The following is a 51,585-nucleotide window of genomic DNA, read 5'->3' on the forward strand; positions in this document are numbered from 1 at the left end:
CTTCTGCGTTGTCCTCGACCCGGTTGCCTTGCGGCAGCCGGGTTCTTGATTTGGCCCATACACACGTTATGGGCATTCTTAATGTAACCCCTGATTCCTTTTCCGATGGTGGTCGCTTCAGTCAGCTTGATGCTGCGTTGCGCCATGCGGAAGCGATGGTGGCTGCCGGTGCGACTCTGATTGACGTCGGTGGCGAATCAACCCGGCCCGGTGCGCGCGCAGTTTCTCCCCTGGAGGAGCTGGAACGGGTTGCTCCGATTGTCGAGCGCATCCATCAAGAGCTGGACGTCATCATCTCTGTCGACACCTCGACCCCTGCCGTTATGCGCGAAACTGCGCGGCTGGGTGCAGGGTTGATCAACGATGTGCGCTCTTTGCAGCGCGATGGCGCTCTGGATGCGGCCGCCGCGACGGGGCTGCCGGTTTGCCTGATGCATATGCTTGGCGAGCCGGGCACGATGCAGGACGACCCGCATTACGACAATCTGGTCGGTGAAGTGAAAGGTTTTCTTGCCGAGCGCATGGCTCAATGCGCGGCGGTGGGGATTGCTCCCGAGCGGATAATCCTCGACCCGGGATTTGGCTTTGCCAAGACCTTGCAGCACAATTTAAGCCTGTTCAAGCATATGGAATCCCTGCATGCCCTTGGTCGCCCCTTGTTGGTCGGGGTTTCGCGCAAGAGCATGATAGGTCTGGCGTTGAATCGTCCGGTGGGTGAGCGGCTGCATGGCGGCCTGGCACTTGCGGCACTTGCCGTGGTCAAGGGTGCGCGCATCTTGCGCGTGCATGACGTGGCCGAGACGATAGATGTAGTGCGGATGATCGCAGCGGTTGAATCAGCCGAATAAGAATGATGGAGCACTTATGACTAAAAAGTATTTTGGCACCGATGGCATTCGCGGTCGGGTCGGCGAATTCCCGATTACTCCCGATTTCATGCTCAAGCTGGGCTGGGCCGCCGGCATGGCGTTCCGCAGCATGGGGGCCTGCCGTATCCTGGTGGGTAAGGACACGCGTATCTCGGGTTATATGTTTGAGTCTGCGCTGGAGGCAGGTCTGTCTGCTGCCGGCGCTGATGTGATGCTGTTGGGGCCGATGCCTACGCCAGCGATCGCTTACCTGACGCGTACCTTTCATGCTGAAGCCGGTATCGTGATCAGCGCTTCGCACAATCCCCACGATGACAACGGCATCAAGTTCTTCTCAGGCCAGGGCACCAAGCTGCCGGATGAGATCGAGCACATGATCGAAGAGTTGCTGGATGCGCCGATGACCGTCGTCGAATCGAGCAAGCTGGGCAAGGTATCGCGGATTAACGACGCTTCCGGCCGTTACATCGAATTCTGCAAAAGCAGCGTGCCTAGCAGCACCAATTTTGCCGGGTTGAAGGTCGTCATCGACTGCGCCCACGGCGCGACGTACAAAGTCGCACCGAGTGTGTTCAAGGAGCTTGGCGCAGACGTTACTGTACTGTCGGCGCAGCCGAACGGCCTGAACATCAACGACAACTGCGGCTCAACCCACATGGGGCAGTTGCAGGCGGCTGTCCTGGCTGAGCATGCCGACTTGGGCATCGCGTTCGATGGTGATGGCGACCGCGTATTGATGGTCGACCACACTGGCGCGATCGTCGATGGCGACGACCTGTTGTTCATCATCGCCCGTGACCTGCATGAGCGTAACAAGCTGCAAGGCGGCGTCGTCGGTACCTTGATGAGCAATCTTGGCCTGGAGCTGGCCCTGGCAGATCTGGGGATCCCGTTTGTGCGCGCCAATGTCGGTGACCGCTACGTGATTGCCGACCTGCTGGAGCGTAATTGGCAGGTGGGTGGCGAAAATTCCGGTCATATCGTCTGCTTCCAGCACACGACTACCGGGGATGCGATCATTGCGGCGCTGCAGGTGCTGCTGGCGCTGCGTCGCCGTGAAGAAAGCCTGGCCCAGGCGCGGCAGGCGTTGCGCAAGTGCCCGCAAGTGCTGCTCAACGTGCGCTTTGCAGGCGGTGACAACCCTATCGAGCATCCGGCTGTCAAAGAGGCCAGCGAGCGCGTGACTGCCGCCATGGCGGGGCGTGGCCGGGTCTTGCTGCGCAAGTCGGGTACCGAGCCTTTGGTGCGTGTAATGGTCGAGGGCGAGGACGAAACACAGGTTCGCGGCTATGCCGAAGAGCTGGCAAAACTGGTAACTGAAGTTTGCGCCTGAATTCGGCTTGCCAGTGATGATGTGGTTGGGTAACATCTGCGCCCACTTTGACCGACGAGGTACAGCATGCGTCGCACTATGGTAGCTGGTAACTGGAAGATGCACGGTACCCGCGCCAGTGTCGCTGAGCTGATCAATGGCCTTCGTCATTTGGCCTTGCCTAGCGGTGTTGATGTCGCGGTATTCCCGCCTTGCTTGTATATCAATCAAGTGATTGATGGCTTGAAAGGCAAGTCGATCCAGGTCGGCGCGCAGAACTCTGCGGTGGAATCCATGCAAGGTGCGTTGACCGGTGAGATTGCACCGAGTCAGCTGGTTGATGCGGGTTGTTCCCTGGTGCTTGTTGGGCACTCCGAGCGCCGCCAGATCATGGGCGAGCGTGATGGGACACTCAATCGCAAATTCGCGGCGGCACAGGCTTGCGGCTTGGTTCCGGTGTTGTGCATAGGGGAGACCCTTGAGCAGCGTGAGTCCGGTAAAACTCTTGAGGTTGTCGGGCGTCAGCTGGGCAGCATCATCGAGGAGCTGGGAGTCGGTGCCTTTGCAAATGCAGTAATTGCTTACGAGCCGGTCTGGGCCATTGGCACCGGGCTGACTGCTTCGCCGCAACAGGCGCAGGATGTGCACGCAGCCATCCGCGCGCAGTTGGCGGCAGAGAATTCTGAGGTCGCACGAGGTGTGCGGCTTCTATACGGCGGCAGCGTGAAGGCGGCCAATGCGGTCGAACTGTTCGGCATGCCGGATATCGATGGGGGGCTCATTGGTGGAGCTTCCCTGAATGCAGATGAGTTCGGTGCGATTTGTCGCGCCGCGGGAAACTGAAAAAATGCTGGAAACAGTCATCGTTGTTTTTCATCTGCTGGGTGCACTGGGCGTAGTTGCTCTGGTTTTGCTGCAGCAGGGTAAAGGTGCGGACGCTGGTGCGTCTTTCGGGGCAGGTGCTTCAAATACTGTGTTCGGAAGCCAAGGTTCCTCTACCTTTCTTAGTAAGTTTACTGCTATACTTGCCGCCGGTTTCTTCATAACCAGCTTGGGGTTAGGTTACTTTGCTAAAGAGAAAGCTCATGTGCTGACTCAAGTAGGTCTCCCAAACCCAGCAGTGTTGGAAGTACCAAAAGCAAAACCGGCTTCTGATGATGTCCCGGTGCTTCAAGAGCAAAAGTCGGCTACTCCAGCGACTGACGTACCTCCAGCTCAAGAGCAGAAGTAAGAAGGTTGTAATCGCTGTATTGCCGAGGTGGTGGAATTGGTAGACACGCAACCTTGAGGTGGTTGTGCCCATAGGGTGTAGGGGTTCGAGTCCCCTTCTCGGTACCAATTATCAGGAGAGCCCGCTGTTGCGGGCTTTCTTGTAGGTGGAAGGTTACATTGACCCTGTAAGGGATCGGTCGTATACTTCCGCCCCAGCTTTGTCGCGGGGTGGAGCAGTCTGGTAGCTCGTCGGGCTCATAACCCGAAGGTCGTCGGTTCAAATCCGGCCCCCGCAACCAGTTTTAGCGGAGCCCCTTTTAAGGGGCTTTTTGTTAGCTGGACACTTTCAACGCCGCTGTTCGACGGCGTTTCAAGGATGGGCGTTTCGCCCATTTTTTTATTTTGCACAGCATGCACATACATGCACGAGGGGGTTCAGGTGTCGAGCAAGCTAGAAGAGTTGCAGGCCTTGTTGGCCCCGGTGGTCGTGGCCCTAGGCTATGAATGCTGGGGTATTGAGTTTTCGGCTCAAGGTCGCCACTCAATGTTGCGCGTTTATATCGATAAAGAGGGCGGCGTGCTGGTGGACGATTGTGCCATTGTCAGCCGTCAGATCAGCGGTGTCCTGGATGTTGAAGATCCGATCTCCGTTGAATACACCCTCGAAGTTTCCTCGCCTGGCATGGAACGCCCACTGTTCACTATTGATCAGTTTGCAAAATTTGCCGGTGAACAAGTGAAGATCAAGCTGCGCTCTCCCTTTGAAGGGCGACGCAACTTTCAGGGCCTTCTGCGCGGTGTAGAAGAGCAGGACGTCGTGGTGCAGGTAGAAGACCATGAGTTCCTGTTGCCGATCGATATGATCGACAAGGCCAACATTATTCCCAGTTTTGACTGAGACGCGGATCCCGCGGATCCAATGGCTTGCGAAAGGCGAGGCGTACGATGAGCAAAGAAGTACTGCTGGTTGTTGAGTCGGTATCCAATGAAAAGGGCGTACCGGCAAACGTGATTTTTGAAGCGCTGGAGCTGGCCCTGGCCACTGCTACCAAAAAGCGTTTTGAAGACGAAGTTGATCTGCGTGTGGAAATCAACCGCCACACCGGTGCCTACGAGACTTTCCGTCGCTGGACGGTCGTCGAAGAAGCCGATCTTGATGATCCGGCCATCGAAACCTGGCCGAGCAAGGTTGCTGAAACGCATCCGGGCGCCCAGGTCGGTGATGTCGTCGAAGAAAAGATCGAATCCATCGAGTTCGGCCGCATCGCTGCACAGACTGCCAAGCAAGTCATCGTGCAGAAGGTCCGCGAAGCCGAGCGCGCTCAAGTCGTTGACGCTTATCGCGAGCGCCTGGGGGAAATCATCTCCGGCACCGTGAAAAAAGTCACTCGCGACAACGTGATCGTCGACCTGGGTAACAACGCTGAAGCGTTGCTGGCCCGCGAAGACATCATTTCCCGCGAAACTTTCCGGGTTGGCGTGCGCTTGCGTGCGCTGCTCAAGGAAATCCGCACCGAGAACCGCGGCCCTCAGTTGATCCTGTCGCGTACCGCGCCGGAAATGCTGATCGAGCTGTTCCGCATCGAAGTGCCGGAAATTGCCGAAGGCCTGATCGAAGTCATGGCTGCGTCCCGCGATCCGGGTTCACGCGCCAAGATCGCGGTCCGCTCCAAGGACAAACGCATCGACCCGCAAGGCGCTTGCATTGGTATGCGCGGTTCGCGCGTCCAGGCAGTGTCGGGCGAATTGGGCGGTGAGCGTGTGGACATCGTCCTGTGGGACGATAACCCTGCGCAGTTCGTGATCAACGCAATGTCGCCTGCTGAAGTGGCGGCAATTATCGTTGACGAGGATGCCCATGCAATGGACATCGCCGTTGGCGCAGACAATCTGGCTCAGGCCATCGGTCGCGGTGGTCAGAACGTACGTTTGGCCAGCCAGTTGACCGGCTGGACCCTGAACGTGATGACCGAATCGGACATCCAGGCTAAGCAGCAAGCAGAAACCGGTGACATCCTGCGCAACTTCATCGACGAGCTGGAAGTCGACGAAGACCTGGCACAGGTGCTGGTAGATGAAGGCTTCACCAGCCTGGAAGAGATTGCCTACGTACCGTTGGAAGAAATGCTCAACATCGACGGCTTTGACGAAGACACCGTCAACGAGCTTCGCGCTCGGGCCAAGGATCGTTTGTTGACTAAAGCCATCGCTACTGAGGAAAAGCTGGCAGACGCCCATCCGGCCGAAGACCTGCTCTCGCTTGAGGGTATGGACAAGGATTTGGCGATGGAACTGGCGGTGCGCGGCGTAATTACCCGCGAAGACCTGGCCGAGCAGTCTATTGACGACCTGCTCGACATCGACGGCATTGACGATGATCGTGCCGGCAAGTTGATCATGGCCGCCCGAGCCCATTGGTTCGAGTAATTAGGCGCGGCCTGAGGAGAGAAGTGCATGACGCAAGTCACGGTGAAACAACTGGCCGATGAGGTCAAAACACCGGTAGAGCGCCTGTTGCAGCAGATGCGTGAGGCAGGTCTGCCGCACACCGCCGCCGACGAAGGTGTGAGCGATAGTGAGAAGCAGTCTTTGCTGACTCACTTGAAGAGCAGCCACAAGGCGAAAGTGGAAGAACCGCGCAAGATTACATTGCAGCGCAAAACCACCAGCACCCTGCGTGTTGCTGGCAGCAAGAGCATCAGCGTTGAAGTACGCAAGAAGAAAGTCTTCGTACAGCGCAGCCCGGAAGAAATCGAAGCCGAGCGCAAACGCGAACTGGAAGAACGTCGCGCAGTAGAAAATGCTGCTCGTCAGAAGGCTGAAGAAGAAGCCAAGCGTCGCGCCGAAGAAGAAGCGCGTCGCCAGCCTGCTGCTGCGCAACCTGCTAACACTGAGGCCGTTGCTGCACCTAGCGCGCCTGTTGAAGCTGTTCGTGAGGCCGCTCCGGTTGCCGCCGCGCCAGCTCCTGCAGCCGACGCTCGCAAGCGCGAAGAACCTCGCCGCCCGGACAAACCACGTGCCGACGATAACAATCGTCGTGGCAGTGGCGATGGTGAGCGCAAAAACGCTCCACATCGTGCTTCGGTCAAAGAGAAGGCGCCAGCGCCACGCGTTGCCCCACGTACTACCGACGAAGAAAGCGACAGCTTCCGTCGCGGTGGTCGCGGCAAGGCCAAGCTGAAGAAGCGCAACGCCCACGGTTTCCAGAGCCCAACCGGCCCTGTCGTGCGTGATGTGCAGATCGGCGAGACTATCACTGTTGGCGACCTCGCCAATCAGATGTCGGTCAAGGCTGCTGAAATCATCAAGTTCATGTTCAAACTGGGTACCCCAGCGACCATCAACCAGGTACTGGACCAGGAAACTGCCCAACTGGTTGCTGAAGAGCTGGGCCACAAAGTGACCCTGGTCAGCGACACCGCCCTGGAAGATTCCCTGGCCGAGTCCCTGAAGTTTGAAGGCGAGACGTTCTCCCGTGCGCCAGTCGTGACCGTAATGGGCCACGTTGACCATGGTAAGACCTCGCTGCTCGACTATATCCGTCGTGCCAAGGTAGCTGCAGGCGAAGCCGGCGGCATCACCCAGCACATCGGTGCATACCACGTTGAAACCGAACGCGGCATGGTCACCTTCCTCGACACCCCTGGTCACGCCGCGTTTACCGCCATGCGTGCCCGTGGTGCCAAGGCGACTGACATCGTGATCCTGGTAGTTGCAGCGGACGACGGCGTAATGCCGCAGACCATTGAAGCTGTCCAGCACGCTAAAGCCGCTGGTGTTCCTCTGGTTGTTGCAGTGAACAAAATCGACAAGCCGGGCGCCGATCTCGATCGCATCCGTAGCGAACTGTCGGTTCACGGCGTGACTTCCGAAGAGTGGGGCGGTGATACGCCATTCGTTTCGGTTTCGGCGAAAGTCGGTACCGGTGTAGACGAACTGCTCGAAGCTGTCCTGCTGCAAGCCGAAGTTCTTGAACTGAAAGCAACTCCATCGGCCCCGGGTCGTGGTGTTGTGGTTGAATCGCGTCTCGACAAGGGTCGTGGCCCGGTTGCAACCGTTCTGGTTCAAGACGGTACCCTGCGCCAAGGCGACATGGTCCTGGTCGGTTCGAACTATGGCCGTGTACGTGCCATGCTCGACGAGAACGGCAAGCCAATCAAGGAAGCCGGTCCTTCCATCCCTGTCGAGATCCTCGGCCTGGACGGTACCCCGGACGCTGGCGACGAGATGAGCGTGCTGTCGGACGAGAAGAAAGCCCGTGAAGTGGCTCTGTTCCGTCAAGGCAAGTTCCGCGAAGTCAAGCTGGCCCGTGCTCACGCCGGCAAGCTGGAAAACATCTTCGAGAACATGGGCCAGGCAGAGAAGAAGACGCTTAACATCGTCCTCAAATCTGACGTTCGTGGTTCCCTCGAAGCGTTGAACGGCGCCTTGAATGGCCTGGGTAACGACGAAGTGCAAGTGCGTGTGGTCGGCGGCGGTGTCGGTGGTATCACCGAATCCGATGCCAACCTGGCGCTGGCCTCCAACGCTGTACTGTTCGGCTTCAACGTGCGTGCCGATGCTGGCGCACGGAAGATCGTCGAGCAGGAAGGCCTGGACATGCGTTACTACAACGTCATCTACGACATCATCGAAGACGTCAAGAAAGCCCTCACCGGCATGCTTGGCAGCGACGTCCGGGAGAACATCCTGGGTGTGGCCGAGGTGCGTGACGTGTTCCGCTCGCCGAAATTCGGCGCGATCGCCGGTTGCATGGTTATCGAAGGTGTTGTGCACCGTAACCGTCCAATCCGTGTACTGCGTGAAGACATCGTTATCTTCGAAGGCGAGCTGGAATCCCTGCGCCGCTTCAAGGATGACGCTTCCGAAGTACGTGCCGGCATGGAATGCGGTATTGGCGTCAAGAGCTACAACGACGTCAAGGCGGGTGACAAGATCGAAGTCTACGAGAAGGTCCAGGTTGCTCGCAGCCTCTAACTCGCGTACTTCAAGGGCCACGCAGCGCCCGGGCATGCAAATGCCTGGCGCTGTGTCCGGACTCTAAACGCAACGCCCGGTCTGGCTTTTGTCAGGCCGGGCGTTTGCCGCTTTCAGACCCCACGGGTTTCACCGTGTGGCAGCAACAGGTAACAAGACATGGCAAAAGAATACAGCCGTACCCAACGTATCGGCGATCAGATGCAGCGTGAGCTGGCACAGCTGATCCGTCGTGAAGTAAAAGACCCACGTGTTGGCCTGGTCACCATCACCGCCGTTGAAGTCAGCCGTGACGTTGGTCACGCCAAGATCTTCATCACCGTGATGGGCCAGGACAACAGCGAAGAAATCGCGCAAAGCATCAAGGTGCTCAACTCCGCCGCAGGTTTCCTGCGTATGCAGTTGGCCCGTGAAATGAAGCTGCGCAGCGTTCCTCAGTTGCACTTCCACTACGACGAAAGTGTCGTGCGTGGCGCGCACCTGTCGGCACTGATCGAGCGGGCCGTGGCTGAAGACAATCAGCACCCGGAATCCGCCACGCCTGAAGACGCCAAGGAGTAATCGGTGGCTCAGGTCAAACGTATCCGTCGTAATGTCAGCGGCATCATTCTGCTCGACAAGCCCATTGGTTTTACCTCCAATGCGGCGTTGCAGAAGGTTCGCTGGCTGCTCAATGCCGAGAAGGCAGGGCACACCGGCAGCCTCGACCCCTTGGCCACCGGCGTGTTGCCGTTGTGCTTCGGCGAGGCCACCAAGTTTTCGCAATACCTGCTCGATTCCGACAAGGGCTACGAGACCCTGATGCAACTGGGCAAGACCACCACCACGGCAGACGCCGAAGGTGATGTTTTGCAGGTTCGCGAGGTGACCGTTGGTCGTGCTGATATCGAAGCTGCCTTACCTGCTTTTCGTGGGCAAATCAGTCAGATACCGCCGATGTACTCGGCTCTCAAACGTGATGGCCAGCCTCTTTACAAGCTGGCACGTGCAGGGGAAGTGGTGGAGCGCGAACCGCGTTCTGTTACTATTGCGCGCTTGGAATTGCTCGCCGCTGAAGGCGACACCGCCCGGTTGGCGGTGGACTGCAGCAAAGGCACCTATATCCGCACCCTCGTGGAAGATATCGGTGAGCAACTAGGCTGTGGCGCATACGTTGCAGAACTGCGACGCACCCAGGCAGGCCCTTTCACCCTGGCCCAGACGGTCACGCTGGAAGAGCTGGAAGCAGTGCATGCCGAAGGCGGCAACGAAGCGGTTGATCGCTTCCTGATGCCATCGGACAGCGGTTTACTGGATTGGCCATTGCTGCACTTCTCGGAGCACAGCGCGTTCTACTGGCTTAACGGCCAGCCGGTACGTGCACCGGATGCCCCGAAGTTCGGCATGGTGCGGGTACAAGATCACAACGGTCGCTTTATCGGTATCGGTGAAGTGAGCGAAGACGGGCGCATCGCGCCGCGTCGACTGATTCGGTCAGAATGACCGAAACCAGTTTGTGGTAAAAGCGCAGTAGCTTTTACTCAAACTGGAACGAGGGTGGCTGTTAGCAGGCATGGTCACTACTCATTTTTAGATACAGGGATTTGTCCCTGGCCTGTTGAAACTGCCCTTTGGGTGGTTTCCTGAAAAAAGGATTGCCTCATGGCTCTCGACGTTCAAGAAAAAGCACAAATCGTTGCTGACTATCAGCAAGCTGTTGGTGACACTGGTTCGCCAGAAGTGCAAGTTGCACTGCTGACCCACAACATCAACAAGCTGCAAGGTCACTTCAAGGCCAACGGTAAAGATCACCACTCCCGTCGTGGTCTGATCCGCATGGTAAACCAGCGTCGTAAGCTGCTGGACTACCTGAAAGGCAAGGATCTGGGTCGTTATCAGACTCTGATCGGTCGCCTGGGTCTGCGTCGCTAATAAGCGATTGCGCTAGAGGTTGGTTGGCTGTCGTGTGTCAGTGGGTTTCCCGCTGGCCCATGGCAGGCTTCCAGCCTCAAGTTTTATCTGGATACACGTTTTACCCTGGACAGGCGTTGGGCCGATTCCCGACATTGCCCAAGAATTTCGCAAGAAGACAAGTTCCCCAAGAGCCACAAAGAAGGTAGGACACCGTGAACCCGGTTATCAAAAAATTCCAGTTCGGTCAGTCGACCGTTACCCTCGAGACAGGCCGTATCGCCCGTCAAGCCTCCGGCGCAGTGCTGGTTACCGTTGACGACGACGTCACCGTATTGGTGACCGTTGTAGGCGCCAAGACCGCTGACCCAAGCAAAGGCTTCTTCCCTCTTTCCGTTCACTACCAGGAAAAGACTTACGCTGCCGGTAAGATCCCTGGTGGTTTCTTCAAGCGTGAAGGCCGTCCTTCCGAGAAAGAAACCCTGACTTCCCGACTGATCGACCGTCCGATCCGTCCGCTGTTCCCAGAAGGCTTCATGAACGAAGTGCAGGTTGTCTGCACCGTCGTTTCCACCAGCAAGAAGACCGATCCGGACATCGCTGCGATGATCGGTACCTCGGCGGCCCTGGCCATCTCCGGTATTCCTTTCGATGGCCCGATCGGCGCTGCCCGTGTTGCATTCCACGAAAGCACCGGCTACCTGCTGAACCCGACTTACGAACAACAGAAAGCTTCGAGCCTGGACATGGTCGTTGCCGGTACTTCGGAAGCCGTGTTGATGGTTGAATCGGAAGCCAAAGAGCTGACCGAAGACCAGATGCTGGGCGCTGTACTGTTTGCTCACGACGAGTTCCAGGTTGTGATCAACGCTGTCAAGGAACTGGCCGCTGAAGCTGCCAAGCCAACCTGGACCTGGGCTCCTCAGCCAGAAGCTACCGCACTGCTGGGCGCTATCCGCTCCGAGTTCGGCACCGCTATCTCCGACGCCTACACCATCACCATCAAGGCCGATCGTTACGCTCGCCTGGGTGAGTTGAAGGACCAGGTTGTTGCCAAGCTGTCCGGTGAAGAAGGCCAGCCTTCTTCCAGCGAAGTCAAAGCAGCCTTCGGCGAAATCGAATACCGCACCGTTCGCGAAAACATCGTTAACGGCAAGCCACGTATCGACGGTCGCGACACTCGCACCGTACGTCCGCTGAACATCGAAGTCGGCGTTCTGCCAAAAACCCACGGTTCGGCCCTGTTCACCCGCGGTGAAACCCAGGCCCTGGTTGTTGCAACACTGGGTACTGCCCGTGACGCACAGCTGCTGGACACCCTGGAAGGCGAGAAAAAAGACCCGTTCATGCTGCACTACAACTTCCCTCCGTTCTCGGTAGGTGAGTGTGGTCGCATGGGTGGCGCTGGTCGTCGCGAAATCGGTCACGGCCGTCTGGCCCGTCGTTCGATTGCAGCCATGTTGCCTGCCGCCGACGTGTTCCCGTACACCATTCGCGTTGTGTCGGAAATCACCGAGTCCAACGGTTCCAGCTCCATGGCTTCGGTCTGCGGCGCTTCCCTGGCTCTGATGGATGCCGGCGTTCCGATGAAGGCACCGGTTGCCGGTATCGCCATGGGCCTGGTTAAAGAAGGCGAGAAGTTCGCCATCCTGACCGACATCCTGGGCGACGAAGACCACCTGGGCGACATGGACTTCAAAGTAGCCGGTACCGCCAAAGGTGTTACCGCGCTGCAGATGGACATCAAGATCAAGGGCATCACCGAAGAAATCATGGAAATCGCTCTGGGCCAAGCCCTGGAAGCGCGCCTGAACATCCTCGGTCAGATGAACCAGATCATTGGCCAGTCCCGTACCGAACTGTCGGAAAATGCTCCGACCATGATCGCGATGAAAATCGACACCGACAAAATCCGTGATGTTATCGGTAAAGGCGGCGCGACCATTCGTGCGATCTGTGAAGAGACCAAGGCTTCGATCGACATCGAAGACGACGGCTCGATCAAGATCTTCGGCGAAACCAAGGAAGCGGCTGAAGCGGCACGTCAGCGCGTCCTGGGTATCACTGCTGAGGCGGAGATCGGCAAGATCTACGTCGGTAAGGTTGAGCGCATCGTCGACTTCGGCGCATTCGTCAACATCCTGCCGGGCAAGGACGGTCTGGTTCACATCTCCATGCTGAGCGATGCTCGCGTTGAGAAAGTGACCGACATCCTGAAAGAAGGCCAGGAAGTGGAAGTGCTGGTACTGGACGTGGACAACCGCGGCCGTATCAAGCTGTCCATCAAGGACGTAGCAGCAGCCAAGGCTTCGGGCGTTTAATCACCCCGTCGCTGCAAGCTGAAAAAGGACTCTTCGGAGTCCTTTTTTTATGCCTGCGGGAAAGTGTCGCGAAATCAGGCGTTTAGCCATACCCCAAAAGCCGCAACTTGCATGCAGGCACGTTCGTCTTCATGCAAGTTGCACGATTCCGAAAATCACCTGTTTTCATAACGTATTGTTTTATAAGGATTTAATTGGTCGCATCGAGTTGGCACACTGTCTGCAATATCCCTGTTAACGCTGCAGCATCAAGGTTTACGTACTGCAGACTTTTAATAAAACAGGAGTTACTCGTATGAAGAAGTTCGCTCTCGCTACTGCTACCGCTCTGACCCTGGCCATGGGTGCTAACGTAGCCTTTGCTCAGACTTCCCAAGCCCCTATGACGCTGGCGGCCGGTGAAGTCACCAAGGCTAAAGAGTCCACTTCGGATACCTGGATCACCACCAAAGTCAAAGCTGACCTGCTGACCGAGAAAGGTATTCCTGGTTCGGACATTAAGGTTGAGACCAACAAAGGTGTGGTTTCCCTGTCCTCGACAGTTGCTATCTCTGACGCTCAGAAAGCTACTGCTGTAGCGATCACCAAGAAAATCAAAGGCGTAACCGCAGTTTCGGCTGACGGCCTGATGGCTGGCGGCGCTACCAAGGCTGATAACGTCGACAAAACCAAAAGCGCAGCTGCTGGTGCCAAAGAGTCCACCTCGGACACTTGGATCACCACCAAAGTGAAAGCTGACCTGGTAACCGAGAAAGGTATTCCTGGCACCGACATCAAAGTCGAAACCAACAAAGGCGTAGTTTCCCTGTCGTCGACCGTCGCAGTGACTGAAGCGCAGAAAACTACCGCGGTGAACATCACCAAGAAAATCAAAGGCGTTAAAGCTGTATCGGCCGACGGCCTGAAAGCAGAGTAACGCTTAACGAATCGCCTGAGCTAGGCGGAGGCGGCCACGAGCGAGTCTAGTTATCCGCTCAATGCACCTCACAGGTTCATGCGACCGACCACACGGATGTGGTCATTACAGGCCCCGGCACTTGTGTCGGGGCCTGTTCTATTGTGGGTAGAAAAGTGGGGAGGTCAGCGAGGCTCTTGTGGCGAGGGGGCTTGCCCCCGTTGGGCTGCGTAGCNNGCTACGCAGCCCAACGGGGGGCAAGCCCCCTCGCCACAGGTGCTCAGCGGGTGCCGGTTTATTCGGCATCCAGATGCATCGGTGTTACCACCCGACCATCTTTCTCCGCTTCCCCAAGGTTTGCATCGATAAAGTAAACCCGCTCATCTTCCAGCTGCGCCTTGTCTACCAGGTAGTCCTTGATCGCGCTGGCGCGGTCCTGGCCCAGTTGGCGCAGCAACACGTCACTGCCACTCCAGAACTTGATCACACCGTCCCGCAGCTTGGCGGTGCGCTCGTCATTGCTCAGGTCTTTCCATTCGGCCGGAGGCTGTTGCTTCAGGCGGGTGCGGTAGATGCCTTCCAGCAGCGGCGCCTTTTCCTTTTCCGGTACTTCAAGCAGCGACGCCTGGGCCGGTACCTTGTCGCCACGGCGCTGGAGGATCTTGTAGTAGTTGTACTGGTATTCGCGTTCCAGCCGTTGTGCGGCCAAAAGCGGGCCGTCACTGCTGGCAGCGGCGGTGCCTTCGATCTCCAGGCGCAGCGCTGGGCGCTCCTTGAGGGCTTTGGCCAGGCTGTCGAGGGCCGACTGGGAATCCTTGCTCAGCTCGCTGGAGCCTGCGGCAAACGACACGTTGCCAAGGTCTTGGGCACCACCACCGCTGATCAGGCCGCCAATGAACTTGAATGGCGCCGTGGCCGCACGCACTACCAGGTTGCGCAGGGTCTGCCAGACAATCGGCATGACGCTGAACTGCGGGTTGTTCAAGTCGCCGGTCACCGGCAGTTCGATCGAGATCTTGCCGTCGGAGTCCTTGAGCAGGGCTATCGCCAGGCGAATCGGCAGGTCCACGGCGTCGGCGCTGTCGACCTTCTCACCCAGTTGCAGTTGCTCGACCACCACCTTGTTTTCGGCCTTCAACTGGCCCTTGGTGATGACGTAATGCAGGTCAAGGTTGAGCCGACCCTTGCGGATGCGGAACCCGGCAAACTTGCCCGAGTATGGCGTCAGGGTGGTCAGTTCGACGCGTTTGAAGCTGGTGGCGATATCCAGTGCGGCCATCGGGTCAAACGGATTCACGCTGCCCTTGATGGTGACCGGTGCATAACGGTCAACCTTGCCCTTGACGTCGACGCTCGCCGGTTTGGCCTGGCGACTGTCAATGGTGCCGATCTGGCCGTTGAGCTGCTGGATGGCCGTGGCGAAGTTCGGGGTCAGGCTGAAGTCGGCGAAGTTGGCCGAGCCGTCGTTGATCGTAATTTGACCAATATGAATGCCCAGGGGCTTCTCTTTGCTGGCCGCAGGTTTCGCCGCGGACTTGCCGGGGCTGTTGGCCGGCTGCGGGATCAGCAGGTCATCGATGTTGGTGGTGCGGTCATCGTTGATCATGAAGCGCGCATAGGGCTGCAACAGGTTGACCTTGTCGATCGACAGGCTGTCGCCATGTTGATAATTCACGCCTTCCAGCACCAGGCGCTGCCACTTGAGGAAGTCGCGGGTCTTCATGGTGTCCAGGGTGTGCAACTGGTCGACCTGGGCCCGGCCGGTCACCTGGAATGCCAGGGGGTCGGTGCTTTTCAGGTTCACGTCGAGGTTGCTGCCGAGCATGCCGCTACGCAGTTCCAGGCGGATAAATGGGCTGATATAGGACTGGGCGACGCGCAGGTCGATGTCTTTGGTGTCCACTTTCAGCTTGGCGCTGACCGGGCTCAGGTTGACCTGGCCGGTCGCCTCGAGCTTGCCTTGTTTGCCTACGCCGGTATCGAGCTTGAGGGTAAAAGGGCTTTGGTTAAGGCTGTCGAAACCCTGCAGGTCAAGGTTCAGCGGCCCGACTTCCAGGGCGACTGCCGGTTTGGCCGAGCGGTCAGCCAGATGCACTTGATAGTCGCGCAGCTGCACGTCCTTGAGCAGCACTTGCCAAGGCTTGCTCGGCGCTGCCGGTGCAGGTTTTGGCGAGTCGGCGGTAGCGGGTGCGGTGGCTGGCTCGGCTGCGGGTGCAGTTGCAGGTTTGCTCGGATGGCTGGCAAACAGCTTCTGCCAGTCCAACTGGCCGTCGGCTTCAAGGGCGGCCCAGGTTTCGAGTTTATTACTGCGGATCTTGCCGACGATCACTTGCTGTTTGGCCAGGTCCACGGTGGTTTCGCTGACGTCCAGCTTCTGCAGGCGCGCGAGCGGCCGGCCATCCGGTGCCTTGATCGCAAACGGCGCGACACTCAGGGCGACGTTGGTCAGGTTCAGCTCGGTTTCCTTGGCCAGGCTCAGCTTGTAGTCGGTGCTGAAGTTGAGGATGCCGTCTTCCAGAACCAGCGGCACCGCGTCACGTACATACGGCCACCAGACTTTCATCTTGCCGTCGGTAACCTTGAGTTTGCCCTCGGAGGCGATCGGGATCAGGCTGAAGTTGCCGGTCCAGTCGATCTGGCCGCCTTCAGGGCCGGCTGCCACCAGGGTCATGTCGGCGTTGTCATCGGGCAGCGTGCTGAGGTTTTTCAGCTCGAAATCGAGTTTGTCGTAGAGAAACTCGATCGGCTCGCTCGGGCGCAAATCCTGGAAGTGCACATAGCCGCCTGCCAGCTTGATGTTATCGATGCGCAGCGGGAATGGCTTGGCGTTTGGATCGGTTGGTGTCGGTTCGCTGGCCGGGAGTTTGAACAGCTGCGCCAGGTTGAGCTGGCCGGATTTGTCGAACAGCAGCTCGGTCTTGGGCTTGTCGAGTTGTACGTCGGCCAGGTGCAGGGCGCGGGTCCACAGGCTGTCGATCTGCAGGTTGGCATAGAGGCGTTCAAAGGCCACTTGCTCCTTGCCCGGCTCACCGATATTCAGGCCCCACACGGTCAGTTCGAGGCTGAACGGGTTGAGCTCGATACGCTCGACACGCGCCGGCACCGTGGCGTAGTTGGCCAACTGTTGGTTGGCCACGCGAAGGGCAATGCCGGGGAGAATCAGGAAGCCCAGCAAGCTGTACAGGGCAAGGGCGGTCAGCAAGGCGCCAGCGGCGCGAATCAATCCTTTGGGCATATGTGACGCCATCTATGTCAATCAAGAGTGCCTTGGAGTATGGCACGGGTTTACGGTTCCGAAGAGTCGGGCCTTTATTACTGCGCCCTGGCCCTTTTGGGACAAGTCCTACAGTTGCAGGATCAGGGTCTTCAGCGGTGGTTGCTGGTCGTGGGACGGGAAGTCTGCGCCGGGTGTCATGACCTGCCAGTCGCGCACCGGGCGCCCGGCCTTTTCCGCACAGCGCAGGACCTGGTCACGCCAGTCGTCCATGCCGACTTTCGCCAGGTTGTTGCAGCAGATCAGCACGCCGTTGTCGGCTGTGGCCAGCAGCGCCGGCTTGAGCAGGCTCTGGTAGTCGCGCAGCAGGTCGACGGTGCCGAAGGCGCTCTTGGCCCAGGCGGGCGGGTCGAGCAGTACCAGATCGTATTGACGCTGCTCCAGGCGCGGGTAACTCGGCAGCTTCTGCCCCCGACGCTGGCTGATGGGCAGGCCGGCCAGTTGGCGGATTGCCGGGAAGTAGTCGGACTGGATGAATTCCATCGTCGGCAATTGCGGGTTGAGTTGACCGTTTTCGCGACCGACCGCCAGGTTGCCCTCGGCAAAGTCCAGGTTGCACACCTCACGAGCGCCACCGGCAGCGGCACTCAGGCCTACGCCGCAGGTGTAGGCAAACAGGTTCAGCACGCTTTTGCCGGCGCTGTGTGCCTTGACCCAGCCGCGGGTGTTGCGCAGGTCCAGGAATAACAGCGGGTCTTGCCCGGCATGGCGGCCGCGCACGCGGTAATTGAGGCCCCATTCGTGGCCGACCAGGTCTTCCAGGGCTGCGGGCTCGGCGCGGTACACCGTGTCTTCACGGTCGATGCGCGAGTTGCCCCGGGAGCGGTCGTTGTAGACCAGCAGCAGTTCAAGCCCCAGGTGCTGGTTGATTGCTTGATGCAGGTGCAACAGGTCGTCGCTTTCCAGCGACTGGTGAAAACTCTGCACCAGCAGTTGCGGGCCGTAGCGGTCGATCGTCAGGCCGCCGGCGCCTTCCTGGCTGCCGTGGAACAGGCGATAGCAATCGGTACCTTGTGCATGCAGCTCGGCGAGCAGGTCCTGGCGATGATCGAGGGCGGCGCGCAGCGCCTGATTCAAGGAAGACATAGTGCGCGCCTTGCAGAGTAATTGGGGCGCGGGAGTTTAACAGTTATGGCTCCAGCAGGCCCATTCGCCTGTGGGCCCGCTGCACCGAACCATTGCGCATGGCCCAGCGCAACAACGGCGCGCTGCGCCTGACCCCGGCACGAATCATCTGGCGCTGGATCGGGCTTTGCTTCTGCCCGAGCATGTCGCTGGCCCAGTCCGGCAGCAGGTCGATACCGGCCTGCATCATCAGCGAGCCAAACGGCTTGGCCAGGGTGCTCGGAGACGGCGCATTGAGCAGCAGGCGCAGGACTTCGTGGCTGCGCTGGTCACACAGCAGTTGCGGACGAATACGCTCAAGGTAATCGGAAATTTCCTGGCGCGAACGCGGCACATGGCGCGCGCCCAATTGCTCGGCCACCAGGGCGATTTCGCTGTAGTACCGGTCTTGATCCCTCGCAGATAAATCCGGGTTGCGATAACGCAGGTGGGCCGCGAGAAAGTTGCTGACCTCCGCCACATGCACCCAGGTCAGCAACTCGGGATCACTGGCGGCATACGGTCGGCCGTCCGGTGCATGGCCGACCACTTGCAGGTGAATGGTGCGCACTTTCTCGATCAGCCATTCGGCGTCACGCCGCGAACCAAACGTGGTGCCGGAAATGAACTGCGAGGTGCGTCGTAACCGCCCCAGCATGTCCTGCCGAAAGTTCGAGTGGTCCCACACGCCGGCCAACGCCAGCGGGTGCAATGCCTGCAACATCAACGCGCTGATGCCGCCGATCAACATGCTGCTGAAGTCGCCATGGACCTTCCAGCTCACCGAGTTCGGCCCAAAGAGACCCGGATCGCCCTTGGGGTTCTCCAGGTCGAGTTGGCCCAGCGACAAGCCGGTCAGGCTCATCAGCTGGTTTTCGATGCGGCTGCGAATGAATTCCATGGGTTCCTATCGGTTGAGGCGCTTGTCGATCAGGCCGTCCACCACGCTCGGGTCGGCGAGGGTGGACGTATCCCCCAGGCTGTCCAGTTCGTTGCAGGCAATCTTGCGCAGGATCCGCCGCATGATCTTGCCTGAGCGGGTTTTCGGCAAGGCCGGCGCCCATTGAATCAGCTCGGGCTTGGCGAAGCTGCCGATTTCCTTGCTGACCAGGTCCAGCAGGTGTTTTTTCAGCGCGTCGTCGGGCTCGACGCCATTCATGGGCGTGACGAAGGCATAGATGCCCTGGCCTTTTACGTCGTGTGGATAACCGACCACCGCGGCTTCTGCGACCTGATCATGCAGCACCAGGGCGCTTTCGACTTCGGCGGTGCCGATGCGGTGCCCGGAAACGTTGATCACATCGTCGATGCGGCCGGTGATCCAGTAGTCACCGTCCTCGTCGCGCCGCGCGCCGTCGCCGGTAAAGTAGTAGCCGGGATAGGGTTTGAAATAGGTGTCGATCATCCGCTGAGGGTCGCCGTACACGCTGCGGATTTGCCCTGGCCAGCTGGATTTGATCGCCAGCACGCCGCTGCCGGCGCCACTGATTTCCTTGCCTTGCTCATCGAGCAGCACCGGCACCACGCCAAACATCGGCTGGGTGGCGCAGCCAGGCTTGATCCGCTGGGCGCTGACCAGCGGGCTGAGCATGATGCCGCCGGTTTCGGTCTGCCACCAGGTGTCGACAATCGGGCAGCGTTGTTCGCCGACCGCGTTGAAGTACCAGTCCCAGGCCTCCGGGTTGATTGGCTCGCCGACACTGCCCAGCAGGCGCAGGCTGGCGCGGGAAGTGTTTTCCAGTGGCCCGTGGCCTTCCCGCATCAGCGCGCGTAACGCGGTCGGCGCGGTGTAGAAGATGTTGACCTTGTGTTTGTCGATCACCTGCCAGAACCGCGAGCTGTCCGGGTAGCTCGGCACGCCTTCGAACATCAGCGAGGTCGCACCATTGGCCAGTGGCCCGTACACGATATAGCTGTGGCCGGTGACCCAGCCGACATCGGCGGTGCACCAGAACACTTCGCCTTCGCGGTAATCGAGCACGTACTTGAAGGTCATCGCAGCCTGCAGCAGGTAACCGCCGGTGGTATGCAACACACCTTTGGGTTTGCCGGTGCTGCCGGAGGTGTAGAGGATAAACAGCGGGTCTTCCGCATCCATCGGCTCGGGCGGGCAGTCGTCGCTGGCTGCATCCAGGGCCTGTTGATACTTGAGGTCGCGCCCTTCAGTCCAATTGACTGCCGCGCCGGTGCGCTGCACCACCAGTACCGTGCTGACACCCGGGCAACTGGCCAGAGCCTTGTCGACATTCTGTTTCAGCGCCACCGGCTTGCCGCCGCGCACGCCTTCATCGGCGGTGATCACCGTGCGGCAATCGGCGTCGAGAATGCGGTCGCGCAGGGCGTCCGGCGAGAATCCGCCAAACACCACCGAATGCACCGCACCAATCCGCGTACAGGCCAGCATCGCGTAGGCCGCCTCGGGAATCATCGGCATGTAGATACACACGCGGTCGCCTTTCTTTACGCCACGGCTTTTCAGCACGTTGGCCAGGCGGCTGACGTTTTGGTGGAGCTGGCGGTAGGTAATTTTGGAAGACGTCGCAGGATCATCGCCCTCCCAGATGAAGGCCGGCTGATCAGCGCGTTGCGCGAGGTGACGGTCGATGCAGTTGTAACTGACGTTCAGTTGGCCTCCGGCAAACCATTGCGCGGCGCCGGTCTTGATGTCGGATTTCTGGACGGTCTGCCAGGGCGTGGTCCAGTCGAGAAAACGCTTGGCCTGTTCGGCCCAGAACGTATCGGGTTGCTCGACGGATTGGCGGTAGAGGCGCTGGTAGTCCTCTTGACTGAGTTGCGCAGCCCGGCGGACGGCATCGGCGGCGGGGAACGTGCTGATATCGAACATGAGGGATCCTTATTCTTGTTTTTTGCGACAAGAGGGGAGCTTTGCGACCCTCGTAGGAGCTGGCAAGCCAGCTCCTACAAGGGTCCGCTCCCGCAGGTTCAGACCCTCATTGTAGTGCTGATACCATCAACCGCGGTGACGGCCGCGGAAGTAGTTGATCAACCCCTGGGTGGACGCATCGTCCGCAGGCTGTTCTTCGGTGCCGGTCAGGCGGTTGTAGACGCCTTTGCCCAGCTCCTTGCCCAGCTCCACGCCCCACTGGTCGAACGCGTTGATGCCCCAGATGACGCTTTGCACGAACACTTTGTGTTCATACATCGCCACCAGTGCGCCAAGACGGCGAGGGCTGATGCGTTCAACCACAATGGTGTTGCTCGGACGGTTGCCCGGGATCACCTTGTGCGGTGCCAGCTTCTGCACTTCGGCTTCGTCCATGCCCTTGTCGCGCAGCTCGGCTTCAGCCTCGGCGCGGGTCTTGCCGAGCATCAGGGCCTGGCTCTGGGACAGGCAGTTGGCGTACAGCCACTGATGGTGGTCGGAAACCGGGTTGAAGCTGACGATCGGCACGATGAAGTCGGCCGGGATCAGTTGGGTGCCCTGGTGCAGCAGCTGGTGGTAAGCATGCTGGCCGTTGCAGCCTACGCCGCCCCAGATAACCGGGCCGGTGTCGGTGGAAACCGGCGTACCGTCCTGGCGCACGCTCTTGCCGTTGGATTCCATGTCCAGCTGTTGCAGGTGCTTGGTGATGTTACGCAGGTAGTGATCGTACGGCAGGATTGCGTGGCTCTGCGCGCCCCAGAAGTTGCCGTACCACACGCCCAGCAGGCCGAGCAGCACCGGCATGTTCGCCTCGAATGGAGCGGTCTGGAAATGCTGGTCCATGGTGTAGGCGCCGGACAGCAGTTCCTTGAAGTTGGACATGCCGATGGCCAGCGCGATGGGCAGGCCGATGGCCGACCACAGCGAGTAACGACCGCCCACCCAGTCCCACATCGGGAAAATGTTCTCTTCGCGGATACCGAAGGCCACGGCCGCCGCGTTGTTGCTCGATACGGCGATGAAGTGGCGATACAGCTCGGCTTCCGAGCCACCCTGGGCCAGGTACCAGGCGCGGGCGGCCTGGGCGTTTTTCAGGGTTTCGAGGGTGTTGAAGGATTTTGACGAGACGATGAACAGTGTGGTCTCGGCGCGCAGCTTCATAGTTAGCTCGTGGAACTCGCTGCCGTCGATGTTTGCCAGGTAATGGCAGCGCACGCCTTTGTGGGCGTAGGACAACAGCGCTTCAGACACCAGCTCCGGGCCGAGGAACGAGCCACCGATACCGATGTTCACCACGTCGGTGATCGGCTTCTCGGTGTAGCCACGCCACAGGCCGTCGTGGATGCGGCCGACCAGGTCAGTGATCTGGTTCAGCACCTTGTGCACGTCCGGCATGATGTTCACGCCGTTGACGGACAGCTTGTCACCCACCGGGCGACGCAATGCGGTGTGCAGCGCCGGACGGCCTTCGGAGGAGTTGACCGGCTCGCCGTTGAACAGCGACTTGATCGCGCCCTGAAGGTCGACTTCCTTGGCCAGGCCTACCAGCAGGTCGCGGGTTTCGCTGGTGATCAGGTTTTTCGAGTAATCGAGGAAAAGTCCGCAGCTGCTCAAGGTGAACTGGGTAAAGCGCTGGGGATCGGCATTAAAGGCTTCGCGCATGCTGAAATCCTGCATGGCTTGGCGATGTTGATTGAGCGCTTGCCAGGCGGGCAGAGCGGTAACGTCATGAGGAGTGCGGTAGTACGCCATCGCTGCGGGTTTCCTTTTTATTGCTGGGACTGCTTTTAGGACACTTGAAAGCCGGGAATGTCCTGTCTTTGTGAAGATGACAGGCTCCGGTCGACGCCAACGAATAGCGTAGGGCGAATACATTAAACCTAGCGTGTCGATCTGTCTTGGCTTTGTCTGCGCTGTGGCCGGTACTTTTTTATACCGGCCGATCAGGCAGTGCAACAGGCGGGGTGTGCGGCGGGGTCAGTTCAGGTGCAGATGCAGGTTGTCGATCAGCCGGGTGGCGCCCAGGTAGGCGGCGACCAGGATCACCAGGTCCTTGTCTTCGGCGGTGGCCGGACGCAGGTGCAGGCCCTGGCGAACCTCCAGGTAGTCCATGCGAAAACCTGCCGCTTCGATCTGCTGGACCTGTGCGGCGCGCAGTTTGGCGAAGTCGCGGTCGCCCGCTTCAATGGCGGCGGCAATCTGGCTGAGGCTGCGGTACAGCACCGGTGCGATCGCGCGCTGTTCGTCGGTGAGGTAACCATTGCGCGACGACAGCGCGAGGCCGTCGTCGGCGCGCACGGTCGGCTCGCCGATAATCTGGATCGGCATGTTCAGGTCATGGACCATGGCGCGAATCACCGCCAGTTGCTGGTAGTCCTTCTGGCCAAAGATCGCCAGGTCCGGCTGGACCATGTTGAACAGCTTGCTGACCACCGTGGCTACGCCTTCAAAATGCCCGGGCCGGCTGGCGCCGCACAGGCCTTCGGACAGTTGCGGCACGCTGACGCGAGTCTGGCCGGCCATGCCGTCGGGGTACATCTCCTCGACGGTCGGGGCGAACAACAGGTTGCAACCTGCTTGCAAGAGCTTCTCCTGGTCGGCCGCCAGGGTGCGCGGGTACTTGTCCAGGTCTTCGCCGGCGCCGAATTGCAGCGGGTTGACGAAAATGCTCGCCACCACGAAGTCCGCTTGTTGCGCAGCCTTGGTGACCAGCGTGGCATGGCCGCTGTGCAGGTTGCCCATGGTGGGCACGAAGCCGATGCGCTTGCCCGCACTGCGGGCATGGGTGACGGCGGCGCGCAGTTCGCGCACGGTCTTGACGGTGTTCATGCGGAGAATCCGTGTTCGGCGCCCGGGAAGGTGACGGCTTTGACTTCGCTGACGTAGGCGGCGAGGGCTGATTGGATACTGTCCTGGCCCGCCATGAAGTTCTTCACGAACTTGGGTACGCGGCCGGTAAGGGACAGGCCCAGCATGTCATGCAGTACCAATACCTGGCCGTCTGTGGCAGGACCGGCGCCGATACCGATCACCGGTACTTTAACGGCCTGGGTGATTTCCGCTGCCAGCTCGCTTGGCACGCATTCGAGCAGAATCATGCACGCACCGGCCTGTTCAAGGGCGATGGCATCGGCCCGCATCTGGCGCGCCTGGGCTTCGCCGCGGCCTTGCACCTTGTAGCCGCCGAGGATATTCACCGACTGTGGCGTCAGGCCCATGTGCGCGCAAACCGGCACGCCGCGTTCAGCCAGCAAACGAATCGACTCGGCGAGCCAGGCGGCACCTTCAACCTTGATCATGTGTGCACCGGCACGCATCAGTTGAGCACTGTTGGTCAGGGTCTGTTCGATGGTGGCATCGGCCATGAAGGGCAGGTCGGCAATGATGAAGGCGCCTTCGTTGCCGCGCTTGACGCAGGCCGTGTGGTAAGCGATTTCATCATTGGTAACGGGCAGGGTGCTGTCATTCCCTTGTAGAACCATGCCCAGGGAGTCCCCCACCAGCAACACTTCAACTCCTGCCTGGCTGCTGGCCTGGGCAAAAGTGGCGTCGTAGCAGGTCAGCATGGTGATCTTTTCACCTTTGAGCTTGAGGCTCTGCAAGGTGCTCAGGGTAACGTTTGGCATGAAAAGGGTCCTCATTCAGGCGCTTGGAAACAGCGAGTAACGCGCGTGAGTCTTCGTTTATACAGGCGCACTTTCTTAAGGATCAGTGCTTATAAGGCCTGGATTGCGCCCTTTAGCGCCGGGTAGGCGGCAGCGGGACGCCTATAGTCGTGAGGAGGACTCTGGAAGTCAATTGGATGTGTTACCGCATTGTTACGGCGGTGGTGTTACCGCTGTTACTGATGCGATTCAGCAGTAAATGATGCGTAGTAAATGCAGGAGCGAGCTAGCTCGCGAAGGTCGTCAATGATGACGCGGGAAGCCTGGCGCCCAGCGGTGTTCTCAGGTTTTTCGCGAGCAAGCTCGCTCCTACAGGTTTGAAGGCAGGCGTTCCAGGCCGACAAACGGGCAGGCATCCAGCAGGTCGCCGAGCAGGCGGCCATCGGCCAGTTGCAGGCTGGCAGGGGCCAGTTCTGCCAGCGGGTAAAGCACGAATGCACGCAGGTGCATTTGATAGTGCGGCACCTTCAGGCGCGGCTCATCGATCAGCCGGTCGCCAAACACCAGGATATCCAGGTCCAGGGTGCGTGGGCCCCAACGCTCAAGACGCTCGCGGCCCTGGTCATTCTCGATGGCTTGCAGCGCATCGAGCAGCTCCAGTGGTGCCAGGGCGCTGTCCAGGGCCGCGACCGCATTGGTATAGCGCGGCTGGCCCGGGAGCAGGGAATCACTTTGATAGAAGGCGGAGACGCCCGCCAGCGTGGTGTCCGGCAATTGCGCGAGGGCCTCGATGGCGTCGCGCAATTGTTGTTCAGGGGCAGCCAGGTTGCTGCCCATGCCGACGTAGATACGTTCCACGTGCTTACTCGCCCGACGCGCTCGATGAATCGCCAGCGCTGCGTTTGCGCTTGCTGCCACTGCTGCGGCGACGTTTTTTCGGGCCATCGCCGGTGGCTTCGCCTTTGCTGCTGAGCTCTTTGATCATCTCGCGGCGCTGGCTGTCGTTGGCGTCCTGGTAGTCGGTCCACCATTCGCCCAGGCCGTCGGTCTGCTCGCCAGCGCTTTCGCGCAGCAGCAGGAAGTCATAGCCGGCACGGAAGCGCGGGTTGTCCAGCAGCAGGTCGGCGCGTTTGCCGCTGCGGCGTGGCAGGCGCTCCTGCATGTCCCAGATCTCGCGGATCGGCATGGTGAAGCGTTTCGGGATGGCGATGCGCTGGCATTGCTCGGCGATCAGCTCGTGAGCGGCTTCCTGCATGGCCGGAATTGCCGGCATGCCACGGTCTTGCAAGCGCATGACGCGTTTTGGAAGCGCTGGCCACAACAGGGCGGCAAACAGGAACGCCGGGGTTACCGGTTTGTTCTGCTTGATGCGCAGGTCGGTGTTGATCAGGGCTTCGCTGATCAGCGTGTGGGTGTAGGTCGGGTTGTACTCCAGTGCTTCGGCGCTGGCCGGGAACAGTGGGTCGAACAACTGCAGGTCTACCAGCATTTCGAAGGTGTCGGCAGCGTAGCCGGAGAGGAACAGCTTGAGCACCTCTTCGAACAACCGGGCCGAGGGAATTTCCCGCAGCATCGGCGCCAGGTCGCGAATCGGCGCGGCCGTGTGCTTCTCGATGCCGAAGTTCAGCTTGGCGGCGAAACGCACGGCCCGCAGCATGCGCACCGGGTCTTCCTGGTAGCGTTGCGTCGGGTCGCCGATCAGGCGCAGCAGGTTGTTGCGGATGTCGTGTACGCCATTGGCGTAATCGAGGATGCGCTCGCTGACCGGGTCGTAATACAGGGCATTGATGGTGAAGTCGCGGCGCTGCGCGTCTTCTTCCAGGGTGCCGTAGACGTTGTCCCGCAGGATGCGCCCGCTTTCGTTGCGGGAAGACTGGTTAGTGTCTTCTTCTTCATCGTTTTGCGGATGGTTGGCGCGGAAGGTCGCGACCTCGATGATCTCGCGACCAAAGTGGATGTGCACCAACTTGAAGCGCCGGCCGATGATCCGCGCATTGCGGAATTCGGCACGCACTTGTTCCGGCGTGGCGCTGGTGGCGACGTCGAAATCCTTGGGAGTGATATTGAGCAACATGTCGCGCACGCAACCGCCAACCAGGTAGGCCTGGTAGCCGGCGTTCTGCAAACGTTCGACGATGTTCACCGCATAACGGCTGAACTGGGCGCGTTGCAGCGAATGCTGGCTGCTATTGAGCACTTCAGGCGTGCTGCGTTTGTGTTGCGTACGACGCAAGGGAGAACGGAATGACTGGAACAACTTCTTCAGCATGGGATGCACTGTTTGAAGGAATGTTCGGCCATAACGAAGAATGACCGCATGATGGGCCGGGATTCTAGCATTTAGTCAGGGGATGGTGTAGGAACTAGCTGCAAGGCTTGAGCCAGAAGCTTAAAAGAAGGGTGGCAGGTGCCAAATCGCGGAAACTACAAGGGGAGCCGAAGCTCCCCCAGAAGTAGTTGCGTGCTCTATTTTTATTATTGGTTTCGGGCTTCTTGTTTTTGTTGATCGCCCTCGCCATGAAGCTTCACCTTCATGACACTCCCAATCGGGAGCCAAGAGCAAACGGATTGCTTTGGTCGCTGTGTTGCTGATCTACGATCCAACCAGTTCAGGCTCTGCCTTAGGGCAGTTTTTGTTGTTCTCGGCCTGGTTGCGGGGCAAGCCCCAAATGCAACGCCTCTCCAAAAGAATCAGTTAGCTGCGCCTCCGCCGTGTTGTTTTTGTTATGCGTGAGTCGATTCGTCTTATTTTTATTGTCTTGTACATTTGCTTGTTATTGTTTTTGTACTAAGCATATAGCAGGGTGCGTGCCAACTTTTGCGAGGCCCAGCAAAATAAGGGGTTCGGGGCGTTTTCGGGTTTTTTGTAGGCGAAAAAAAGCCGGGGCTTCGTTACCGTAAGCCCCGGCTTTTGTTACGTGAAAAATCAGCGGTAACAGTTTTTTCACATCTGCGGGTGTTACCTGTGGGGGCGACCCACTCAGCTTTCGCTGGCAACCCCGGTCTTGCGCCGCGGGATACCCAGGCGCTGGCGCCGTTCCCACAGGCATTTACGGCTGACGCCCAGTTTGCGCGCCAGTTCGGTCTCGGTCATGTGGTCCTGGTGCTCCAGCACGAAATGCTGGAAGTAATCTTCCAGTGACAAATCTTCCGTCGGCTCGTGGCTGTTGTTACTGCCGCCACCTTGCTGCGGTGGCAAACCGATGAAGTCATCATCATCCAGGTCGCTGAGCTCGATATCGATCCCCAGCAGCTCGGCGGAAATTTCCGGGCTCTCCGACAGAATCACCGCACGCTCTACCGCGTTTTCCAGCTCCCGCACGTTACCCGGCCAGGAGTAGTGACGAATCGCCTGCTCGGCATCGGCAGCAAACTTCAGGTCGGTACGGTTGATGCGCGCACTCTGGCGCGCCAGGAAGGCCGTGGCGATTTCGTTGACGTCGGCGCCGCGCTCACGCAGGGCCGGCAGTTTGAGAGCTATCACGTGCAGGCGGTAATAAAGGTCTTCACGGAACTGGCCAATCTTGGCCAGGCTCTTCAGGTCACGGTGAGTGGCCGCAATCAGTCGTACGTCGACCTTTTGCGACTGTACCGAACCGACGCGACGTATTTCGCCTTCCTGGAGTACCCGCAGCAAGCGTGCCTGGGCTTCCAGCGGCAGCTCGCCAATCTCGTCGAGGAACAGCGTGCCGCCGTCGGCGGCTTCAACCAAACCCGCACGGCCAGCACTGGCGCCGGTAAAGGCGCCTTTTTCATGGCCGAACAATTCGGATTCGATCAGGGATTCGGGGATCGCCGCGCAGTTCACCGAGATCATCGGTGCCTTGGCGCGCTTGGACAGGTTGTGCAGGGCACGGGCCACCAGTTCTTTACCGGTACCGGACTCGCCCTGGATCAGTACATTGGAGTCGGTTGGCGCCACTTTGCGGATCTTGCTGTACAGGTCCTGCATGGGTGGGCAGGAGCCGATGATGCCGATTTCGCCGTTACTGTTATCAATACCGGGTTTTTCAGAACCATTGGCGGCCTTGCCCGCTGCCGGGCGTTCAGCCGGTGCGCTGCTGGCCGATTGACGGTCACGCAGGATTCGCGCTACGGCCTGGAGCATTTCGTCGTGGTCGAAGGGCTTGGCGATGTAGTCCACCGCGCCCATCTTCATGGAGTCCACGGCCGAGCGCAGGCTGGCGTAGCTGGTCATGATCAGCACCGGAGTGCCTTGGCCGAGCTTGATCAGCTCGGTGCCGGGGGCGCCTGGCAAACGCAGGTCACTGACGATCAGGTCGAACGTGGGAATGCTGAAACGCTCTTGGGCTTCCTGCACCGAGCCGGCTTCGCTGACCTGGTACTGATTACGTTCAAGCAGGCGACGCAAGGCAGAGCGGATAATGGTTTCGTCTTCGACGATCAAAATGTGCGGCATTGATTCAACTCTCTCGACGGTCTCAGTTCACAGCGGACGTCGCTTCGACATGACGCGGCAAGGTCACCCGAATACGGGTGCCGCGTTGGCTTTCGGTGTCAGCCGGGCTGTCGATGGTGATTTGTCCATAATGCTCTTCAACGATGGAATAGACCAGTGCAAGGCCCAGACCGGTACCTTCACCCGGATCCTTGGTGGTGAAGAAGGGTTCGAACAATCGATCCATGATGTTCTGTGGAATGCCGCTGCCTTCGTCCTCGACGATCAGATCGACCGTGTGCTCGAAAGCCTCGCTCTTGACCCGTACTGCGCTGCCGGCCGGCGATGCGTCGCGGGCGTTGGACAGCAGGTTGATCAGCACTTGGGCCAGGCGTTGTGAATCACCGTCGACCCAGTGTTCCGGGTCGCACAGGTTGAAGAACTGTACTTCGAAATTGCGCCGGTTCAAGGCCAGCAGCCCAATGGCATCCTGGGCCACTTCGGCCAGGCACACCGCTTCGTCGTGATTCTGATGGGCGCCCGCGTGGGCAAAGCTCATCAGCGACTGCACGATGCGCGAGACACGCTTGGTCTGCTCGAGAATCTGCCCGCTGATTTCGATGATTTCGCCGTCTTCTTCGCGCTCTTCCCGCAGGTTTTGCGCGAGGCAGGCGATACCGGTGATCGGATTGCCGATTTCATGGGCCACACCCGCGGCCAGGCGCCCGATGCTGGCCAGGCGCTCGGAGTGCACCAGCTTGTCTTCGAGCATCTGGGTTTCGGTCAGGTCTTCCACCAGCAGCACCAGGCCGCTGTTGCCGGGCGCCAGTGGCTCGTCGATGGCGGCCTTGTGCAGGTTGAGCCAGCGGGTCTGGCCATCCAGCGCCAGGTGCTGTTTGTGCAAGTGTTCGTCGGGCAGGTTGATGAAGCCCTGGAGCAATTCTTTCCACGGGTCGCCAATGGTGTTCAGGCGCGAGCCCACCACACGTTGGGCGGCGATGCCGGTGAGCTCTTCCATGGCCTTGTTCCACATCAGGATCTCTTGATCCTTGGCCAGGGAGCAGACGCCCATCGGCAGTTCCTGCAACGTCTGGCGGTGATAGCGGCGCAGGGCATCGAGTTCGGCGGCAAGGCCGGTGAGGCGGGAGTGGTAATCCTCCAGCCGGCTCTCGATGAAGTGGATGTCTTCGGTCACGTAGTTTTCACCGCCGGCCTTGTAGGGCAGGAAGGTCTCGACTATGTCCTGGGACACGCTCGGGCCCATCAGGCCGGAAAGGTTGGCTTCGATACGGTCCCGCAGGCGGCGCAGGGCATAAGGCCGGCGCTCGTCGAACGGCAAGTAGAGATCGCGCAGGGCCTGCTCGACCTCCTTTTGTGCGGCCTTGGCGCCCAGCGGCTTGGCCAGTTGCGTGGCGAATTCCTGGGGTGAGGCGGCGTGCAGTTCGCGGCGTTGCGGGCGACGGACGTTGTCCACTGCGCAGGCTTCGGCGGCGCTGGTTTCTTCGGGGCTGGCGTTGGTGAACAGCGAGATCAGGGTGAACATCAGCACGTTGGCCGCCAGCGAGGCAATTGCCGCCATGTGCCAACTGGTGTCATCCAGCACGTAGATCATGTTCAGCAGCGGGATGTAGAAGCCCTGCAGGTTGCCCACCAACGGCAGCAGCATGGTCACGGTCCATACCAGGATCCCGGCGAGCAAACCGGCGATAAAGCCTCGGCGGTTGGCGGTCGGCCAGTACAGCACCGACAGCACGCCCGGCAGGAACTGCAAGGTGGCGACGAAGGCGACAATCCCCAGGTTGGCCAGGTCCTGTTCTGCACCCAGCAACAGGTAGAAGCCATAGCCGGCCATGATGATCGCGACGATCAGGGCCCGGCGGGTCCATTTCAGCCAGCGGTAGATATTGCCTTCGGCCGGCGGCTGGTAGAGCGGCAGCACCAGGTGATTCAGCGCCATCCCCGACAGCGCCAGGGTACTGACGATGATCAGCCCGCTGGAGGCCGATAATCCGCCGACATAGGCCAGCAATGCGAGGGATTTGCTGTTGGCGGCAATACCCACGCCCAGCGTGAAGTATTCGGGATTGGTGGTGGCGCCAAGTTTCAGGCCGGCCCACAGGATCAGCGGCACCGCCAGGCTCATCAACAGCAGGAACAGCGGCAAGCCCCAGCTGGCGCTGACCAGCGAGCGCGGGTTGAGGTTTTCGGTGAAGGTCATGTGGTACATGTGCGGCATCACAATCGCCGAGGCGAAGAACACCAAAAGCAGCGTGCGCCATGGGCCTTCCTGCAACGGCGTGTGCAGTGCGGCCAGGGCGGTCTGGTTTTGCAGCAGCCACAGTTCCAGCTGTTGCGGGCCGTCGAATACGCCATACAACGCATACAGACCGACACCGCCGATGGCGATCAGCTTGATCACCGATTCAAACGCGATCGCAAACACCAGTCCTTCATGTTTCTCACGGGTGGCGATATGCCGTGAGCCGAAGAAAATCGTGAACAGAGTGATCAGTGCGCAGAAGCTCAATGCCACGCGGTGTTGCACCGGTTCGCGGGTGAGGATGCTGATGGAGTCGGCCACGGCCTGGATCTGCAATGCCAGCAACGGCAGCACGCCGATCAGCATGAAAATCGTGGTCAGCGCACCGGCCCAGGTACTGCGAAAACGGAACGCAAACAGGTCGGCCAGGGACGACAACTGATAGGTGCGGGTGATTTTCAGGATCGGATACAACAGCACCGGCGCCAGCAAAAACGCGCCGGACACCCCAAGATAACTGGACAGAAAGCCGTAACCGTACTGATAGGCCAGGCCCACGGTGCCATAAAACGCCCAGGCACTCGCGTACACGCCCAAGGACAAGGTGTAGGTCAACGGATGGCGAATGATCGCCCGCGGAATCATCCCGCGTTCACTGATCCAGGCTACCCCGAACAACGCGGCCAGGTAGGCGGCGCTGATCAGCAGCATCTCGGTCAGGCTAAAGCTCATCGGCATCTTTTTGGCTCTGCAGGATGAAAGTCACGACGATCAGAATCAGCCAAAGCAGATAGGGCCGGTACCAGGCGCCTGTGGCGTCGATCCACCAATCCATGATGGCGGGAGAAAACAGGTAGATCCCGACGACCAGCAGCAGGACCAATCGATAGATGTACATGTTGGCCTCTGATTGAAAAACTGCGGCGATGGTAACGGATGGCTCGCAAGCTGCAAGCGCCTTCAGCGCAATTGCGCTTCGGCCAGCGTGAGTGTGCGCGGGATCTGTGTGGCATCCCAGTGTTCAATGCCCCAATCCAGCAGTTCCCGTGGGCTGGCGTGGTGCAGTTCGTCGCCCGCCGGCTGGCCCAGGGCGCGCAGTGCTCTTAACAGCAAAGGCGTGGCCTGGTCAGTGGTCAAGGGCGGTGAGCGGTAGGATTTGCCCAGCTTGTTACCGTCCGGCTGGATGATCAGCGGCACATGCAGGTAACGCGGTTGGCGCAGGCCCAGCAATTCTTGCAGATACAGTTGGCGTGGCGTGGAGTCGAGCAGGTCGGCGCCACGCACGATGTCGGTCACACCTTGCCAGGCATCATCGAGGACTACCGCCAATTGGTAGGCATACAGGCCGTCGCGACGGCGGATGATGAAGTCGCCTACGTCGCGACCCAGATGCTGTCGGAATTCGCCTTGTACGCGGTCGGTAAAGTGGTACTCCAACTCCGGTACTCGCAGGCGGATGGCGGCATCTTGCTGGTCATGCCCGGCATTGCGGCACAGTCCCGGATAAATCCCGTTATAGGGCTCCAGTTGCTTGCGCGAGCAGGTGCAGGCGTAGGCCAGGCCATGATTGAACAGGCGGTTGAGCACGTCAGCGTAGGCATCGTGCCGCTCGCTTTGTCGGACCAACTCCCCGTCCCATTCAAAACCATAGCGTTCCAGGGCATTCAGGATGGCGGCCTGGGCGCCGGGCTCTTCCCGTGGCGGGTCGAGGTCTTCCATGCGCATCAGCCAGCGGCCTTGGTTGGCACGGGCGTCGAGGTAGGAGGCGAGGGCGGCGACCAGGGAACCGAAGTGCAGGTGTCCGCTGGGCGTGGGGGCGAAACGCCCGATATAGGAGGAGGCTGTCATGGGCCGGATATTACTGGAAAACCAGCAAACGCCAGAAACAAAAATGGGGCGTTCGCACGCCCCATTTGTTCAGCCCGGCAATGATTACTTGCCGACCTGTTTTTCCTTGATTTCAGCCAAGGTCTTGCAGTCCACGCACAGGTCGGCAGTAGGACGCGCTTCCAGGCGGCGAATACCAATCTCGACGCCGCAGGACTCGCACCAGCCGTACTCTTCGTCTTCGATGAGTTGCAGGGTCTTGTCGATCTTCTTGATCAGCTTGCGCTCGCGATCACGGGCGCGCAGTTCAAGGGCGAACTCTTCTTCCTGGCTGGCACGGTCTGCCGGGTCCGGGAAGTTGGCCGCTTCGTCCTTCATATGGTCAACGGTACGGTCAACCTCTTGCATCAAGTCCTGTTTCCACTGCTTCAGGATCTTGGAGAAGTGTTCGCGCATGGGCTTGCCCATGTATTCCTCACCCTTCGCCTCGACGTAGGGTTGGAAGCCGCTGATGCTCTGTTGCTTTGCTTGGGTGGGCATGAATGGACCGCCTCTCACTCTTCTAATCCATTGCGCAGGATTGCAACATCACCGACACCTGCCGGCCCTGCGGCTGCAAGCGGGCGAACTTACCAGATAGATTCGGGGTGCGCCACTCCCGGTTGTCGAGGCACCGTCTCCTTTGGCTTGCAAACCGCCGCAGGCCCCAGCAGGGCGGGCTTGTACGGTCTCGAATGTTGATTTTAGCTGTTTTGCAGGTAGTTGCTTGCCGTGCTTGCTACATGTCTTGGGGCAATAGAGCAGGTTTTGCGCGGCGGGTTGGGTAGAATCGGGGTTTGTCCTCAGAGTTAAGGAAGGCTAATGGCTCAGCCCTACAGTGCGCGTAGCCGCGCTATCGAACCTTTCCATGTCATGGCGTTGCTGGCGCGGGCCAATGAATTGCAGGCCGCCGGTCACGACGTGATTCACCTGGAAATCGGCGAGCCGGACTTCACCACCGCCGAACCCATCATCAAGGCCGGGCAGGCGGCGCTGGCCAATGGCAAGACCCGCTATACCGCGGCCCGCGGGCTACCGGAGTTGCGGCAAGCCATCAGCGGTTTCTACCAGCAGCGCTACGGGTTGAGCATCGATCCCGAGCGAATTCTGATTACACCCGGCGGCTCGGGAGCCTTGTTGCTGGCGAGCAGCCTGCTGGTGGACCCCGGCAAGCACTGGCTGCTGGCAGACCCAGGCTACCCCTGCAACCGCCACTTCCTGCGGCTGGTGGAGGGCGCGGCCCAACTGGTCCCGGTCGGCCCCGAGGTGCGTTATCAACTGACCGCCGACCTGGTGGCGCGCCATTGGGATCAGGACAGCGTGGGCGCGTTGGTCGCGTCGCCTGCCAACCCTACCGGCACCATCCTGACGCGGGACGAGTTGGCGGGGTTGTCGAGCGCCATCAAGGCGCGCAATGGGCATTTGGTGGTGGATGAGATCTACCACGGCCTGACCTATGGCACCGATGCCGCCAGCGTGCTGGAAGTCGACGATGAAGCCTTCGTTCTAAATAGTTTTTCGAAGTATTTCGGAATGACCGGCTGGCGCCTGGGCTGGCTGGTGGCGCCGCCTGCTGCGGTGGGTGAGCTGGAGAAGCTGGCGCAGAATCTCTACATCAGCGCGCCGAGCATGGCCCAGCATGCGGCCCTGGCCTGCTTTACCCCGCAAACATTGAACATTCTTGAAGACCGCCGGGCCGAGTTTGGCCGGCGTCGCGACTTCCTGCTGCCAGCCCTGCGCGAGTTGGGTTTCGGTATTGCCGTGGAGCCGGAAGGCGCGTTCTACCTGTATGCCGATATCAGCGCATTTGGCGGCGATGCCTTCGCGTTCTGCCGGCACTTCCTCGAAACCGAGCACGTTGCGTTCACGCCGGGCCTGGATTTCGGCCGTTATCAAGCCGGTCACCATGTGCGTTTTGCCTACACGCAAAACCTTGATCGCCTACAGCAAGCCGTTGAACGGATTGCCCGCGGCCTGCGGAGTTGGCAAGGCTGATGCGCTTTAATCCTCCCCTTGAAGAAGGCCGGCTGATCCGCCGCTACAAGCGTTTTCTCGCCGATATCGAAACCGTTACCGGCGAGTTGTTGACCATTCACTGCCCGAACACCGGCTCGATGTTCAACTGCATGGTGGAAGGTGGCCAGGTCTGGTTCAGCCGCTCCAATGACCCCAAGCGCAAGCTGCCAGGCACCTGGGAAATCAGCGAAACCCCACAAGGGCGCCTGGCTTGTGTGAACACGGCGCGGGCCAATCAGTTGGTTGAAGAAGCGCTGCGCGCGGGGGTTATCACCGAGCTCAATGGCTTTACCGCCTTGAAACGCGAAGTCGCCTACGGCCAGGAAAACAGCCGGATCGATTTCCGCCTGGATTACCCGGCGGGCGCGGCATATGTCGAAGTCAAAAGCGTCACCCTCGGGTTTGACGGGACCTCGACGGCGGCGTTTCCCGATGCCGTGACCCAGCGCGGTGCCAAGCATCTGCGTGAGCTGGCGCATCTGGCGCGTGAGGGGGTACGGGCAGTGCAGTTGTACTGCGTCAACCTCTCGGGGATCGATGCGGTGCGTCCTGCCGAAGAAATTGATGCCGGTTATGCGGCAGCGTTGCGTGAGGCCAAGGCGGCGGGCGTCGAGGTGCTGGCCTATGGCGTGCGAGTGACGTCAGAGGAAATCTGCGTCGATCGCCGGCTGGAAGTATTGCTCGGCGACTAGAGTTGTACCCACAGGCCTTGTTCATCCTCGCGGCCGGGCAGGGCTGTCAGGCTCTGGCCGGCGCAAGGGCCGGCGACGCACTCACCGCTTTCGATCAGGAACAGCGCGCCATGGGTGGCGCACTGGATCAGGCTGGCGCTGGGGTCGAGAAACTGGTGCGGCTGCCATTCCAGCGGCACCCCGCGATGTGGGCAGCGGTTGATATAGAAGTAGGCAATGCCTTCGCGGCGCACGGCAAACAGCTTGCGGCCGTCGATATCGAAACCGAGGCTGGCGTTGGGTGCGAGTTCGCTGGAGGCGCAGAGAAACTTCATATCGATCCTTAAGTGCCGCCGTTTGCGGGCTGTAAGGCTATCCTGGTTTTTGCCGCAGAGCCCGGTGCTTGACGTGCAAATGCAAACAATTATCAAATGCCGGCTTCGCCCGTAAGCTGACTGGGCGCTCTGTACGATGTCGGGCAGCCTTGATCTGTCACATTGCGAGTGTTTCAGCGGGCTCACCCCTTGGAAGGAAACCCTTTTATGCGCCTGAGTGCCAGTGCTATCGCGCTCGTTGTCGGACTGCTGGTCAACGCTGGGGCCCAGGCCTCTGAACTGCCACAACGCTGGGTCAGCGCCGGTGGTGCGTTGTCGGAATGGGTGACGGCCCTGGGCGGTGAGTCAAAGCTGGTGGGCGTGGATACCACCAGCCAGCATCCGGAATCCCTCAAGGCGTTGCCGAGCATTGGTTACCAGCGTCAGTTGTCGGCGGAAGGCATTCTGAGCCTGCGCCCGCAAATCCTGGTGGGCACCGAGGAAATGGGGCCGCCACCGGTGTTGGTGCAAATCCGCAATGCCGGTGTGAAAGTGGAGCTGTTTTCAGCCGAGCCGGATCTGCCGACGCTGCAGGGCAACCTTCAGCATTTGGGCAAGCTGCTGGGTAACGAAGCGAAGGCTGCAGAACTGTTCAGTGACTATCAGCAACAACTTGACCACCAAAAGAACTGGGTGGCCAAGGCCCAGGCCACTCAAAAGGCGCCTGGAGTGCTGTTGCTGCTGGGACATGCCGGCGGCAAACCGCTGATTGCGGGCAAAGACACGGCGGCTGACTGGATGTTGCAGCAGGCCGGCGGCCATAACCTGGCGACCCACGATGGTTACAAGCCGTTTTCCGTAGAGTCGCTGGCGGGGCTCAATCCTGAGGTGCTGGTGTTTGCCGATCGCGCTTTGACCGGGGATGCGGCCCGCGCCGCGTTGTTCAAGGAAAACCCGATCCTGGCTTCGACGCCAGCGGCCAAGAATGGACGCGTCTATGAACTGGACCCGACGCTGCTGGTGGGTGGGCTTGGGCCACGCTTGCCGCAAAGCCTGGTGAGGCTGTCTGCCGGGTTCTATCCGTCTCAGGCTAATACCGCCCCATGACCACTCTGGTTAAACCGCGAACCCTTTTTATCGGCTTGAGTCTGCTGTGTGTATTGGCGATCTGGTTGTCATTGGCCCTTGGACCGGTGAGTTTGCCGTTAATGGACACACTGCGGGCAGCCTTACGCTTGATGGGTGTGCCAATCGAGGCCCAAGGCCTGGAGCAGGCGGAGTTGATCCTCGGGCAGATTCGCCTGCCGCGTACGTTGCTGGGATTGGCCGTCGGTGGGGTTCTGGCACTTTCCGGCGTTGCAATGCAGGGGCTGTTTCGCAATCCATTGGCTGATCCCGGGTTGGTCGGGGTTTCCAGCGGTGCAGCGTTGGGCGCGGCGATTGCGATTGTCGGTGGTTCGTTTTTTGGCGGTTTGCCGGATGCCCTCGGGCCTTATCTGCTGTCGTTGTGTGCCTTCCTCGGCGGTTTGGGGGTAACAGCGCTGGTCTATCGCCTGGGGCGGCGCAACGGCCAAACCAACGTCGCGACCATGTTGCTGGCGGGTATCGCCCTGACGGCGCTCGCCAGTTCGGCGGTGGGCCTGTTCACCTACCTGGCAGATGACGCTACCTTGCGCACCCTGACGTTCTGGAACCTGGGCAGCCTGAATGGCGCCAGCTACTCGCGCTTATGGCCGCTGCTGCTGGTCAGCGCCGGCGTAGCACTGTGGCTGCCGCGCCGGGCCAAGGCGCTGAATGCACTCCTGCTGGGTGAGTCGGAAGCCAGTCACTTGGGCATTGATGTTGAAGGCCTCAAGCGCGAACTGGTGTTCTGCACCGCGCTGGGCGTGGGCGCGGCCGTGGCGGCTGCGGGGATGATCGGCTTTGTCGGGCTGGTGGTGCCGCATCTGGTACGCCTGCTGGCGGGGCCGGATCATCGGGTGCTGCTGCCAGCCTCGGTGCTGGCGGGGGCGAGTTTGCTGTTGTTTGCCGATCTGGTGGCGCGCCTGGCCTTGGCGCCTGCGGAATTACCGATCGGCATTGTTACCGCGTTTATCGGTGCGCCGTTTTTCCTCTACCTGTTGTTACGAGGGCGCGCCTGATGCTGCGAGTAGAAGACCTGCAGATCTGCCGTGGGCGCAAAACTGTGCTGGCGGACATCACCCTGGACCTGCTGCCAGGAGAAGTGCTCGGCGTATTGGGCCCCAACGGCGCGGGAAAAAGTACATTGCTCGGTGCGTTATGCGGCGAGTTGCAGCCCGACCAAGGCCGTGTGTGGCTGGATCAGCGTGAGTTGAAGGACTGGGGCGGAGCGCAGCGTGCCCAGCGCCTGGCGGTGTTGCCGCAGACCTCGACCCTGGACTTTGCCTTTCGCGTCGAAGAGGTGGTGGGCATGGGGCGCTTGCCTCATCAGACGGGCCGGGTGCGTGACGATGAAATCATCAATGCTGCCTTGCAGGCTGCCGACGTCGGCCACTTGAGCGGGCGCAGCTATCTGGCGTTGTCGGGCGGCGAGCGGCAGCGTGTGCACCTCGCACGGGTGCTGGCGCAGCTATGGCCGGGTGAAGCGGGGCAGACCTTGTTGCTGGATGAGCCGACATCAATGCTTGACCCGCTGCACCAGCACACCACCTTGCAGGCGATCCGGCGCTTTGCCGACCGTGGCGCGGCGGTGCTGGTGATCCTTCACGACCTGAACCTGGCGGCGCGCTACTGTGATCGCATCCTGTTACTGGAGGATGGCCGGCCCCATGCGTTGGACACACCGGCACAGGTGTTGCGGCCTGAGCCGCTGAGGGCGGTATTCGGGCTGGATGTGTTGGTGCAGCCGCATCCGGAGCTCGGCCATCCGTTGATCATTGCCCGCTGAAAATCGCCGCAGTTTTTTATGGGCAAAAAAAGACCCGGCAAGAGCCGGGTCAAATAACCGTGATTAGCCTGATGAGGAGATAATCTGAGAGTCCGAACCAATGGTCTTTCAGTTATCGGCTGATCTCGCGACCAGTTGTGATAATCATAACGATTCTCATTTGAGAGTCAACATTTGTTTTTGCGGCCTCTTCGAATTTCCTCAAACTTCTGCTTGGAATCCCCGTAAACGCGGGTGCAAGTTGGCGTCTCAATTCTTTTGGCGTGCGGTCAGAGCGTCCAATTGACGATTTAAAGCTTCCTTGCGTTCAACGGGAATGTCATTCCAGTGCACATCCATCAGCGCGCCTTCAATGGCATACAACAACACTTTGGATGCCCTGAAACCGCGGGTGCGTACGGCACGGTACGCGTCGACTGCCCCCAGGCGGCGTAGGTCGGACGCACTGTGGATGCCCACCGCATGCAGCCATTGCGCCGACGTCTTGCCAAGGTTTTTCAGGTGTTGCAGCTCATCATTCATCAAGCCTCCTTGCGACGGCCGAATGGTTCGGTGGGTATCGTGACCAGGCAAGCCTGAAAGGAGTGTAGCGCTCAGTAGGAAAAGCGTAGTTCTTTGGTCGGCAACGACCTAAAAGCTTCTAAGGCAGGCGGGGGTTTTAGCGTAGGAAAGGGTGAAGCCCCCGGTACCTTGTGCGTAGCCGGGAGCCGATGCAGCGGTTTAGCGTGTGCGGTAGCGCAGGCGTGTGCCGAAATTGACGGACATCAGGATCTCGTCGGCGCTTAACTCAGGGGGGAAATAAGTGCCGGAGATCTGGGCGTGCGCCAGGCTCGCGCCTTCCAGTGGGCAGTCACGCAAATCCAGGCCGCGCAAGTCGGCGGAGCGGAAATAAGCGTCGGTGAAATCCACGCCCTCGGCATTCAGGTCGCGCAGGTCCAGGCCGCGAAAGTCGCCACCGCGCATATCGATGGTGCCGTCTTTCGGACGCTCCTGGTTGAAGCCGCGGATATCATCTTTATGCAGAAGCGCGTACAGCGGGGTATCAAGTAGCTTCGGCTGGCTCACAATGGCGACTCCCGTGTTGGAATTATGGCGCCATTATAGTGCCACTATTTCTCGGCCGTGAGCCCCGGAAGGCTGCACGACCAAGAAATATTTCTTACAGCCCCGGCAGGCGCTGGCGAATATGTGCCACCAATGCGTCCAGGGTCCCGCTTTCATTGGTCTCCACGCGCTTGCTGAGCAGCAACTCCTCGGCGCTGAGCGGGTCACGGGTGGCCTGCTGTTCTTCGATGATGGCCAGGGTAGCGTCGGAAGGGTCGTTCTTGTCCGCCTGACGTTGTGCCAGCCAAGCGGCGATTACCGCCTGTGGCGCATTGCAGTCAAGGATCAGGAATGGCGCGCCGGTGGCCTCGGCGATCTTGGCCGCCGCGTCGCGTTGTTCTCGCTTGAGGAAGGTCGCGTCCAATACCACCGGGAAACCGGCGCGCAGTACGGTGTCGGCGATTTCGTTCAGGCGCGCGTAGGTCGCGGCGCTGGCGTCTGCGGTGTAGATCCCGGCCTGCGGCGTGTTCTCGACCTTCTGCTCGCCGAACAGGCGCTTGCGCTCTACGTCCGAACGCAGGCGAATCGCCCCCAATGCTTCTACGAGGCGCATGGATACATGGCTTTTGCCAACGGCCGATACCCCATGGGTGATGGCCAGGAAGCGAGATGGGATGGTGCTGTAGCTTTCTGCCAGGTTGGCGTAGTTGCGGTACTGGCGCAGGGTGGTAGCGCGCTGCACCGCGTCCGCCTCGGAAGGCATGCTGAACAGCGCGATCTTCGCGCGTACCAGAGCGCGGTAGGCTTTATAGAAGTTCAGTACTTCCAGGCCTTGATAGTCGCCGGTCAGCTCCAGGTACTGGCTGATGAAGCGTCGTGCCAGGCTCTTGAGGCCGCGGTCTTCCAGGTCCATCGCCAAAAAGCCGGTGTCGGCATACACGTCGGTGAAGCGGAACGGCTCGTTGAACTCGATGCAGTCGAAGATCACCACGTGGCCATCAATCATCGTGGCGTTGCCCAGGTGGATATCACCGTGGCATTCGCGGGTGAAGCCATTGAGCTTGCGTTGTTCGAACAGTGGCTTGAGGCGCTCGAAACTGCTTTCAGCCCAGGCCTGCAAGGCGTCCAGTTGTGCCAGGTCGGCCTTGTCGCTGAGGAACGGACGGATCTGCTCAAAGTTCTGCAGCACCGGTGCCATGACATCGTGCGGCGTGCCAGCAGAGTTAGTGGCCGGGACTTTCGGGGCATTCAGGTGAAAATGCGCGATCTGCCTGGCCATTTCGTCGATGTGCGCGCTGGTCAGTTCGCCGTTGGCCTGCAGAGTGCTGAGCAGTTGGCTTTGCGGGAACTGGCGCATTTTCAGCATGTAGTCGACCACCGGACCGTCGCCGCCCAACTGCGGTGCCTCGGCGCTGCCGGTGATCGGCAACACTTCAAGATACAAATCATCGGTCAGGCGCTGGTTGAGGCGCAGCTCTTCATTGCAGAAGTGTCCGCGGGCTTGCAGGGTGGTGAAATCGAGGAAACCGAAATTCACCGGCTTCTTCATCTTGTAAGCATAGGGCCCAGTGAGCAGGACCCAGGAAATATGGGTCTCGATGACTTGGAACTGATCCACCGGATGGGGAAACAGGGCCGGGTTTTGCAGGGCAGCAATCAGGGACTGGCTCACGGGCGATCCTTCAGAGTCTGGGAAAATTCATGGCGGGCATTATGGCTCCTACAGGCGGTCGTGCAAACCGCTGTCCGGCTCATGTTGGTCATCAATAAAGTGCGTATAATCCGCCGCCATGACTCGTACCCGATCTCCCCGTTCCCGTAAAAAACCTCCTTCCCGCGGCCTGCGCCCTTGGCTGGGCTGGGCGCTTAAGCTCAGCCTGGTAGGGCTTGTCGTGATCGCCGGCTTCGCGGTTTACCTCGATGCCGTGGTCCAGGAGAAGTTCTCCGGCAAGCGCTGGACCATTCCGGCCAAGGTCTACGCGCGCCCGCTGGAACTGTTCAGCGGCCAGAAGCTGAGCAAGGATGACTTCCTCACCGAGCTCGATGCCCTGGGCTATCGCCGCGAACCCGTGAGCAATGGCCCCGGCGCCGCTGCCGTCAGCGGCAACACGGTTGACTTGAACACCCGCGGCTTCCAGTTCTATGAAGGCCTGGAAAAACCCCAGCCGGTGCGCGTGCGCTTCTCTGGCGACTACGTAGCCGAACTGTCCTCGCTCAACGGCTCGAAGTTGCCGGTGGTGCGCCTGGAACCCTTAATGATCGGTGGGATTTATCCGAAAAACCTGGAAGACCGCATCCTGATCAAGATCGATCAGGTGCCGCCTTACCTGCTGGATACCCTGATCGCCGTCGAAGACCGGGATTTCTACAGCCACTGGGGCGTATCACCGAAGTCCATCGCGCGCGCCCTCTGGGTCAACACCTCCGGCGGCAAGATGACCCAGGGCGGCAGTACGCTGACGCAGCAATTGGTCAAGAACTTCTACCTGACCAACGAGCGCAGCCTGACCCGCAAGCTGACCGAAGCCATGATGGCGATGCTGCTGGAGCTGCACTACAGCAAGCAGGAAATTCTTGAGGCGTACCTCAATGAAGTGTTCGTTGGCCAGGACGGTCAGCGTGCCGTCCACGGTTTTGGTCTGGCCAGCCAGTTCTTCTTCGGCCAGCCGTTGTCCGAGCTGAAGTTGCACCAGGTGGCGCTGCTGGTGGGCATGGTCAAGGGGCCGTCCTACTACAACCCGCGTCGCAACCCGGAGCGGGCGCTGGAGCGCCGTAACCTGGTGCTGGATGTACTTGAGCAGCAAGGTGTCGCCACCCCTGAACAAGTGGCCGCCGCGAAGAAAATGCCACTGGGTGTAACCACCCGCGGCAAGCTCGCCGACAGCTCCTTCCCGGGCTTTATCGACCTGGTCAAACGCCAACTGCGTGAAGACTACCGCGACGAAGACTTGACCGAAGAAGGCCTGCGGATCTTCACCAGTTTCGACCCGATCCTGCAGATGAAGGCCGAAGCGTCGGTCAATGACACCTTCAAACGCCTGACAGGTCGTAAAGGCTCTGGCGACGTCGAGGCTGCGATGGTGGTGACCAACCCGGAAACCGGCGAAGTCCAGGCCATGATCGGCAGTCGCCAGGCCAGCTTTGCCGGGTTCAACCGGGCGCTGGACGCGGTGCGGCCGATTGGCTCGCTGGTCAAGCCGGCGGTGTACCTGACCGCGCTGGAAAAACCGAGCAAGTACACGCTGACCAGTTGGCTGTCCGATGACCCGCTGTCGGTCAAAGGAGCTGATGGCCAGATGTGGACGCCGCATAACTTTGATCGTCGCTCCCACGGTACGATTTTCCTGTACCAGGGCTTGGCGCATTCCTACAACATCTCGACTTCCCGTCTCGGCCTTGAGCTGGGCGTGCCGAACGTGCTCAAGACGCTCGGCCGGTTGGGCATCACTCGGGAGTTCCCGGCGTTTCCATCGATGCTGTTGGGTGCGGGCGCGATGAGCCCGATGGAAGTGGCGACCATGTACCAGACCCTGGCCAACGGTGGTTTCAATACGCCGATGCGTGGGATCCGGAGCGTGTTGACGGCCGAAGGCGAACCGCTCAAGCGTTATCCGTTCCAGATTCAGCAACGCTTTGACCCGGCCTCGATCTACCTGATCCAGAACGCCATGCAGCGCGTGATGCGCGAAGGTACCGGGCGCTCGGCCTACAATGTGCTGCCGGCCAACCTGACACTGGCCGGCAAGAGCGGTACCAGTAACGATTCGCGGGACAGCTGGTTCGCAGGTTTCAGCCAGGACCTGCTGGCAGTGGTTTGGCTGGGGCGTGATGACAACGGCAAGACACCGTTTACCGGTGCCACCGGCGCGTTGCAGGTATGGACCAGCTTCATGAAAAAGGCCGATCCACTGCCGCTGAACATGCCGCAGCCGGACAATATCGTCCAGGCCTGGATCGATCCGCACACCGGCCAGGGTTCCGATGCCAACTGTCCGGGCGCGGTGCAGATGCCGTATATTCGCGGCAGCGAGCCACCACCCGGTGCAGCGTGCGGAGCCAGTGCGCCCGCCAGTGCTGAATCGGTGATGGATTGGGTCAAGGGCTGGATGAATTAAGCAAAGAGGGTTTCACGTGAACAAGTTGTTGATTCCAGCTATTACAGTTTTGGCATTGCTCGGTGGTTGCGCCAGCGTGGAGCGGGGCTCTATTCCGGTGGTGGACTCCAGTACAACGGTGTCCAACAACGACCGGATCTCGGCCAACGGCGGCTTCCGCCAAACCGTTACCAACCGCCCTGCCCAGGCCCGGCCCCAGGCGCAAGCCGTGCCTCAGGACTCTGGTGTAGTGGTGATGATCCCGGGTGGCGGCGCTGCCACCTCGGCTCCGATCAGTACTCAACCATGGACCCCAGGCCCAAGTACATCGGGCCCGATCGACGCCACGCCGATTCAAACGGCACCGATCAACCAGGGCACCTACAACATGCCGTCGACGCCGAGTGGAATTCCTTCCGCCAGCAGTGCCGGCGGTCTGTCAGCGGATGAGCAGTTGGATGGCCCGGTGCTGGCGTTGCTCACCACTGCCCAACAGCAGCAGTCGGGTGGCGATTTGAACGGCGCATCGTCGAGCCTCGAGCGCGCCCAGCGCGTGGCACCGCGTGAACCGCAAGTGCTATACCGCCTGGCTCAGGTTCGCATGGCCCAGGGCGATGCCCCACAAGCTGAACAATTTGCCCGCCGCGGCCTGACCCTGGCCAATGGCCGTCCAGACCTGCAGGCCAGCCTGTGGAGCTTGATCGGTGATGCCCGCGAGAAGCAAGGCGATGCTGCCGGCGCCGCCCAGGCTCGGCAAAAAGCCAAGGTAAGCCTCTGATGGATGCACGCTTTCCGGCGATTGCCGAACAGTTGTTGTTGATCGAACGCGAACTGCGCTTGCAGGGCTGGTGGGACGAAGTGTCCCCCAGTGCTGAAGCCTTGAGCAGTGTTGAGCCGTTTTCCGTCGACACACTGGACTTTCACCAGTGGCTGCAATGGATTTTCCTGACACGGATGAAGCAAATCCTCGAACAGGACCTGCCATTGCCCAATGCGTCGGGGATTCTGGAGATGGCCGAGATGGTTTACGCCGATCGGCCACTTGAGAGCCTTGGCCTGCGGACTGCGCTGAAAAAGTTCGATCAACTGATCGTCGACGCTCGTTAATTGCCTGGCTGCCGGTTTTTCCGGCAGTCTTGCGCATATTTCTACCGCTTTGCGCCATTCAGGCGAGTTTTATCCCTCCTCAAGCCCCTTTCTTCTACGTTCTCATGCGCTTAGTTGGAAAAAAGCGCAATTATTGCTTGACTTGGAGGGGCTGAAACAGAAGAATCCAAAGTCCGCTGTAGAGGGACTGCCAGAAGCAGACCCACTCAGCAGATCATGAGGCGCATACCCGCGCCGACCTGTTACACCCGCAACGCGTTACCTCGCGCTGGGTGGGAAAATCCCGCAACACTTGGGACGCTCCCAATACTTGCTCAGTCAGTGCTGACGTAGTCGGCGACCACCGTCGCTCATGCTCTGCTGAGAAGTAAACCTATTAAGACCCGTCGGTTTTTAACGGACGGTATTCTGGCGTTTTAGAGGTGAACAACGTGGAGCTTTTATCTGGCGGTGAGATGCTCGTCCGCTTTTTGCGTGACGAAGGCGTCGACTATATCTACGGGTACCCAGGTGGTGCTCTGCTGCATGTCTACGACGCACTGTTCAAGGAACCGGCTGTTACCCACATCCTGGTTCGCCACGAACAAGCTGCTACCCATATGGCTGACGGTTACGCCCGTGCCACCGGTAAAGCCGGTGTGGTACTGGTGACTTCCGGCCCTGGCGCGACCAATGCCATTACCGGCATCGCGACGGCCTATATGGACTCCATCCCGATGGTGATCATTTCTGGCCAGGTGGCGAGCACCATGGTCGGTACCGATGCATTCCAGGAAACCGACATGATCGGTATTTCCCGGCCGATCGTGAAACACAGCTTCATGATCAAGCATGCCTCGGAAATCCCGGAAGTCATGAAGAAGGCGTTCTACCTCGCACAGTCCGGTCGCCCGGGTCCTGTAGTGGTCGATATCCCGAAAGACATGACCAACCCTGCGGAAAAATTCGAATACATCTTCCCGAAGAAAGCCAAGCTGCGCTCCTACAGCCCGGCCGTTCGCGGGCACTCGGGGCAAATCCGCAAGGCGGCAGAAATGCTGTTGGCGGCCAAGCGTCCAGTGCTCTACTCGGGTGGTGGGGTGATTTTGGGCGGCGGTTCTGCACCGCTGACCGAACTGGCCAAGCTGCTCAACCTGCCAGTCACCAACACCTTGATGGGCCTTGGCGCGTTCCCGGGTTCGGACCGTCAGTTCGTCGGCATGCTCGGCATGCACGGCAGCTACACCGCCAACCTGGCCATGCACCATGCTGACGTGATCCTCGCCGTCGGTGCGCGGTTCGATGACCGGGTGATCAATGGCGCGAGCAAGTTCTGCCCGAATGCCAAGATCATCCACATCGATATCGACCCGGCATCCATCTCCAAGACCATCAAGGCCGACGTGCCTATCGTTGGTCCTGTGGAAAGCGTGCTGACCGAAATGGTCGCTGCGCTGAAGGAAATCGGCGAAGCCCCGAACAAGGATTCCGTTGCCAGCTGGTGGAAGCAGATCGACGAGTGGCGCGGTGATCGCGGCCTGTTCCCTTACGACAAGGGTGATGGCAGCGTCATCAAGCCACAGACCGTGATCGAAACCCTGTGCGAAGTGACCAAGGGCGATGCCTTTGTGACCTCCGATGTGGGCCAGCACCAGATGTTCGCGGCGCAGTACTACAAGTTCGACAAGCCTAACCGCTGGATCAACTCCGGTGGCCTGGGCACGATGGGCTTTGGTTTCCCTGCGGCCATGGGTGTGAAGCTGAGCTTTCCGGATACTGACGTTGCGTGCGTCACCGGCGAAGGCAGTATCCAGATGAACATCCAGGAACTGTCGACCTGCCTGCAATATGGCTTGCCGGTGAAGATCGTCTGCCTGAACAACGGTGTACTGGGCATGGTTCGCCAGTGGCAGGACATGAGCTACGGCAGCCGTCACTCCCATTCCTACATGGAGTCTCTGCCTGACTTCGTCAAATTGGTTGAAGCCTATGGCCATGTCGGCATGCGCATCACCGATCTGAAGGATTTGAAGCCGATGATGGAAGAGGCGTTCGCCATGAAGGACCGCCTGGTGTTCCTCGATATTCAGGTCGACACCAGCGAGCACGTCTACCCGATGCAGATCAAAGACGGCTCCATGCGCGATATGTGGCTGAACAAGACGGAGCGTACCTAATCATGCGGCACATTATCTCCCTGCTTCTGGAGAACGAACCGGGCGCTCTGTCACGTGTGGTCGGACTGTTTTCGCAACGCAACTACAACATCGAAAGCCTGACGGTGGCGCCGACCGAAGACCCGACCTTGTCGCGTCTGACGTTGACCACCGTTGGCCATGATGAGGTGATCGAGCAGATCACCAAGAACCTCAACAAGCTGATCGAAGTGGTCAAGCTGGTCGACTTGTCGGAGAGTGCCCACATCGAGCGTGAGCTGATGCTGGTCAAGGTCAAGGCCACGGGTGCACAACGGGCCGAGATCAAGCGCACTACCGACATTTATCGCGGGCAGATCGTCGATGTGAGCGCCAGCGTTTATACCGTTCAACTGACCGGTACAAGCGACAAGCTGGACAGCTTCATCCAGTCGATCGGGACGGCCTCGATTCTGGAAACTGTACGCAGTGGCGTCACCGGGATTGCTCGTGGCGACAAAGTACTCAGCATCTAACTCAAATTTAGCGAATGGCCTTAAACGGCCTGGATATATAGAGGAACCTCATGAAAGTTTATTACGATAAAGATTGTGACCTGTCGATCATCCAGGGCAAAAAAGTCGCCATCATCGGCTACGGTTCCCAGGGCCACGCCCAAGCGTGCAACCTGAAAGATTCCGGCGTTGACGTGACCGTTGGCCTGCGCAAAGGCTCGGCCACTGTTGCCAAGGCTGAAGCCCACGGCCTGAAAGTGACTGACGTTGCTTCTGCTGTTGCTGCTGCCGACCTGGTCATGATCCTGACCCCGGACGAGTTCCAGTCCGCGCTGTACAAGAACGAAATCGAGCCGAACATCAAGAAGGGCGCCACCCTGGCCTTCTCCCACGGCTTCGCGATCCACTACAACCAGGTTGTGCCGCGCGCCGACCTCGACGTGATCATGATCGCGCCGAAAGCACCGGGCCACACCGTGCGCTCCGAGTTCGTCAAAGGCGGCGGTATCCCTGACCTGATCGCGATCTACCAGGACGCCTCGGGCAACGCCAAGAACGTTGCACTGTCCTACGCTGCTGGCGTGGGTGGCGGTCGTACCGGCATCATCGAAACCACCTTCAAGGACGAGACTGAAACCGACCTGTTCGGCGAACAAGCCGTTCTGTGCGGCGGTACCGTTGAACTGGTCAAGGCCGGTTTCGAAACCCTGGTTGAAGCTGGCTACGCGCCAGAAATGGCCTACTTCGAATGCCTGCACGAACTGAAGCTGATCGTTGACCTCATGTACGAAGGCGGTATCGCCAACATGAACTACTCGATCTCCAACAACGCCGAATACGGCGAGTACGTGACTGGCCCGGAAGTGATCAACGCCGAGTCCCGTCAGGCCATGCGCAACGCCCTGAAACGTATTCAGGACGGCGAATACGCCAAAATGTTCATCAGCGAAGGTGCAACCGGCTACCCTTCGATGACCGCCAAGCGTCGTAACAACGCCGCTCACGGTATCGAGGTCATCGGCGAGCAACTGCGCTCCATGATGCCGTGGATCGGTGCCAACAAGATCGTCGACAAAGCCAAAAACTAAGTCGTACGGATCAAGGGAAAACGCGGCTTAGGCCGCGTTTTTTCGTTTGCGGGGCAGGTTCTGGTATAAAGCTGCATCGTTTGCGGGCGAACACTCGCCGCAAGTTTCTGTCGAAATTTTTCACACCGTTGCAAGGTAAAGTCCATGAGCGAACGTCCCGAAGAGCCAAACCAGGCCTCTGACGCCGAAAGCCTGCTACCGATCGATGAACATGTCGAAGAAGGGCACGATGCTGAAGGCCGTAAAGTCCGGCATCGTGGCATCTATCTTCTGCCCAATCTGTTCACCACTGCGAACCTGTTCGCGGGGTTCTACTCCATCATCAATTCCATGAGTGCCCAGAGTGCGTTGGCGGCCGGCGATGCGGCCGGGGCCAGCAAGTACTTTGGTTTTGCCGCGATAGCGATCTTCGTCGCCATGGTCCTTGATGGCCTGGATGGCCGGGTTGCGCGGATGACCAACACCCAGAGTGCCTTCGGCGCCGAGTATGACTCGCTGTCGGACATGGTTGCCTTCGGTGTGGCGCCGGCGTTGCTCGCATTTGCCTGGGCGCTGGGTGATATGGGCAAGGTTGGCTGGATGGTTGCCTTCATCTATGTGGCGGGCGCGGCATTGCGTCTGGCGCGCTTTAATACCCAGGTGGGGACTGCCGACAAGCGCTACTTCATTGGCCTGGCCAGTCCGGCTGCGGCGGGTGTGGTAGCCGGTATTGTCTGGGCATTCAGCGACTACGGTATCCAGGGTTCCAAGATGTCGTTCCTGGTGGCCTTGATGGTCGCGGCGGCCGGCATGCTGATGGTCAGCAACATCAAGTACAACAGCTTCAAGGAGCTGGACCTCAAAGGGCGTGTGCCGTTTGTGGCTATCCTGGCAGTGGTGCTGGTGTTTGCCGTGGTCTTCAGTGATCCGCCGCGAATCCTGCTGCTGGCTTTCCTTGTGTATGCCGCGTCCGGCCCGGTGCAGTACCTTCTGCATCTTCGTCAGCGCAAAACGTTGCCTTAATGTAATTTCCCCCATACTCCGCAGTCTATTGGTGCATCTGTCCTCCAAAGCTGCGGAGTTGCCATGTTAATCAAGTTTCCCAAAGCGTCTGATTGCCAAGAATCGGATGTCACGCCTGAATCCCTCTATTTCTCTCGCCGCAGCTTGCTCGGTGGTGCGCTTGCCGGCCTGGCTGCCAGCAGCCTGCCGCGTTGGGCCAGTGCGGATGATGCGGCACGTTATGCCGATGTCGAGCCGGGCAATGCACCTGGCTGGTTTGCCGAAAAGCTCCCGGGTACCAAATGGCAGGCGATTACCGTCAAGGACGAGGCCATCACCCCTTTCAAGGACGCAACCCACTACAACAACTTCTATGAGTTCGGTACGGACAAGGGCGACCCTGCAGCCAATGCCGGGTCTCTGAAGACTGAGCCGTGGAGTGTGGTGATAGATGGTGAGGTCGCCAAACCTGGGCGCTATGCGCTTGAAGACTTCATGAAGCCCTATCAGTTGGAAGAGCGAATCTATCGACTGCGCTGTGTAGAGGCCTGGTCGATGGTCATTCCGTGGATAGGGTTCCCTATATCGGAACTGCTCAAGCACGTCGAGCCGACCTCGAACGCCAAGTACATTCGTTTTGAAACCCTGCAGGACCCCAAGAGCATGCCGGGGCAGCGGTCCAACTTCGCCTTGATCGACTGGCCTTATGTAGAAGGGCTGCGATTGGATGAGGCGATGAATCCCCTGGCGATCCTTGCGGTGGGCATGTATGGGCGGGAGCTGCCGAACCAGAACGGCGCTCCGTTGCGGTTGGTGGTGCCGTGGAAGTACGGATTCAAGAGCGTCAAGTCGATCGTGCGCATCAGCCTGGTCAGCGAGCAGCCGAAAACCACCTGGCAAAGTATTGCCGCGAGTGAGTATGGGTTTTACGCAAATGTGAATCCTACCGTCGACCATCCGCGTTGGACCCAGGCGCGGGAGCGGCGGTTGCCCAGCGGGCTGTTCAGTCCCAATGTGCGTGAGACACAAATGTTCAACGGCTACGCCGATGAAGTCGCCTCTCTTTATGCGGGCCTCGATCTGCGGAAGAACTATTGATGCGCTATCCGATCTGGCGCATCGGCGTCTTTATAGCAGCGGCGGTGTGGCCGCTGTTCTGGCTGTACGAGGCCTGGAGCTTTGCGCTGGGACCTGATCCGGGCAAGGTGCTGATGGATCGGCTCGGGCTTGGCACCTTGATTCTGTTGTTAATAACCCTGGGTATGACACCGTTGCAGAAGCTCAGTGGTTGGGCGGGGTGGGTCGCCGTGCGACGGCAGCTGGGATTGTGGTGCTTTGCCTATGTGGTTTTGCATCTCGCTGCTTACTGCGTGTTTATCCTTGGGTTGGATTGGTCGCAGTTGGGGGTTGAGCTACGGAAGCGGCCTTACATTATTGTGGGTACCTTGGGATTCCTTTCTCTATTGGTGCTGGCAGTCACCTCCAACCGATACAGCCAGCGTCGCCTTGGTGTGCGCTGGAAGAAACTGCATCGTTTGGTTTACGTGATTCTCGGGCTTGGTTTGCTGCATATGCTGTGGATCGTGCGGGCAGATCTCAAGGAGTGGGCTATCTATGCATCTATAGGGGCGCTGCTTCTGGTCCTGCGTATACCACCGGTGACGCGCCGAATTCCCCGTCTTATTGCTAAAAAACCATCTTCTGCAACAAAAGCGTAATTAACCCTTGACGGCAGATTCTGGAAGTCTATAATTCGCCCCACTTCCGGCGCAGTCGAAACGGAAAACTCCTTGGTAAACAACGAGTTATGTAGGTTTCGACAGCGAGCTGCTTCAGATCATCGAGGCCCAGAAGGAGTTAGTAAG

44 protein-coding genes and 2 tRNA genes (1 of these 46 running past the window's edge) are annotated in these 51,585 nt (G+C 59.6%); 28 read left to right on the forward strand and 18 right to left on the reverse strand.

Annotated elements, in window-relative coordinates; genetic code table 11:
* The 14 genes from folP to HX873_RS02640 form a co-directional block, all read left to right on the forward strand.
* Positions 1-848, forward strand: the 3' portion of a protein-coding gene (gene folP, locus HX873_RS02575; RefSeq protein ID WP_087693399.1) for a dihydropteroate synthase. Its footprint begins 4 nt before the window's first position; the window shows 848 of its 852 coding nt (coding positions 5-852); its start codon lies beyond the left edge, outside the window; it ends in the stop codon at positions 846-848.
* Between the two features lie 16 nt (positions 849-864).
* Positions 865-2,202: a phosphoglucosamine mutase gene (gene glmM, locus HX873_RS02580; protein WP_003212196.1), complete on the forward strand. Its 1,338-nt coding sequence runs from the start codon at positions 865-867 to the stop codon at positions 2,200-2,202.
* A 66-nt stretch (positions 2,203-2,268) separates the two neighbouring features.
* Entirely contained in the window at positions 2,269-3,024 is a 756-nt protein-coding gene (gene tpiA, locus HX873_RS02585; protein WP_003212194.1) for a triose-phosphate isomerase, read from the forward strand.
* Between the two features lie 4 nt (positions 3,025-3,028).
* Positions 3,029-3,412, forward strand: coding sequence for a preprotein translocase subunit SecG (gene secG, locus HX873_RS02590; RefSeq protein WP_026078118.1), 384 nt, complete (start codon positions 3,029-3,031; stop codon positions 3,410-3,412).
* A 21-nt stretch (positions 3,413-3,433) separates the two neighbouring features.
* A tRNA-Leu gene (locus HX873_RS02595) sits at positions 3,434-3,519 on the forward strand.
* A gap of 96 nt (positions 3,520-3,615) precedes the next feature.
* Positions 3,616-3,692: transfer RNA gene (locus HX873_RS02600), tRNA-Met, on the forward strand.
* A 140-nt stretch (positions 3,693-3,832) separates the two neighbouring features.
* Positions 3,833-4,291, forward strand: coding sequence for a ribosome maturation factor RimP (gene rimP / locus HX873_RS02605; protein WP_003235029.1), 459 nt, complete (start codon positions 3,833-3,835; stop codon positions 4,289-4,291).
* Positions 4,292-4,338: 47 nt separating this feature from the next.
* Positions 4,339-5,820, forward strand: a complete 1,482-nt coding sequence (gene nusA / locus HX873_RS02610; RefSeq protein WP_003212187.1) for a transcription termination factor NusA — start codon at positions 4,339-4,341, stop codon at positions 5,818-5,820.
* A 27-nt stretch (positions 5,821-5,847) separates the two neighbouring features.
* Complete coding sequence (gene infB / locus HX873_RS02615; protein ID WP_003212186.1) at positions 5,848-8,370, forward strand: translation initiation factor IF-2; 2,523 nt, start codon at positions 5,848-5,850, stop codon at positions 8,368-8,370.
* Between the two features lie 159 nt (positions 8,371-8,529).
* Complete coding sequence (gene rbfA, locus HX873_RS02620) at positions 8,530-8,931, forward strand: 30S ribosome-binding factor RbfA (protein ID WP_003212184.1); 402 nt, start codon at positions 8,530-8,532, stop codon at positions 8,929-8,931.
* Positions 8,932-8,934: 3 nt separating this feature from the next.
* Positions 8,935-9,852, forward strand: coding sequence for a tRNA pseudouridine(55) synthase TruB (gene truB / locus HX873_RS02625; protein ID WP_003212182.1), 918 nt, complete (start codon positions 8,935-8,937; stop codon positions 9,850-9,852).
* Positions 9,853-10,011: 159 nt separating this feature from the next.
* Positions 10,012-10,281 carry a 30S ribosomal protein S15 gene (gene rpsO, locus HX873_RS02630; protein ID WP_003177875.1) on the forward strand — a complete coding sequence of 90 codons (270 nt, stop codon included), beginning with the start codon at positions 10,012-10,014 and terminating at the stop codon, positions 10,279-10,281.
* Positions 10,282-10,475: 194 nt separating this feature from the next.
* A complete protein-coding gene (gene pnp, locus HX873_RS02635; protein WP_003212180.1) occupies positions 10,476-12,581 on the forward strand; it encodes a polyribonucleotide nucleotidyltransferase in 2,106 nt (701 codons plus the stop codon).
* A 295-nt stretch (positions 12,582-12,876) separates the two neighbouring features.
* Positions 12,877-13,497: a BON domain-containing protein gene (locus HX873_RS02640; RefSeq protein ID WP_003212178.1), complete on the forward strand. Its 621-nt coding sequence runs from the start codon at positions 12,877-12,879 to the stop codon at positions 13,495-13,497.
* Positions 13,498-13,771: 274 nt separating this feature from the next.
* Here the strand turns inward: HX873_RS02640 and HX873_RS02645 are convergent, their stop codons facing one another.
* The 14 genes from HX873_RS02645 to dksA all read right to left on the reverse strand — a co-directional run bounded on the left by HX873_RS02645 (position 13,772) and on the right by dksA (position 33,369).
* Positions 13,772-16,711: a DUF748 domain-containing protein gene (locus HX873_RS02645; protein ID WP_177122332.1), complete on the reverse strand. Its 2,940-nt coding sequence runs from the start codon at positions 16,709-16,711 to the stop codon at positions 13,772-13,774.
* Positions 16,712-16,819: 108 nt separating this feature from the next.
* Positions 16,820-17,836 carry a class I SAM-dependent rRNA methyltransferase gene (locus tag HX873_RS02650; RefSeq protein WP_102368082.1) on the reverse strand — a complete coding sequence of 339 codons (1,017 nt, stop codon included), beginning with the start codon at positions 17,834-17,836 and terminating at the stop codon, positions 16,820-16,822.
* A 43-nt stretch (positions 17,837-17,879) separates the two neighbouring features.
* Positions 17,880-18,755: an oxygenase MpaB family protein gene (locus HX873_RS02655; RefSeq protein ID WP_102604509.1), complete on the reverse strand. Its 876-nt coding sequence runs from the start codon at positions 18,753-18,755 to the stop codon at positions 17,880-17,882.
* A 6-nt stretch (positions 18,756-18,761) separates the two neighbouring features.
* Positions 18,762-20,699: an acetate--CoA ligase gene (gene acs, locus HX873_RS02660; RefSeq protein ID WP_177122333.1), complete on the reverse strand. Its 1,938-nt coding sequence runs from the start codon at positions 20,697-20,699 to the stop codon at positions 18,762-18,764.
* 126 nt (positions 20,700-20,825) lie between these two features.
* Complete coding sequence (pgi, locus tag HX873_RS02665; RefSeq protein WP_003212168.1) at positions 20,826-22,490, reverse strand: glucose-6-phosphate isomerase; 1,665 nt, start codon at positions 22,488-22,490, stop codon at positions 20,826-20,828.
* 225 nt (positions 22,491-22,715) lie between these two features.
* The gene (gene panC / locus HX873_RS02670; RefSeq protein WP_003212166.1) at positions 22,716-23,567 is read right to left on the reverse strand and encodes a pantoate--beta-alanine ligase; all 852 of its coding nucleotides are present in this window, start codon (positions 23,565-23,567) and stop codon (positions 22,716-22,718) included.
* The gene (panB, locus tag HX873_RS02675; RefSeq protein ID WP_003212164.1) at positions 23,564-24,364 is read right to left on the reverse strand and encodes a 3-methyl-2-oxobutanoate hydroxymethyltransferase; all 801 of its coding nucleotides are present in this window, start codon (positions 24,362-24,364) and stop codon (positions 23,564-23,566) included. The genes panC and panB overlap by 4 nt, the downstream gene beginning before the upstream one ends.
* Positions 24,365-24,712: 348 nt before the next feature.
* A complete protein-coding gene (folK, locus tag HX873_RS02680) occupies positions 24,713-25,201 on the reverse strand; it encodes a 2-amino-4-hydroxy-6-hydroxymethyldihydropteridine diphosphokinase (RefSeq protein WP_003212163.1) in 489 nt (162 codons plus the stop codon).
* A gap of 4 nt (positions 25,202-25,205) precedes the next feature.
* Entirely contained in the window at positions 25,206-26,612 is a 1,407-nt protein-coding gene (locus tag HX873_RS02685) for a polynucleotide adenylyltransferase PcnB (protein ID WP_003212161.1), read from the reverse strand.
* A 711-nt stretch (positions 26,613-27,323) separates the two neighbouring features.
* Positions 27,324-28,763 (reverse strand): sigma-54 dependent transcriptional regulator, encoded by a 1,440-nt coding sequence (locus tag HX873_RS02690; RefSeq protein WP_003212159.1) that lies wholly within the window; start codon positions 28,761-28,763, stop codon positions 27,324-27,326.
* A gap of 22 nt (positions 28,764-28,785) precedes the next feature.
* On the reverse strand, positions 28,786-31,740 hold the full coding sequence (locus HX873_RS02695; protein ID WP_177122334.1) for a sensor histidine kinase: 2,955 nt from the start codon (positions 31,738-31,740) through the stop codon (positions 28,786-28,788).
* Complete coding sequence (locus HX873_RS02700) at positions 31,724-31,900, reverse strand: hypothetical protein (protein WP_003176118.1); 177 nt, start codon at positions 31,898-31,900, stop codon at positions 31,724-31,726. The genes HX873_RS02695 and HX873_RS02700 overlap by 17 nt, the downstream gene beginning before the upstream one ends.
* Before the next feature lie 62 nt (positions 31,901-31,962).
* Positions 31,963-32,850 carry a tRNA glutamyl-Q(34) synthetase GluQRS gene (gene gluQRS, locus HX873_RS02705; RefSeq protein ID WP_177122335.1) on the reverse strand — a complete coding sequence of 296 codons (888 nt, stop codon included), beginning with the start codon at positions 32,848-32,850 and terminating at the stop codon, positions 31,963-31,965.
* An 84-nt stretch (positions 32,851-32,934) separates the two neighbouring features.
* Positions 32,935-33,369 (reverse strand): RNA polymerase-binding protein DksA, encoded by a 435-nt coding sequence (dksA, locus tag HX873_RS02710; RefSeq protein WP_003212154.1) that lies wholly within the window; start codon positions 33,367-33,369, stop codon positions 32,935-32,937.
* Positions 33,370-33,690: 321 nt separating this feature from the next.
* Here dksA and HX873_RS02715 point away from each other — a divergent pair, with 321 nt between their 5' ends.
* Together HX873_RS02715 and sfsA are read left to right on the forward strand one after the other, a co-directional pair.
* On the forward strand, positions 33,691-34,863 hold the full coding sequence (locus tag HX873_RS02715; protein WP_008436881.1) for a pyridoxal phosphate-dependent aminotransferase: 1,173 nt from the start codon (positions 33,691-33,693) through the stop codon (positions 34,861-34,863).
* On the forward strand, positions 34,863-35,576 hold the full coding sequence (gene sfsA / locus HX873_RS02720) for a DNA/RNA nuclease SfsA (protein WP_003212151.1): 714 nt from the start codon (positions 34,863-34,865) through the stop codon (positions 35,574-35,576). Before HX873_RS02715 ends, sfsA begins: the two co-directional genes overlap by 1 nt.
* Here sfsA and HX873_RS02725 read toward each other — a convergent pair.
* Positions 35,573-35,890: a Rieske (2Fe-2S) protein gene (locus HX873_RS02725; protein ID WP_003212149.1), complete on the reverse strand. Its 318-nt coding sequence runs from the start codon at positions 35,888-35,890 to the stop codon at positions 35,573-35,575. The two genes, sfsA and HX873_RS02725, sit on opposite strands and share 4 nt — an antisense overlap.
* Before the next feature lie 207 nt (positions 35,891-36,097).
* On the opposite strand from HX873_RS02725, the gene HX873_RS02730 reads away from it, so the two are divergent.
* Genes HX873_RS02730 through HX873_RS02740 form a run of 3 tightly spaced genes read left to right on the forward strand, consistent with a single transcriptional unit; the run spans position 36,098 to position 38,777 of the window.
* Positions 36,098-36,976, forward strand: coding sequence for a hemin ABC transporter substrate-binding protein (locus HX873_RS02730; RefSeq protein WP_177122336.1), 879 nt, complete (start codon positions 36,098-36,100; stop codon positions 36,974-36,976).
* A complete protein-coding gene (locus tag HX873_RS02735) occupies positions 36,973-38,010 on the forward strand; it encodes an iron ABC transporter permease (protein ID WP_003212144.1) in 1,038 nt (345 codons plus the stop codon). The genes HX873_RS02730 and HX873_RS02735 overlap by 4 nt, the downstream gene beginning before the upstream one ends.
* A complete protein-coding gene (locus HX873_RS02740; RefSeq protein WP_177122337.1) occupies positions 38,010-38,777 on the forward strand; it encodes a heme ABC transporter ATP-binding protein in 768 nt (255 codons plus the stop codon). The genes HX873_RS02735 and HX873_RS02740 overlap by 1 nt, the downstream gene beginning before the upstream one ends.
* A gap of 249 nt (positions 38,778-39,026) precedes the next feature.
* On the opposite strand, the gene HX873_RS02745 is transcribed toward HX873_RS02740, so the two are convergent.
* The 3 genes from HX873_RS02745 to HX873_RS02755 form a co-directional block, all read right to left on the reverse strand.
* Positions 39,027-39,299 carry a TfoX/Sxy family protein gene (locus tag HX873_RS02745; protein ID WP_003212140.1) on the reverse strand — a complete coding sequence of 91 codons (273 nt, stop codon included), beginning with the start codon at positions 39,297-39,299 and terminating at the stop codon, positions 39,027-39,029.
* Positions 39,300-39,497: 198 nt separating this feature from the next.
* On the reverse strand, positions 39,498-39,842 hold the full coding sequence (locus tag HX873_RS02750) for a pentapeptide repeat-containing protein (protein ID WP_008436884.1): 345 nt from the start codon (positions 39,840-39,842) through the stop codon (positions 39,498-39,500).
* Between the two features lie 94 nt (positions 39,843-39,936).
* Complete coding sequence (locus HX873_RS02755; protein ID WP_177122338.1) at positions 39,937-41,493, reverse strand: bifunctional aminoglycoside phosphotransferase/ATP-binding protein; 1,557 nt, start codon at positions 41,491-41,493, stop codon at positions 39,937-39,939.
* A 118-nt stretch (positions 41,494-41,611) separates the two neighbouring features.
* Between HX873_RS02755 and mrcB the strand changes: the two genes are divergently transcribed.
* The 9 genes from mrcB (at position 41,612) to msrQ (ending at position 51,438) form a co-directional block, all read left to right on the forward strand.
* Positions 41,612-43,936: a penicillin-binding protein 1B gene (gene mrcB, locus HX873_RS02760; RefSeq protein ID WP_177122339.1), complete on the forward strand. Its 2,325-nt coding sequence runs from the start codon at positions 41,612-41,614 to the stop codon at positions 43,934-43,936.
* 16 nt (positions 43,937-43,952) lie between these two features.
* Positions 43,953-44,693 (forward strand): M48 family metallopeptidase, encoded by a 741-nt coding sequence (locus tag HX873_RS02765; RefSeq protein ID WP_008436887.1) that lies wholly within the window; start codon positions 43,953-43,955, stop codon positions 44,691-44,693.
* Positions 44,693-45,022, forward strand: a complete 330-nt coding sequence (locus HX873_RS02770; protein ID WP_003212129.1) for a YqcC family protein — start codon at positions 44,693-44,695, stop codon at positions 45,020-45,022. Before HX873_RS02765 ends, HX873_RS02770 begins: the two co-directional genes overlap by 1 nt.
* Before the next feature lie 431 nt (positions 45,023-45,453).
* Positions 45,454-47,178 (forward strand): acetolactate synthase 3 large subunit, encoded by a 1,725-nt coding sequence (locus HX873_RS02775; protein ID WP_008436892.1) that lies wholly within the window; start codon positions 45,454-45,456, stop codon positions 47,176-47,178.
* 2 nt (positions 47,179-47,180) lie between these two features.
* On the forward strand, positions 47,181-47,672 hold the full coding sequence (ilvN, locus tag HX873_RS02780; RefSeq protein ID WP_003176102.1) for an acetolactate synthase small subunit: 492 nt from the start codon (positions 47,181-47,183) through the stop codon (positions 47,670-47,672).
* Between the two features lie 50 nt (positions 47,673-47,722).
* Complete coding sequence (gene ilvC / locus HX873_RS02785; RefSeq protein WP_003176099.1) at positions 47,723-48,739, forward strand: ketol-acid reductoisomerase; 1,017 nt, start codon at positions 47,723-47,725, stop codon at positions 48,737-48,739.
* Positions 48,740-48,883: 144 nt separating this feature from the next.
* Positions 48,884-49,741 (forward strand): CDP-diacylglycerol--serine O-phosphatidyltransferase, encoded by an 858-nt coding sequence (gene pssA / locus HX873_RS02790; protein ID WP_003212123.1) that lies wholly within the window; start codon positions 48,884-48,886, stop codon positions 49,739-49,741.
* Positions 49,742-49,804: 63 nt separating this feature from the next.
* Positions 49,805-50,818 (forward strand): protein-methionine-sulfoxide reductase catalytic subunit MsrP, encoded by a 1,014-nt coding sequence (msrP, locus tag HX873_RS02795; protein ID WP_177122340.1) that lies wholly within the window; start codon positions 49,805-49,807, stop codon positions 50,816-50,818.
* Positions 50,818-51,438 (forward strand): protein-methionine-sulfoxide reductase heme-binding subunit MsrQ, encoded by a 621-nt coding sequence (msrQ, locus tag HX873_RS02800; RefSeq protein WP_177122341.1) that lies wholly within the window; start codon positions 50,818-50,820, stop codon positions 51,436-51,438. The genes msrP and msrQ overlap by 1 nt, the downstream gene beginning before the upstream one ends.
* Positions 51,439-51,585: the final 147 nt, after the last annotated feature.

Source organism: Pseudomonas sp. P7758, assembly GCF_013386485.1.
Classification (GTDB): Bacteria; Pseudomonadota; Gammaproteobacteria; order Pseudomonadales; family Pseudomonadaceae; genus Aquipseudomonas.

Coding starts and splice junctions, on each gene's coding strand:
- glmM (WP_003212196.1), top strand. CDS start 865: ATGACTAAAAAGTATTTTGGCACCGATGGCATTCGCGGTCGGGTCGGC.
- tpiA (WP_003212194.1), top strand. CDS start 2,269: ATGCGTCGCACTATGGTAGCTGGTAACTGGAAGATGCACGGTACCCGC.
- secG (WP_026078118.1), top strand. CDS start 3,029: ATGCTGGAAACAGTCATCGTTGTTTTTCATCTGCTGGGTGCACTGGGC.
- nusA (WP_003212187.1), top strand. CDS start 4,339: ATGAGCAAAGAAGTACTGCTGGTTGTTGAGTCGGTATCCAATGAAAAG.
- infB (WP_003212186.1), top strand. CDS start 5,848: ATGACGCAAGTCACGGTGAAACAACTGGCCGATGAGGTCAAAACACCG.
- rbfA (WP_003212184.1), top strand. CDS start 8,530: ATGGCAAAAGAATACAGCCGTACCCAACGTATCGGCGATCAGATGCAG.
- rpsO (WP_003177875.1), top strand. CDS start 10,012: ATGGCTCTCGACGTTCAAGAAAAAGCACAAATCGTTGCTGACTATCAG.
- HX873_RS02640 (WP_003212178.1), top strand. CDS start 12,877: ATGAAGAAGTTCGCTCTCGCTACTGCTACCGCTCTGACCCTGGCCATG.
- HX873_RS02645 (WP_177122332.1), bottom strand. CDS start 16,711: ATGCCCAAAGGATTGATTCGCGCCGCTGGCGCCTTGCTGACCGCCCTT.
- HX873_RS02650 (WP_102368082.1), bottom strand. CDS start 17,836: ATGTCTTCCTTGAATCAGGCGCTGCGCGCCGCCCTCGATCATCGCCAG.
- HX873_RS02655 (WP_102604509.1), bottom strand. CDS start 18,755: ATGGAATTCATTCGCAGCCGCATCGAAAACCAGCTGATGAGCCTGACC.
- acs (WP_177122333.1), bottom strand. CDS start 20,699: ATGTTCGATATCAGCACGTTCCCCGCCGCCGATGCCGTCCGCCGGGCT.
- pgi (WP_003212168.1), bottom strand. CDS start 22,490: ATGGCGTACTACCGCACTCCTCATGACGTTACCGCTCTGCCCGCCTGG.
- panC (WP_003212166.1), bottom strand. CDS start 23,567: ATGAACACCGTCAAGACCGTGCGCGAACTGCGCGCCGCCGTCACCCAT.
- panB (WP_003212164.1), bottom strand. CDS start 24,364: ATGCCAAACGTTACCCTGAGCACCTTGCAGAGCCTCAAGCTCAAAGGT.
- HX873_RS02685 (WP_003212161.1), bottom strand. CDS start 26,612: ATGCTGAAGAAGTTGTTCCAGTCATTCCGTTCTCCCTTGCGTCGTACG.
- HX873_RS02690 (WP_003212159.1), bottom strand. CDS start 28,763: ATGCCGCACATTTTGATCGTCGAAGACGAAACCATTATCCGCTCTGCC.
- HX873_RS02695 (WP_177122334.1), bottom strand. CDS start 31,740: ATGCCGATGAGCTTTAGCCTGACCGAGATGCTGCTGATCAGCGCCGCC.
- HX873_RS02700 (WP_003176118.1), bottom strand. CDS start 31,900: ATGTACATCTATCGATTGGTCCTGCTGCTGGTCGTCGGGATCTACCTG.
- gluQRS (WP_177122335.1), bottom strand. CDS start 32,850: ATGACAGCCTCCTCCTATATCGGGCGTTTCGCCCCCACGCCCAGCGGA.
- dksA (WP_003212154.1), bottom strand. CDS start 33,369: ATGCCCACCCAAGCAAAGCAACAGAGCATCAGCGGCTTCCAACCCTAC.
- HX873_RS02715 (WP_008436881.1), top strand. CDS start 33,691: ATGGCTCAGCCCTACAGTGCGCGTAGCCGCGCTATCGAACCTTTCCAT.
- sfsA (WP_003212151.1), top strand. CDS start 34,863: ATGCGCTTTAATCCTCCCCTTGAAGAAGGCCGGCTGATCCGCCGCTAC.
- HX873_RS02725 (WP_003212149.1), bottom strand. CDS start 35,890: ATGAAGTTTCTCTGCGCCTCCAGCGAACTCGCACCCAACGCCAGCCTC.
- HX873_RS02730 (WP_177122336.1), top strand. CDS start 36,098: ATGCGCCTGAGTGCCAGTGCTATCGCGCTCGTTGTCGGACTGCTGGTC.
- HX873_RS02735 (WP_003212144.1), top strand. CDS start 36,973: ATGACCACTCTGGTTAAACCGCGAACCCTTTTTATCGGCTTGAGTCTG.
- HX873_RS02740 (WP_177122337.1), top strand. CDS start 38,010: ATGCTGCGAGTAGAAGACCTGCAGATCTGCCGTGGGCGCAAAACTGTG.
- HX873_RS02745 (WP_003212140.1), bottom strand. CDS start 39,299: ATGAATGATGAGCTGCAACACCTGAAAAACCTTGGCAAGACGTCGGCG.
- mrcB (WP_177122339.1), top strand. CDS start 41,612: ATGACTCGTACCCGATCTCCCCGTTCCCGTAAAAAACCTCCTTCCCGC.
- HX873_RS02770 (WP_003212129.1), top strand. CDS start 44,693: ATGGATGCACGCTTTCCGGCGATTGCCGAACAGTTGTTGTTGATCGAA.
- ilvN (WP_003176102.1), top strand. CDS start 47,181: ATGCGGCACATTATCTCCCTGCTTCTGGAGAACGAACCGGGCGCTCTG.
- ilvC (WP_003176099.1), top strand. CDS start 47,723: ATGAAAGTTTATTACGATAAAGATTGTGACCTGTCGATCATCCAGGGC.
- pssA (WP_003212123.1), top strand. CDS start 48,884: ATGAGCGAACGTCCCGAAGAGCCAAACCAGGCCTCTGACGCCGAAAGC.
- msrP (WP_177122340.1), top strand. CDS start 49,805: ATGTTAATCAAGTTTCCCAAAGCGTCTGATTGCCAAGAATCGGATGTC.
- msrQ (WP_177122341.1), top strand. CDS start 50,818: ATGCGCTATCCGATCTGGCGCATCGGCGTCTTTATAGCAGCGGCGGTG.